This window comes from Candidatus Nitrosocosmicus sp. R, from assembly GCF_054408505.1.
Genome location: NZ_CP167090.1, coordinates 581,717 through 639,387 on the forward strand (window position 1 = coordinate 581,717; position 57,671 = coordinate 639,387).

Annotated in this window: 61 protein-coding genes (1 of these 61 cut by a window edge); 27 read left to right on the top strand and 34 right to left on the bottom strand. The window is 33.6% G+C overall.

Annotated features, from left to right (window positions below; genetic code table 11):
* Positions 1-347 precede the first annotated feature (347 nt).
* Positions 348-596 (bottom strand): hypothetical protein, encoded by a 249-nt coding sequence (locus AAGU22_RS03030; protein ID WP_458720763.1) that lies wholly within the window; start codon positions 594-596, stop codon positions 348-350.
* Between the two features lie 489 nt (positions 597-1,085).
* Entirely contained in the window at positions 1,086-1,592 is a 507-nt protein-coding gene (locus tag AAGU22_RS03035; RefSeq protein ID WP_458720764.1) for a hypothetical protein, read from the bottom strand.
* A 376-nt stretch (positions 1,593-1,968) separates the two neighbouring features.
* Between AAGU22_RS03035 and AAGU22_RS03040 the strand changes: the two genes are divergently transcribed.
* Positions 1,969-2,424: a hypothetical protein gene (locus AAGU22_RS03040; RefSeq protein WP_458720765.1), complete on the top strand. Its 456-nt coding sequence runs from the start codon at positions 1,969-1,971 to the stop codon at positions 2,422-2,424.
* A gap of 561 nt (positions 2,425-2,985) precedes the next feature.
* Here the strand turns inward: AAGU22_RS03040 and AAGU22_RS03045 are convergent.
* Together AAGU22_RS03045 and AAGU22_RS03050 are read right to left on the bottom strand one after the other, a co-directional pair.
* Positions 2,986-3,201: a hypothetical protein gene (locus tag AAGU22_RS03045; RefSeq protein ID WP_458720766.1), complete on the bottom strand. Its 216-nt coding sequence runs from the start codon at positions 3,199-3,201 to the stop codon at positions 2,986-2,988.
* Positions 3,202-4,182: 981 nt separating this feature from the next.
* Entirely contained in the window at positions 4,183-4,335 is a 153-nt protein-coding gene (locus AAGU22_RS03050) for a hypothetical protein (protein ID WP_458720767.1), read from the bottom strand.
* Between the two features lie 236 nt (positions 4,336-4,571).
* Here AAGU22_RS03050 and AAGU22_RS03055 point away from each other — a divergent pair, with 236 nt between their 5' ends.
* Together AAGU22_RS03055 and AAGU22_RS03060 are read left to right on the top strand one after the other, a co-directional pair.
* Positions 4,572-5,372: an alpha/beta fold hydrolase gene (locus AAGU22_RS03055; protein ID WP_458720426.1), complete on the top strand. Its 801-nt coding sequence runs from the start codon at positions 4,572-4,574 to the stop codon at positions 5,370-5,372.
* 532 nt (positions 5,373-5,904) lie between these two features.
* Positions 5,905-6,393 carry a hypothetical protein gene (locus tag AAGU22_RS03060; protein WP_458720768.1) on the top strand — a complete coding sequence of 163 codons (489 nt, stop codon included), beginning with the start codon at positions 5,905-5,907 and terminating at the stop codon, positions 6,391-6,393.
* A gap of 416 nt (positions 6,394-6,809) precedes the next feature.
* Here the strand turns inward: AAGU22_RS03060 and AAGU22_RS03065 are convergent, their stop codons facing one another.
* Together AAGU22_RS03065 and AAGU22_RS03070 are read right to left on the bottom strand one after the other, a co-directional pair.
* Positions 6,810-7,100, bottom strand: coding sequence for a hypothetical protein (locus AAGU22_RS03065; protein WP_458720769.1), 291 nt, complete (start codon positions 7,098-7,100; stop codon positions 6,810-6,812).
* A 19-nt stretch (positions 7,101-7,119) separates the two neighbouring features.
* Positions 7,120-7,425 (bottom strand): hypothetical protein, encoded by a 306-nt coding sequence (locus AAGU22_RS03070; protein ID WP_458718896.1) that lies wholly within the window; start codon positions 7,423-7,425, stop codon positions 7,120-7,122.
* Positions 7,426-7,526: 101 nt separating this feature from the next.
* Here AAGU22_RS03070 and AAGU22_RS03075 point away from each other — a divergent pair, with 101 nt between their 5' ends.
* On the top strand, positions 7,527-8,291 hold the full coding sequence (locus tag AAGU22_RS03075) for a CAP family protein (protein WP_458720770.1): 765 nt from the start codon (positions 7,527-7,529) through the stop codon (positions 8,289-8,291).
* Positions 8,292-9,460: 1,169 nt separating this feature from the next.
* A complete protein-coding gene (locus tag AAGU22_RS03080) occupies positions 9,461-9,877 on the top strand; it encodes a hypothetical protein (protein ID WP_458720771.1) in 417 nt (138 codons plus the stop codon).
* Between the two features lie 479 nt (positions 9,878-10,356).
* Here AAGU22_RS03080 and AAGU22_RS03085 read toward each other — a convergent pair whose 3' ends face one another.
* The gene (locus tag AAGU22_RS03085) at positions 10,357-10,572 is read right to left on the bottom strand and encodes a hypothetical protein (protein WP_458720772.1); all 216 of its coding nucleotides are present in this window, start codon (positions 10,570-10,572) and stop codon (positions 10,357-10,359) included.
* Positions 10,573-10,882: 310 nt separating this feature from the next.
* Here AAGU22_RS03085 and AAGU22_RS03090 point away from each other — a divergent pair, with 310 nt between their 5' ends.
* Complete coding sequence (locus AAGU22_RS03090; protein WP_458720773.1) at positions 10,883-11,242, top strand: hypothetical protein; 360 nt, start codon at positions 10,883-10,885, stop codon at positions 11,240-11,242.
* A 421-nt stretch (positions 11,243-11,663) separates the two neighbouring features.
* Here the strand turns inward: AAGU22_RS03090 and AAGU22_RS03095 are convergent, their stop codons facing one another.
* Positions 11,664-12,275, bottom strand: a complete 612-nt coding sequence (locus AAGU22_RS03095; RefSeq protein ID WP_458720667.1) for a hypothetical protein — start codon at positions 12,273-12,275, stop codon at positions 11,664-11,666.
* 650 nt (positions 12,276-12,925) lie between these two features.
* Between AAGU22_RS03095 and AAGU22_RS03100 the strand changes: the two genes are divergently transcribed.
* From AAGU22_RS03100 to AAGU22_RS03110, 3 genes are all read left to right on the top strand, one after another.
* Positions 12,926-13,381: a M23 family metallopeptidase gene (locus AAGU22_RS03100; RefSeq protein WP_458720774.1), complete on the top strand. Its 456-nt coding sequence runs from the start codon at positions 12,926-12,928 to the stop codon at positions 13,379-13,381.
* Positions 13,382-14,565: 1,184 nt separating this feature from the next.
* Positions 14,566-15,006: a peptidoglycan-binding domain-containing protein gene (locus tag AAGU22_RS03105; RefSeq protein ID WP_458720775.1), complete on the top strand. Its 441-nt coding sequence runs from the start codon at positions 14,566-14,568 to the stop codon at positions 15,004-15,006.
* A complete protein-coding gene (locus AAGU22_RS03110; protein WP_458720776.1) occupies positions 14,945-15,427 on the top strand; it encodes a hypothetical protein in 483 nt (160 codons plus the stop codon). Before AAGU22_RS03105 ends, AAGU22_RS03110 begins: the two co-directional genes overlap by 62 nt.
* A 385-nt stretch (positions 15,428-15,812) precedes the next feature.
* Here AAGU22_RS03110 and AAGU22_RS03115 read toward each other — a convergent pair whose 3' ends face one another.
* Entirely contained in the window at positions 15,813-15,980 is a 168-nt protein-coding gene (locus AAGU22_RS03115; protein ID WP_458720777.1) for a hypothetical protein, read from the bottom strand.
* 939 nt (positions 15,981-16,919) lie between these two features.
* Here AAGU22_RS03115 and AAGU22_RS03120 point away from each other — a divergent pair.
* Positions 16,920-17,300 carry a cupredoxin domain-containing protein gene (locus AAGU22_RS03120; protein WP_458720778.1) on the top strand — a complete coding sequence of 127 codons (381 nt, stop codon included), beginning with the start codon at positions 16,920-16,922 and terminating at the stop codon, positions 17,298-17,300.
* A 681-nt stretch (positions 17,301-17,981) separates the two neighbouring features.
* Here AAGU22_RS03120 and AAGU22_RS03125 read toward each other — a convergent pair.
* Entirely contained in the window at positions 17,982-18,296 is a 315-nt protein-coding gene (locus AAGU22_RS03125; RefSeq protein WP_458720779.1) for a hypothetical protein, read from the bottom strand.
* Positions 18,297-19,214: 918 nt separating this feature from the next.
* On the opposite strand from AAGU22_RS03125, the gene AAGU22_RS03130 reads away from it, so the two are divergent.
* The 3 genes from AAGU22_RS03130 to AAGU22_RS03140 all read left to right on the top strand — a co-directional run bounded on the left by AAGU22_RS03130 (position 19,215) and on the right by AAGU22_RS03140 (position 22,691).
* On the top strand, positions 19,215-19,949 hold the full coding sequence (locus tag AAGU22_RS03130) for a hypothetical protein (protein WP_458720780.1): 735 nt from the start codon (positions 19,215-19,217) through the stop codon (positions 19,947-19,949).
* A 131-nt stretch (positions 19,950-20,080) separates the two neighbouring features.
* Entirely contained in the window at positions 20,081-21,370 is a 1,290-nt protein-coding gene (locus tag AAGU22_RS03135) for an MFS transporter (protein WP_458720781.1), read from the top strand.
* A 67-nt stretch (positions 21,371-21,437) separates the two neighbouring features.
* Positions 21,438-22,691 (top strand): MBL fold metallo-hydrolase, encoded by a 1,254-nt coding sequence (locus AAGU22_RS03140; protein ID WP_458720782.1) that lies wholly within the window; start codon positions 21,438-21,440, stop codon positions 22,689-22,691.
* Positions 22,692-23,022: 331 nt separating this feature from the next.
* Here the strand turns inward: AAGU22_RS03140 and AAGU22_RS03145 are convergent, their stop codons facing one another.
* Complete coding sequence (locus tag AAGU22_RS03145) at positions 23,023-23,283, bottom strand: hypothetical protein (protein ID WP_458720783.1); 261 nt, start codon at positions 23,281-23,283, stop codon at positions 23,023-23,025.
* Positions 23,284-23,488: 205 nt separating this feature from the next.
* On the opposite strand from AAGU22_RS03145, the gene AAGU22_RS03150 reads away from it, so the two are divergent.
* Positions 23,489-24,559 (top strand): LLM class flavin-dependent oxidoreductase, encoded by a 1,071-nt coding sequence (locus AAGU22_RS03150; protein ID WP_458720784.1) that lies wholly within the window; start codon positions 23,489-23,491, stop codon positions 24,557-24,559.
* A 60-nt stretch (positions 24,560-24,619) separates the two neighbouring features.
* On the opposite strand, the gene AAGU22_RS03155 is transcribed toward AAGU22_RS03150, so the two are convergent.
* The 4 genes from AAGU22_RS03155 to AAGU22_RS03170 all read right to left on the bottom strand — a co-directional run bounded on the left by AAGU22_RS03155 (position 24,620) and on the right by AAGU22_RS03170 (position 26,611).
* A complete protein-coding gene (locus tag AAGU22_RS03155; protein WP_458720785.1) occupies positions 24,620-24,913 on the bottom strand; it encodes a hypothetical protein in 294 nt (97 codons plus the stop codon).
* 19 nt (positions 24,914-24,932) lie between these two features.
* Positions 24,933-25,238, bottom strand: coding sequence for a hypothetical protein (locus AAGU22_RS03160; RefSeq protein ID WP_458719011.1), 306 nt, complete (start codon positions 25,236-25,238; stop codon positions 24,933-24,935).
* Between the two features lie 23 nt (positions 25,239-25,261).
* Entirely contained in the window at positions 25,262-25,834 is a 573-nt protein-coding gene (locus AAGU22_RS03165; RefSeq protein ID WP_458720786.1) for a hypothetical protein, read from the bottom strand.
* A 315-nt stretch (positions 25,835-26,149) separates the two neighbouring features.
* Positions 26,150-26,611, bottom strand: a complete 462-nt coding sequence (locus AAGU22_RS03170; protein ID WP_458720787.1) for an FxLYD domain-containing protein — start codon at positions 26,609-26,611, stop codon at positions 26,150-26,152.
* A 484-nt stretch (positions 26,612-27,095) separates the two neighbouring features.
* On the opposite strand from AAGU22_RS03170, the gene AAGU22_RS03175 reads away from it, so the two are divergent.
* Both AAGU22_RS03175 and AAGU22_RS03180 read left to right on the top strand, forming a co-directional pair.
* Positions 27,096-27,593, top strand: coding sequence for a hypothetical protein (locus tag AAGU22_RS03175; protein ID WP_458720788.1), 498 nt, complete (start codon positions 27,096-27,098; stop codon positions 27,591-27,593).
* Positions 27,594-28,019: 426 nt separating this feature from the next.
* Complete coding sequence (locus AAGU22_RS03180; protein ID WP_458720789.1) at positions 28,020-28,289, top strand: hypothetical protein; 270 nt, start codon at positions 28,020-28,022, stop codon at positions 28,287-28,289.
* A 771-nt stretch (positions 28,290-29,060) separates the two neighbouring features.
* Here AAGU22_RS03180 and AAGU22_RS03185 read toward each other — a convergent pair.
* Together AAGU22_RS03185 and AAGU22_RS03190 are read right to left on the bottom strand one after the other, a co-directional pair.
* Entirely contained in the window at positions 29,061-29,768 is a 708-nt protein-coding gene (locus AAGU22_RS03185) for a hypothetical protein (RefSeq protein WP_458720790.1), read from the bottom strand.
* A gap of 252 nt (positions 29,769-30,020) precedes the next feature.
* On the bottom strand, positions 30,021-31,091 hold the full coding sequence (locus AAGU22_RS03190; RefSeq protein WP_458720791.1) for a hypothetical protein: 1,071 nt from the start codon (positions 31,089-31,091) through the stop codon (positions 30,021-30,023).
* Positions 31,092-31,299: 208 nt separating this feature from the next.
* On the opposite strand from AAGU22_RS03190, the gene AAGU22_RS03195 reads away from it, so the two are divergent.
* Complete coding sequence (locus tag AAGU22_RS03195; protein ID WP_458720792.1) at positions 31,300-31,521, top strand: hypothetical protein; 222 nt, start codon at positions 31,300-31,302, stop codon at positions 31,519-31,521.
* A gap of 276 nt (positions 31,522-31,797) precedes the next feature.
* Here the strand turns inward: AAGU22_RS03195 and AAGU22_RS03200 are convergent, their stop codons facing one another.
* On the bottom strand, positions 31,798-32,205 hold the full coding sequence (locus AAGU22_RS03200; protein ID WP_458720793.1) for a hypothetical protein: 408 nt from the start codon (positions 32,203-32,205) through the stop codon (positions 31,798-31,800).
* Between the two features lie 451 nt (positions 32,206-32,656).
* The gene (locus tag AAGU22_RS03205) at positions 32,657-33,385 is read right to left on the bottom strand and encodes a CAP domain-containing protein (RefSeq protein WP_458720794.1); all 729 of its coding nucleotides are present in this window, start codon (positions 33,383-33,385) and stop codon (positions 32,657-32,659) included.
* Between the two features lie 1,166 nt (positions 33,386-34,551).
* Between AAGU22_RS03205 and AAGU22_RS03210 the strand changes: the two genes are divergently transcribed.
* The 3 genes from AAGU22_RS03210 (at position 34,552) to AAGU22_RS03220 (ending at position 36,481) form a co-directional block, all read left to right on the top strand.
* Positions 34,552-34,860 (top strand): hypothetical protein, encoded by a 309-nt coding sequence (locus AAGU22_RS03210; protein ID WP_458720795.1) that lies wholly within the window; start codon positions 34,552-34,554, stop codon positions 34,858-34,860.
* A 78-nt stretch (positions 34,861-34,938) separates the two neighbouring features.
* The gene (locus AAGU22_RS03215; protein WP_458720796.1) at positions 34,939-36,090 is read left to right on the top strand and encodes a serine hydrolase domain-containing protein; all 1,152 of its coding nucleotides are present in this window, start codon (positions 34,939-34,941) and stop codon (positions 36,088-36,090) included.
* 181 nt (positions 36,091-36,271) lie between these two features.
* Complete coding sequence (locus AAGU22_RS03220) at positions 36,272-36,481, top strand: hypothetical protein (RefSeq protein ID WP_458720797.1); 210 nt, start codon at positions 36,272-36,274, stop codon at positions 36,479-36,481.
* 248 nt (positions 36,482-36,729) lie between these two features.
* On the opposite strand, the gene AAGU22_RS03225 is transcribed toward AAGU22_RS03220, so the two are convergent.
* Positions 36,730-37,029, bottom strand: a complete 300-nt coding sequence (locus tag AAGU22_RS03225) for a hypothetical protein (protein ID WP_458720798.1) — start codon at positions 37,027-37,029, stop codon at positions 36,730-36,732.
* Positions 37,030-37,699: 670 nt separating this feature from the next.
* Here AAGU22_RS03225 and AAGU22_RS03230 point away from each other — a divergent pair.
* Both AAGU22_RS03230 and AAGU22_RS03235 read left to right on the top strand, forming a co-directional pair.
* Positions 37,700-38,284 (top strand): endonuclease dU, encoded by a 585-nt coding sequence (locus tag AAGU22_RS03230; protein WP_458720799.1) that lies wholly within the window; start codon positions 37,700-37,702, stop codon positions 38,282-38,284.
* A gap of 475 nt (positions 38,285-38,759) precedes the next feature.
* A complete protein-coding gene (locus AAGU22_RS03235; RefSeq protein WP_458720800.1) occupies positions 38,760-38,975 on the top strand; it encodes a dodecin family protein in 216 nt (71 codons plus the stop codon).
* Positions 38,976-39,123: 148 nt separating this feature from the next.
* Here the strand turns inward: AAGU22_RS03235 and AAGU22_RS03240 are convergent, their stop codons facing one another.
* On the bottom strand, positions 39,124-39,723 hold the full coding sequence (locus tag AAGU22_RS03240; RefSeq protein ID WP_458720801.1) for a hypothetical protein: 600 nt from the start codon (positions 39,721-39,723) through the stop codon (positions 39,124-39,126).
* A gap of 574 nt (positions 39,724-40,297) precedes the next feature.
* Between AAGU22_RS03240 and AAGU22_RS03245 the strand changes: the two genes are divergently transcribed.
* Complete coding sequence (locus AAGU22_RS03245) at positions 40,298-40,654, top strand: hypothetical protein (protein WP_458720802.1); 357 nt, start codon at positions 40,298-40,300, stop codon at positions 40,652-40,654.
* Positions 40,655-41,187: 533 nt separating this feature from the next.
* Here the strand turns inward: AAGU22_RS03245 and AAGU22_RS03250 are convergent.
* From AAGU22_RS03250 to AAGU22_RS03265, 4 genes are all read right to left on the bottom strand, one after another.
* Positions 41,188-41,628: a M23 family metallopeptidase gene (locus AAGU22_RS03250; RefSeq protein WP_458720803.1), complete on the bottom strand. Its 441-nt coding sequence runs from the start codon at positions 41,626-41,628 to the stop codon at positions 41,188-41,190.
* A 209-nt stretch (positions 41,629-41,837) separates the two neighbouring features.
* On the bottom strand, positions 41,838-41,966 hold the full coding sequence (locus AAGU22_RS03255) for a hypothetical protein (protein ID WP_458720804.1): 129 nt from the start codon (positions 41,964-41,966) through the stop codon (positions 41,838-41,840).
* The gene (locus tag AAGU22_RS03260; protein ID WP_458720805.1) at positions 41,938-42,426 is read right to left on the bottom strand and encodes a hypothetical protein; all 489 of its coding nucleotides are present in this window, start codon (positions 42,424-42,426) and stop codon (positions 41,938-41,940) included. Before AAGU22_RS03260 ends, AAGU22_RS03255 begins: the two co-directional genes overlap by 29 nt.
* 307 nt (positions 42,427-42,733) lie before the next feature.
* The gene (locus AAGU22_RS03265) at positions 42,734-44,638 is read right to left on the bottom strand and encodes a potassium transporter TrkG (RefSeq protein WP_458720806.1); all 1,905 of its coding nucleotides are present in this window, start codon (positions 44,636-44,638) and stop codon (positions 42,734-42,736) included.
* A gap of 32 nt (positions 44,639-44,670) precedes the next feature.
* Between AAGU22_RS03265 and AAGU22_RS03270 the strand changes: the two genes are divergently transcribed.
* Entirely contained in the window at positions 44,671-44,808 is a 138-nt protein-coding gene (locus AAGU22_RS03270; protein WP_458720807.1) for a hypothetical protein, read from the top strand.
* An 862-nt stretch (positions 44,809-45,670) separates the two neighbouring features.
* Here the strand turns inward: AAGU22_RS03270 and AAGU22_RS03275 are convergent.
* Both AAGU22_RS03275 and AAGU22_RS03280 read right to left on the bottom strand, forming a co-directional pair.
* Positions 45,671-45,829, bottom strand: coding sequence for a hypothetical protein (locus AAGU22_RS03275; protein ID WP_458721731.1), 159 nt, complete (start codon positions 45,827-45,829; stop codon positions 45,671-45,673).
* A gap of 229 nt (positions 45,830-46,058) precedes the next feature.
* On the bottom strand, positions 46,059-46,343 hold the full coding sequence (locus AAGU22_RS03280) for a hypothetical protein (RefSeq protein WP_458720808.1): 285 nt from the start codon (positions 46,341-46,343) through the stop codon (positions 46,059-46,061).
* A 306-nt stretch (positions 46,344-46,649) separates the two neighbouring features.
* Between AAGU22_RS03280 and AAGU22_RS03285 the strand changes: the two genes are divergently transcribed.
* The 3 genes from AAGU22_RS03285 to hsp20 all read left to right on the top strand — a co-directional run bounded on the left by AAGU22_RS03285 (position 46,650) and on the right by hsp20 (position 48,290).
* On the top strand, positions 46,650-46,826 hold the full coding sequence (locus tag AAGU22_RS03285; RefSeq protein ID WP_458720809.1) for a tautomerase family protein: 177 nt from the start codon (positions 46,650-46,652) through the stop codon (positions 46,824-46,826).
* 162 nt (positions 46,827-46,988) lie between these two features.
* Complete coding sequence (locus AAGU22_RS03290; RefSeq protein WP_458720810.1) at positions 46,989-47,288, top strand: hypothetical protein; 300 nt, start codon at positions 46,989-46,991, stop codon at positions 47,286-47,288.
* 342 nt (positions 47,289-47,630) lie between these two features.
* Complete coding sequence (gene hsp20, locus AAGU22_RS03295) at positions 47,631-48,290, top strand: archaeal heat shock protein Hsp20 (protein ID WP_458720811.1); 660 nt, start codon at positions 47,631-47,633, stop codon at positions 48,288-48,290.
* Between the two features lie 469 nt (positions 48,291-48,759).
* On the opposite strand, the gene AAGU22_RS03300 is transcribed toward hsp20, so the two are convergent.
* From AAGU22_RS03300 to AAGU22_RS03330, 7 genes are all read right to left on the bottom strand, one after another.
* Complete coding sequence (locus AAGU22_RS03300) at positions 48,760-49,356, bottom strand: hypothetical protein (protein WP_458720812.1); 597 nt, start codon at positions 49,354-49,356, stop codon at positions 48,760-48,762.
* A gap of 314 nt (positions 49,357-49,670) precedes the next feature.
* Positions 49,671-50,999 carry a serine hydrolase domain-containing protein gene (locus AAGU22_RS03305; protein ID WP_458720813.1) on the bottom strand — a complete coding sequence of 443 codons (1,329 nt, stop codon included), beginning with the start codon at positions 50,997-50,999 and terminating at the stop codon, positions 49,671-49,673.
* Positions 51,000-51,331: 332 nt separating this feature from the next.
* Entirely contained in the window at positions 51,332-52,270 is a 939-nt protein-coding gene (locus AAGU22_RS03310) for an NADP-dependent oxidoreductase (protein WP_458720814.1), read from the bottom strand.
* A 525-nt stretch (positions 52,271-52,795) separates the two neighbouring features.
* Positions 52,796-53,260, bottom strand: a complete 465-nt coding sequence (locus AAGU22_RS03315; protein WP_458720815.1) for an Lrp/AsnC family transcriptional regulator — start codon at positions 53,258-53,260, stop codon at positions 52,796-52,798.
* 141 nt (positions 53,261-53,401) lie between these two features.
* A complete protein-coding gene (locus AAGU22_RS03320; RefSeq protein WP_458720816.1) occupies positions 53,402-54,076 on the bottom strand; it encodes a hypothetical protein in 675 nt (224 codons plus the stop codon).
* Between the two features lie 1,990 nt (positions 54,077-56,066).
* Positions 56,067-57,023 carry an MBL fold metallo-hydrolase gene (locus tag AAGU22_RS03325; protein WP_458720817.1) on the bottom strand — a complete coding sequence of 319 codons (957 nt, stop codon included), beginning with the start codon at positions 57,021-57,023 and terminating at the stop codon, positions 56,067-56,069.
* 212 nt (positions 57,024-57,235) lie between these two features.
* Positions 57,236-57,671: the 3' portion of a DDE-type integrase/transposase/recombinase gene (locus AAGU22_RS03330; protein ID WP_458720818.1), read on the bottom strand. The gene runs 170 nt beyond the window's last position; only the last 436 of its 606 coding nucleotides appear in the window; its start codon lies off the right edge, out of view; its stop codon occupies positions 57,236-57,238.

The window sequence follows — 57,671 nt, forward strand, 5'->3', positions numbered from 1 at the left end:
GGATGAGGAATTCTATTTACTGATAGAAACGTATCATAAATTACTAATCATTAAAGTATTTAGCAAAGGTACTTAAGCTACTTAAGGATCATATTGGAAATAGCAAAGCAAAATCAAATCAATCTAATATTACTTCCAGGAGGGGCCTCTCATCCTTCAACTATGTTCCAGAAACAAAGTCGTTGGTAGTACTATTAGAATCCGATAATTATAGGATGACTATCTGAAAAATTCAAACAATTGAAAACAAGAATAAAGAATATAATTTGTAAATTTAGATTATGACAAATCGAGATTCATAATATTACCCAATCTATTGGGATAAAAATAAGATGCTATTGAAATGTTTAAGAATCGTTTTCTATTTTTGTATACTTCTCTTTTTGATACTCTTCACTTGTTTGTTGAGCATTTGTTCCTGTCTGACCTTTAGAAGTTATTTGTTGATCATTTGGATCTCTTTTGACTGCCATGGGTTCTCTCGCATTTAATTTGGCTGGAGTCATTGGTTCTTTATCTGAATACTCTGTTAATGGATCGCTTTCTCTCTTCTTATTTGTTCCAGCAGCTCCCTCTTCGTATTCTTTATCAGTCATGTGGAGACTTAATTAACATACTATTTAAGAACGACAACTAGAAATTTGTTTACCTATCCTCGTTTGTTAAATTAGGGACATTTATAGAATAACCATATTTTTAAGTGATAACTATTTTAAGTCATTTAAACATACTTCATTCCATATTTTGTTATAGGGCGTTACAGAAAAATTTCTGTCACATGAAAAAATTAAACATACCATTGAGAATAAAATAATTTATTTATACGTGATTAACATTATTTCAAAATCATGTTCCAGACATAGAGCATAGTAAAAGGATAATTGAAAGATTGTTTAATTTTGTGATGGTTGAAAATTGAGATATCTGTAATTCTGATGCTTTTATCATAGATTGCCTTTGTTATTTATAATATTTAACATTGAATAAAATATAATTGCAAGAATTAGTATAGGCAAAATCTTATGGATTTATAATATAGCAGTATCAGATACTACATATTGGCAACAGCTTTAATCTCTAAATCTCTACCTGTTCTGTACCGCATCTTGTACAGAACTTGGATCTAAATTAAGTTTTGAACCACACTCGATACAAAATTTAGATTCAGTATTGACAGCAATTGGTGGTTTGTTTGAATCAGTCATTATTTTTGGCTCTTTTATCGTATTAAATAGTTTAGATAAAGAAGTTTGAGAAAAACCCCCTCCACTTTTGTCACTCTCTTTTTCTTTAAGATAGAGCATTACCCTTGGAATATTCTCTTTCCCATTAGGATCATCTACCTTGTCACATAACCATATAACAAATTCTTTTAACGTTAAATCAGGTGTAGAATAGCCAAGAGAATGAGTAGACATGTATTGTTCAACAGCAGATCTACCATCAAATGCCTTCATTTTTAATGTATAGTATAATATGTTATCTAGTTGATAATCTTTATTTGAACCAGATAGGCTCTGTTCACTTATGGAAATCTTATAGCTTGAAAATGCTCCATCTGATATGTGATAACAGAAAAAGAAACAGAACACCTTCAAAGTATATGTATGCTAAGGTCTGTATTTGTACTTTTCAGGCTTATTAATAAGAAGAACATCGCAAAGACTTTCTTGTTTTATCAAGCGAGTCTAAATCCACATGACTTTGAACCCTTATTGCACACTAAGGTTGGAAAATAAAGTCAAATTTGTTTCAAATACCACCGAACCCGCTACCAAGTTATAGTATCTAGTATAATATAAAACAAGAAAGAAAGGTGTTTACAATTGTTCAATTCATTAATAAAAATAGCGTCACTATATACATCTTGATATTACAAGAATCATCACATTGAAAGTATCGGCTATTTTGCATGAGATAGCGACTATTATAACAGACTTGTCTCTAAAAAAACAATAATAGAAGTTAGTGAATCTAACTACTTTTTATGACACAAATTTTAATTTTCCAATAATTAATGATATACAATGGACAGAGATTATAAATCAAACGGGATTGAATGATAATGGAATTATGAACTTGCAAGGTGATAAAGATGGTGGGAATGATCGCTCTAAGGTATTAGATGATTTATTGAATTATACTCTTGAAATTCGAAGATCGAACAATTCTGAAAAATATGGTGGATGGCAAGAAAGGATTGGAAGAGTTATTGAAAAAACATATGGAAGTGACTCAATAGAGCTAAAACAGATAAAAGGTGCGATGAAACTTAATTTTTTAACTACTAGTGGACAGTCTGAGGAACAGCGACGTATCTATTTTAATAACCTGTATGAAAGGAGATTTAGCAGAATAGAACAACTGATTAACGACTTCAAATCAGAATCAGAATCAGAATCAGAATCAGAATCAGAATCTTAATATGAAATAGTTATAAATCAAATCTCGAAAGGTCTAAGAATATGGAAAGTATGATCATCCACTCGGTATATGTTTGAAATATGGTTAAAATCACATAGTTGACATTTGATTCTTAGAGTCATAATATAATAAAACACTGTATGAAATATTAGTTTTTTTCATAAGGCCCATAACAATCATCTTACATGGTTTGCTTATGGTGATTAGACGAATATTCGGAATCTCCTTTTATCATGAAAACTCTGATCGTTATCTGATGGATCATGAAAGTCCCCACGACCCGCTTAAACTTACCTATAGTAATATCGACTCAATCGTTGAAACAATATAGGTTATTGTGTATATCCTTTTATCAAACCCATGTGATCCTTATGATTTCCACCGAACTAGATACCTATTATATAGTAACGAAAGGACGGTATAAGATGTATGGTAATACTTAATTTTTATCTTTTTAAAACAAATCTTTTTCTGTTTTCATCTTCACAATCGAGTTCCTACGAATAACGACCTTTGCTTATTTTGAGAGTAAAGGTCAGTTAAACGATCTTTTGGAATCTGTTATGGTATATTCTTTTTTGCGCATGAATCACAGTATTTTTCTAAAATGGTAGCTCCATCTGCAGTGAATATTACTTCCTGAGTAGCTGTGTTACTGCAACTTACACAGTATTTTGTCTTTCCGCTAACATCAACGTATGCCCTTATCGACGAAAATTTCTTATAGGGAGAGTGCAAAGACACCATCATAGGATTAGAATTTTTTTCGCTTGTCATATCATATATATACATTTCGCATCTATTAAGTATGTCATGACGCATATCGCTGATACAGTACTCTAATCGTTACTACGAACAGAAATACAGAGGTTTCAACTACTTCTATGGAGTAATAACAAAATCGTTGTGGACAAACAATAAACATTCTTTAACAAGGTGTGGGATATTAGCTACCACTTTCTGAAAGAACCAAAGAACTAGAGTATTTGCAGAACCCAAACTATCAACAAGACCATCAGGAGTTGATCTCCTGTTTTCTCATTGATTATTAAGTCAAGTAGTGCCGCCATAAAGGCGGCGGCTCTAACTATTCGTAGTGTATAGATTACAAGGACAGGAGGCAGTAGTAGTACCAAAGCCTAGAAATGAGTACTACATGACCGTTGGAAATACTCATTTCTAAGGCACGATCATGACATCGTGTAATTTCATGGTTAATATTCTTTAGAAATGGTAATCAATTTGATTATCATAAAATAACTAATCAAATGCAACTATGTGAGAGAGCGATGGTTTTCGCTTAACTCGCTTAGGAATACATCCTAAAAGATTTCCGGATTGTACAGAATCTTATTCCATGAAATCTAAATTTTAAACCAATGTTGAAAATATTTATGGTATTTCATAAATGTTATCTTTGACTTATGGGAAGTTTGCCTTGAGGATATTATAACATACTAGTTTCTAGCTTTTTATGAAATAACCTAAAAAATTAAGAAAAAGCGTCCTTTACCTTTTCTTTTGCCTTGTTCAATGTTTCAGAACTAGGTTTTCCTTCAGCATGGTCTTGTGCAGTCTCGGCCTATGCTTTAGCGTCTTGTTGCGAATTTTTCAATTTCTTGGCTGCATCATCAATAAAATTGTCTGTCATTAAGATGAATAGTTCAAAATGGTTTATAATGGTAAGAGGGAGTTATCCTACTTTTATACACGAGAGGGAAGGATTGTATGGAACTTAGTTCCCTTAAAGCTTAAATTCTAAATTAACACTGCAGTATTAGTAGTATTGTGAGATTGTCCTTGTGCTTGAACAGTATTGTACTCTTCTATTGATAAAGCGACAACATAGATCCCACTGAATAAAAGTATTGATAAAGCAATCGACATTATTTTATTTTTTGATTGATGCATTAGGCCACAATTTAGAATGATTCATTCAATTTATGGTAATTAATATAGATTAAATAGATAAGGTGAAAAGAATCAACTTCAATATAATAATCTAATATATAGACCAGCTGTTAATGTTACCAAAATATCCTGATAAGAAAGGAATCATGTATATTAGTTATTACTACAAATTTTAGCTCTTGCAACCTGGGTTTTTACTGTGGCTATTTAAGGTATTATATACCATTGTTACTGATTTGAAAAGTAAAAACTATGAAAAAATTATAGTATTGGCTTCTTTTAGTTTAGTTGCCTTGGGCATGTTTGTTTGTTTTATATCACTTCAACAAATTTATGTTCAAGTCTCAGCTACCACTACTCCTGCAAATAGTAATGCAACTAAACCATTACCTGTTCTCTTGATACATGGTTATTTATCCGATGCATCCACATGGAAAAAGTGGGAAGATTTGTTGAAAAAAGACAATATTCCAGTTTTCCCAATAACTTTTAAGCAATCCGATGACAAATGTGGTTCAGCTGCTGAACATGCAAAAGAATTATCGAGTCAAATCGCTGATGTAACAGACAAAACTGGTCAAAATAAAGTGAATATAGTTGGTCATAGCAAAGGCGGTTTAGATGCAAGGATGTATTTGGGAAATAGCACTCAGGATGTTGCAAATTTAATAATGATAGGAACTCCTAATGCAGGCTCTCCATTAGCAGTAAATAATGAAGTATGTACACCCGCGGTATACGATTTAAGGCCCGGAGCTGCAGATACCAAAGTAAAGGAGAATCCAAATACCAAATATTACACTATTGCAGGTGATTGGAATCCTGATATGGGAAACTGCGATCTATCACTATTTTCGCCTATCCAGCAAGGAGGATACGATAATCTTCCAAAACCTAATGATGGCATGGTTCCCATATCCAGTGTAGAATCATTAGAGTATTCAGACAGCCTTGGACATAGTAAAAGTTGTCACTCTAATTTATTAAGTGAATACGAGTACGGGTTAGCAAAAGATGTGCTCATGGGAAACAAGTGACATATTAATACAAGGTTAACCAACACCTTACTAATATTGGCGGATCCTGCATAACACTAAGATATCATTATTTTAATTAGATATTCTTATCAGACTGACAGCAGAAGAGTATAAAAAATGATAGTTATACATTCGCAGTGGATGCAAACTCGTCTACAACTCGAAATTCCGAAGTAGACGTATTAAGCAAGAAGGAAGTAGAAGAGAATTCAGAAGTAACTGATGTATCTAATTTAAACAAGATATACTAGAAGAAAAAAGTATTAACTAATGAAGACGTTAGAAAGGCTTCTAAAGGTCTAAAATATTCTAATCCTTCACAAAGAAATCATTCTTCTATATATGAATAACTAATAGGACTTCCTCCTTTTTTGATGATATCAATAAATCTACGTTTTAGAGATTGCCATACCAAGAAGAAAAACCATGATGAAGAGATTGGTTACCGTCTTATTCTAAAAGAAAGAAACGGACTAAAGACGACGATTTTTAAAATAGATGATTATAAAGTTTGATTCCAATAATAATTGTGATGAGTAATCCTATTAAGAACCATGATAAATTGTATACCGTTATATCATTCTTTATTGCAAGTGCATTGATTCTTACGCCTCTAATCGTGAGTAATGGTGCCCTTGCTCAACCATCTAATTTTAATAAATTATCAAAAGTTGAAAAATGTGCTTCAGGAGATCTTCCATCTTCTGCATGCAAAAAAGTTTCTGAACGGAGCCAAGCAAATAATGGTGATATAGACGCGGGTCAAACAGGCGGTGGTACTGGACCAAATTTGGGTGGAAGTGGTAATGGTGTAGGTACTGGAAGTTCTACAGGTGGCTCAAACAGTGCTAATTCAGCCATAAACCAGAATCAGCAATCTACACAGTTATGTGCCACAGGCAACGTCAAAGCGTTGCCGCATAGTACTATCATATGTAATAACAGTGCTGATTTAGGTCAAGTAAACAATGGAAATATAAGTACTGATCAAACAGCCGGTCGTGGATTAACAAAACCATAATCACTTTTATTAAAAGGTCAGAGTCATACACGATTAAGACTGGTTCTAATTATATATGTAGTTAAATTGATCAGATTATTGGTATGCGTCACGCCCAGCGCGGCGCCCTGATAACAAATAAATCAGAAATTTATGTCCATGTTATCCCTTTTTATATTTATTATTGTCTACGTAGAATTTATGGGGTTTGCTTAAAAAGATTGACTGAATTATTAGACTAGTTTAGACTATTCAATATAACGTGTCCGTATTATAGTATTCCTGGCAACTGTGTTATTGTAATGGCGAGAAAATGATTTCTATGTAGCAGTCTTGATGTTGTTGCCCGATCAACTTAATAGTCTCTCATAACCATTCCACCTCAATCTTTGCTCTCAATATTTTAAGATTCTCTTTATCTATAGGGCGCTGTTAACTTAGGCGTGCACCTCCTTGTTGTATATTTTTACAAATAGATTCAACCAGTTTTTGACATCTAGTTTACACTTCTCTTTACTACATGGAAAGTAATCGTCAAATCCTTCAGTTCGATCCTTGATGTACTGCATAGTTCTTTCAATCAGACTTTTCTCAAACGAAGAATTGATATGGTGTTTTAGTTTTAGGAATCTACAAGCCATTGGGTACCAGGTTCCACCGTCTGTTGATACGACATGTTTTCCGTGAATCTTGATCAGACCTGAAATAAATCTCTCTGCGATAAGCATGTTCCTCTCCTTGGATTTATTAGCTAAGAAAGAGTGCGAGAATTTGCCTATTTTCTGGTTCGATTGCTGCCCATAACCAGGAGTATTCTGAGCCGACTTTTATTAATGTCTCATCAATGAGGTATTCTGATATTTTTGTTCTTCTTGTTGAAACCTTTCGAGGTTTATACCTTTGAATCCAATTCCAAATTGCAACGTGACTTCTATTGATAATATGTAAAAAGGACAATGCCTTGGCAGTATTTCTAAGCGATAAGCCTAGAAAGTACAAATACAGACCATAGTAAATATGCTCTGAAGATGTTCTCTTTCTTTTACTTAACATAACAGAAATAGAGCGTCTTTAAGCTAAAGATTTATCGTTAAGTTAACAGGGCCTAATATCATGACAACTACTTTATATATAATGTCACGGCTCTGGCAACCATGAATCGAATAAGTATTTCATTATTATTTTTAATAATGATTTCAATGATTTTACCTGCTTCGGCAATCATGTATGCTAGTGGGTCTACTGATAATAGTGAGGGGACATCAGATGGTGAGTTTAGCGAGAATAGTTTCGCTTCAGATAGTGGGTCTACTGATAATAGTGAGGGGACATCAGATAGCGGGTCTACCGGGGATAGCCCAGACTCATCATCAGATAGTGGGTCTACTGCTGATAATGTTGATTTATCAACAACGCCAACGGAAAATAATCCCACTTTATCAAGTGAATCTCCGTTGAGTAACAATACTGAAAATGTGCAAGGGGAGGATTTGGCCAGTAGCATTCTGACCGTACACAACGCAGAGCGTGCTGCCGTTGGAGTTCCGCCTCTCGTGTGGAGCAACGATCTAGCCTCCGGCGCACAGTCTTGGGCCCAGAATCTCGCTACGACAGGCGAGTTTGCACACGACCCCAACAGGCCTAATGGCGTGGGTGAGAATATTGCAGGCTTTAATCCGTCCATGGGGGTGTCCGCCCCAGGGGAGGGACAGTCTCTATGGGTCGACGAAAAGAAGAATTGGCAGGGCGGCGTATTGACACCGGAGAATTGGTATCCGACCGGTCATTACACACAGATGGTATGGAAGGACACACAAGAGGTCGGTTGTGGGACCGGCAGTGGCGATGGTCATCCTTTCAGCATTCTGGTGTGCCGATACAGCCCACCGGGCAACTTCATGGGACAAGCACCGTATTAGGAGAACATCGTTCCTGTCACAATACTATCACGATAATTACCCCCTTTCACTCTGAACCAAGACCTCAGACGCAGTTCCTCCAAGCAATATGAGCAATGGTATAGTGAGATTGGCAAGTCTCAATCATTTTTCTTTTTTTAAAAGAATTTAAAGAAATTGAAAGTGTTAGGATCATAAAGTATTTTTTATTTATTAACGAAAATCGCTTGCAATACTAACGCTTTGCATAATAATTAAGTGGTCTGGTTTATTTATAATATTTCTATCCGAGGATAATTTACAAGATCAATAAATAAATCAATAAGACCGAGTTTACAGACGCCAAATTATGATATTCACAATATAAAATAGTGATTTATTGACGTTACTATCGGTTCACCCCTTTCTATATACAGAAATAGGATTTCAAAGATGGATATCATTATACCAATTTAATACTTGGGTTATAAAATAAAGTCAAATTTGTTTCACATACCGTCAAACCAGTTACCCATTTTAGTAACTATATGACATACAATCGCAGCTGGCTTTAATATAATCTTAAATCTGTTATAAAGAAAATTAGGATCAATTCGAGGCCACATTGATATTCATGATTTATAGTTTTATTTTTTTGGAATGATGTTATATTCATGCTTATACAAAACTTATACTTTTATAATGGTTTATAGCCTTTAAGGGTTCGCCCGGGCTTGATCCATTTACCATTATTGAAGACTCTATACGATCCCAACGGATTGGGGTGAGTTATTTTCGACGAATTATGGGTTTTCTACGGAGAGGAAATCAAGAAACTAATTAAATATCTTTTCTCTTAATTGTCCATAGATATGGATTTATCAAGAAACATTTGACCACAACCTGATAGTTCGTCAATGTTATTCTAGAAGTTCTATGGAATCTGGATGCATAATGTCATATAGTTCTAATATTCCTTTATTCCTCGACATTTTAATACTGTGTATAATAACAACAGGGCAATATACAAGATGCATTTATCAAAATGGTATTCTAACCTTGAAATTATATATTCTAATAATAAGATGCAAATAAATAAAGTTTAACTATTTTACACTATTAATGAAATAAATATGATTTATCTACTGATATGAATAGATTTTTTAAGCTATTTCGATATCTTCAAATACAAAAAATATATTATTGCATAAATGAGCTGTATTGAAGAATTAGAAAAAAAATATATGGAATTTGATAGTCTAATGAAAACCTGTCTTCCCAAGGTGGATACTCAGCTAATTGTGGACATTCTTCAGCGTTTGGCTGGTGATAAAAATCCGATGTATACCATAGAAATCTTCCTCGATAAAAAACCAGTGCTTGAGGAGTTAAGAAATAAAATATCCACGGATTTGGAAGTTATGCCCGCATTTTATGACGGAGGAACACATGTAGTAATTGCGCATAGAATTGATCTAAAAATGCTTGAATACTTTTCTTCAGATGAGAATGTTTACCGGATTCGAGGAACATATACAGGACATGGACAAGGTGCTTCCATCGGTCCAGTATTTGAAAGGGATGATCCAGAGGAAACGTGGGATGATTATGACAAAACGCATTCATAATTATTATAGATAGCGAATATGTTTTAGCAATAGAATAAAAAGATATTTCTAATGACTCGGATGATAATATTAATGACGAAAATAATGATACAGGAATTGCAATTTATTCTAATAACATAAATACCGTGATGTCTTATGACTCTATTTTTGAAACACTTTGGGCTAAAGCTGAGATAAAGAGAGGACCATATTAGAATAAGGATAAAAATACGGAACAAATTTAATTTTACTTCCACTTAAAACTAATGGATCAGGTTGATGTCCATCGAACCCTTATACCATCAGGGACTTAATCCCACCGAACACGATACCTATTTGTAGTAACGATATAGGGAAGTATTAGATGTAGGGTAATTCTTAATCCTCATCTTTTTAAAACAATTTTTTTATGTTTTCATCTTCACAAATGCGATCCTGCGGATAACGACCATTTGACTATTCTGAGAGTAAAGGTCAGATAAACGATCTTTTGGATTCTGTTATTTTATATTCTTTTTTGCGCATGAATCACAGTATTTTTCAATAATGGTAGCTCCCTCTACAGTGAATATTGCTTCCTGAGTAGCCGCGTTACCGCAAATTACACAGGGTTTTATATTTCCGCCAACATCAACAAATGCCCTTATCGACGAAAACTTCTTATGGAAAGAGTGCAAAGACGTGACTATCGGATTAGAATTTTTGTCAGCTGTCATGTCATATATATACATTTCGTACCTATTAAGTATGTCATGATGGATATCGTTGATAGATTACCCTAATCGTTACTATAAACCGAAATATAGAGATTTCAACTAGTTTTAAATGATAAGACACAAATATTAATCAGGGTGATAGAAATGGAAATCATATCACTTTTTGAACAACAATTTCTAAATACCTAGTCAATTGACTAAGATGTACTTGTTAGATTCAACGAGACACCAAATAGATGGTGTTATAAAACTTGTTGCACAATATATTACGTGAGAACCCACATGATATTTATAATTCTAGAGCAAGAAAATGACTATAGAAAAGCAAAAGTATGGGACCATTAACCAATCAAATAGAAAGGGAAAATATGCGACTTCCACTGAAAATCGTAGATTAATGTGGGAATATATTATCTGGCCATTGGTTTTAGAACTTGATAAGAATTATTTTACAGCAGAGGAATATCATAAAATGAGAAACAAAGTTTCAATAGAAAAGAATATTCCAATTTCAAAAATGTCTGGGGGGCTAGTATCGCTATTACTTAAAGGAATTCTCACTCAAGATAAGAAGTATTATTCAATTCATTACAAATTGATCCCTTATATGAGAAAAAATGCCTACTTAGATTACGAAACTGTTCTAAGGGAAGTAAGGTCAAAAAAATAAAAGTAGCGATATTGATCATTCAACTTCAATAGTATATTTTGTATTATTTCTGCTCATATTCGCTTGTTATCGTTTCCCTATTGTTTGCCTTCTACACTGAGAAGGCAAAGTCTACCCTTTAGTTGTATATTATTTTCCCAAGTTTATCCATGGTCATTTGGGTAAATGAAACAAGTTTAATTTGTATCACATACCACCGAACCCTCATACCATACGGAACTTAATCTTATAGGTCTCATTGCATTTTATATAACTGTTAAATCCGAACGTTATTACATGAATATCCATTTTCAAAAACTTTAGTTAATCAATTAGATCAGGTATTTAATTAATAGACGTTGTAAATTCAATAAATATTTTTTTTAGAAGTTAAATAGTATTGCTACTGACTTTAACAAGATTGTTAATTTATCTTTCTCTTCTAATTTTTTGATTGATGATCTTTTTGAGCAGATAACAATGCATCGTTGTTGTCTCTTTCAATTCTTTCATATGCTGATACATTTCTTTTTCCTATTTCTGCAAGATGTTTAGATTGTTTCTTTGTGTTATCAACTACATTTTTGAATATTTCAATATTAGAAAATGCCATATCATTGAAAATTCTACTCATTGCTATGGTATTTTCTGCATAATTATTCACCAATTTCGAGTACATCTCTGGCATTCTTCTAAAGTAGTCTTGGCTATTCAATAATTGGTTATTTACATTTTGTATATATGGGGTAGATATTGATTGAAAAGAATCAATTGTTTGTTTTTGATATTCAAGATAGTTTTCTGCAACATCTCTAGTAGCTTGAAGTGTTTGTTCTTGAACTTGATTAACGGTTTCAGTATAACGTGGAATCTGATTTCTTGCTTCTCTAATACTTTCATCTATACTTTTTTTTGACTCATCAAAAGCTTGTTCAAGTGATTCGGTGTTTTGTTCTACAATTCTATTATATAATCTTTGATTACTTTGGTAAATATTATTGTTATTTAAAGATGAAGTTTGGTCATTAATTTCTTTTTTATCGCTCTTAGACATTGTAATATTATATAGTTTCTATACTATATAAACACAGGTATCTATTGGTTTTTAATACCATGAAAGGGCTTATTCATCACAAATCGGCTCATATTGATCAATGTCTATATTAACTAGCCCATTACGACTCTGAACTCATCCCCACGGATCCAGAGTTATAATTATCTAAACGGAGTTTAAAGAGTTAATATATTTTCGCAGGTCAGCATGGAAGATATTGAGGTTGGATGTGTCTTCTTATTCTCGCCGACATATATTCTGCTAATCCTATTCTATGATCAGAATGATCAATGATTTATTTGAATTCGATTATCCTAGCACGATGTTAGATATTGTTGATTCATATTTTGAGATTCTTACCATACAGATCTTTTTGATTGGAAAATTCTAAGGTTGAGTTTCGCTAGATTGCTCAGACAACCTCGCTAGAGAGTTCATTCAGTGTCAGTAAAGTTTTGTCAATATCAGGTATTTAAAACCGTTTGATACCCTTTTTTATATAGTATGGTAACTAACAATTATTATGCCACAGAATACCGAAATTAAAGAAAATTATTCAAATAATACCAGTGAACGAATCAATAACAATAATGATTTAAATGAATCAGTTAACAGAATCATAATCAATGTAAAGTGAATATGTTTTTCAAATGAGGACAAAAAATAAGTACACTACCCCTGTGCCTGGAGAAGTGTTGCAAAGGATAGATAGATCTTCTCCTGCACATGTAGGTAAGCTTCAAAATGCAGTGGATTTTATTGTTCCTATCGGTACTCCCGTTCTTGCTGCAGCAGACGGCGTAGTAACTTACATTAATGATGATTCTAATATCGGAGGTCCTGATGCCTCATACTGGTTTTATACCAATTTTATTACAATCAAACATTCAAATGGAGAGTATACTCGATATGACCACCTCGATTACAAGAGTTCTAGGGTTAGATTATATCAAAAGGTTCATGCAGGTGAAAAGATATCCAAAGTTGGAATGACCGGTTATACCTATATTCCCCACCTACACTTTCAAGTATATGTATACACAGGATACAATATTTGGACTGATTTTGAAACAATAGAGATCAAGAATTTTAGAAAAACATTGTAAATTAATCTCGATATAAATATAACGGAAGAAACAGAAGCAAATATAAATTTTGCATTGATTGTAAATTACCATATCCCTAATTTCTTGATGAATTATTTTCTTTCAATTGCTTTTCAAATAAAGAAATATTTGTTTGGAAGGGTTATTAATAATCTAGTTTTGTTAAACTAATTCTTCAGAGAAAATTTATTGCTAGAAAATTTTCTTGCCTTTTCTAGGATATTGTGATACGTTATTATTTGTTGAAGAACCATGCAGACGATAAAAAACATAGTGAAAATCACAGCTAGGAAAAAAGATAGATAACCTAGAAAATTCATAAACATAGTGAAAATCACAGCTAGGAAAAAAGATAGATAACCTTGGAATTTCATAAAATCTCATCTGCACTATTTCATTTATATTTTTAGATTCTTTCTTTTTCTATTTAGATTCTTAATGCATACCTAATCAACCAACAATTATCGTCTGACTAATGTGGATATGAAAAAAGTCCGCCATTTCGAAAACAGATAGACAAGGTATGCACAGTTTTTTATTTTTGGTTCTGAAAAGAAGAAAATAATATAACGAGAGGCAAATAATATCCAAGTTTTAGAGTTCGTTACTATCAATTTTTAATTTTCTTAGACCGCCCTCATTTTGATTTAGGATTTATCCCGCATTTATTACAGTATCTAGAATTCGAAATATAGATATATATAATTTATTACGGATTCAGAATATTCTCTTTTGTACATATCTATAAATATCTACTTGATGATTAGTACCAATTTTTTACAACAATGGTACGAACGTAGGAGCTGAAAAATATAGAATAATGTTTGAAGAATTAGTTAAGCAATTTGGTGCAGTTAGCTCTGAAGACAATAATATAATAAATGGCTACTAGATTAATCCACAAGATAATAAAGATTATGCTGATAAAAATAAAATCTATTGGATAATAGTGCCCCACACAGAAGAATATAAACAGTAATTTGTCAATTTTCAAGACTAACTAGAGTCACTGTTGGATCAAGAATCTATATTAATTTACTTTACTCCGGTTCTGAATTTATTATCTTAGTGATGATGAGGAAGATGAGGAACCAGAGGATGATCAATCAGAGGATAATGAAGATGAAAAGTGGGCCACTTTGTAATCTAAATCTATTTAAATCACCATATTTCACAGAACCTATTTGAATAGGATAATAAAGTCGTCATTACCTCTATGTTTGTTGATTATCTCCACTGTGGGAGTTTTATCCCATTTTGGCACAGATTTATTAGCACAGACTCCTGTCACTACAACCTGTGATTCTAATGCTCAAACACTTAAGAAAGGTAACGCAGGTGAGATTGTTGTTACACTACAAAATCTATTAGTAGAAAAAGGGTATATAGATAGAGATTATGTAGATGGAGATTTTGGACCCGGTACAGATGCAGCTGTTAAACAATTTCAAACAGATAATAGTTTGACTGCAGATGGAATCGTTGGTCCTGCTACATGGCAAGTATTATGTCCAACCACAGTACCATTTTCTGATGAAACACCAGGAATGATGAGATGTCCTGATGATAGGAACAGGTACTTCATGTCCGGCAGAAACTTCCCAGACCCCTCAGCCAAGTATTAACAAACAGATTACCGCACCTTTGGATGCAGCCGATTCAATTTATAGCTCTAATAAAACTATGTTCTTGGGTTCAAAAAATATATCATTAACCCCTTATCTAGTGACAGAGGAACATTCCTATGACCACGGAATCTTAAAAGGTGTAGGGAATGTTACTAACAATCAGACTTACATAAGCACTCACTTATCTGATGAATTAATCCAGAGTACAGGTAATGGGACATTCGAGACTCAAGATGGAGAAAGTATTGCTTGGATTACTTCTGCTATAGGAAGACCGGCTGATGGTAGTTGGGTTTTCCATGAAATAATATTATTCAACAATACGCAAAGCAAATCATTGGCTCTACTAAATAATAGCATTGGTTTAGTCAAGTCTACTGTTGGCAATGAACCGGATTACATCTGGCTTTTAGAGTAGAGATCTTTTTCGATGTCTAGCTTGATTATATCTATCGATATAATCCGTCTCGTGGACCGATATCAGCAATCCTCCCTCCGGGTCCAAACCATTGAAGATTTTCTATTAACACAATATAGGATTAATATCTAAACGAATAATCATAAAACTGGTTATTAAAATCTGAAGGAATACTAAATCCATGTGGATATCCTCATGATTTCCACCAAACTAGATACCTATATATAGTAACGATATAATACGGTATAAGATATAGGGCAATATTTAATTTTCATCTTTTTAAAACAATTTTTTTTCTGTTTTCATCTTCACAAATGCGATCCTGCGGATAACGACCATTTGACTATTCTGAGCAAAGGTCAGATAAACGATCTTTTGGATTCTGTTATTTTATATTCTTTTTTGCGCATGAATCACAGTATTTTTCAATAATGGTAGCTCCCTCTACAGTGAATATTGCTTCCTGAGTAGCCGCGTTACCGCAAATTACACAGGGTTTTATATTTCCGCCAACATCAACAAATGCCCTTATCGACGAAAAATTCTTTTCCATTCTATGTCTCTATTTTATTATTATGCAATTGCACTTATAGTATCTGTTTGCTAGATGTGAGCCAAATTTATATAAAAGACTATTAACAGAGCTAATGTTTTATACTCGTTGGTGAATTTAATTTATTTTTTCTGCATTAGTCTTTTTGTATAAAAACAGAGGACAAGTTAATTCGAGCATCCAACGAATTTAAAAAATCCATTCCTAGACTTAAAGGATCTTTACAAGTTACTAAATTATCATTTGATTGAACATGACAAAGAGTTTATCAATAATATCAATATAGAATTGGAGAAATTAGAACATGTGAAATTTGTGACGGTACCGTATCCTCTGGAACTACTAACACTGTATGTTCATCTTGTACTGGTATTAGAGAATCTACAATGTCTTCAAAAGACTCTCTTGAGGATCATGTAAGTGGTTGTATTAATACAGATAGAAGGAATTGCCCATTGTACAAGAAACCATGTCATCATGATATGTCCTTAAACCCTAAGATATTAATTTCACCGATTTAATACGTAGCTCACAACTACATCAGTCCTAATAAGAAATGGTGTTGTCCAGAAGATGTCTATATAATTTATTTAAAGATTGGATTTGAGGCGTACGAAGTATGGTCATAATTCAAAAACATTTACCTTTATTCTAAAATAATATCAACAAATCCAAGGTATGTATTTTACCTATTTATCTTTAATAGTTGAAATAGAAAACAAATAATAAAACTATGTTCATAGTCTAAATTTAACATTACCCTTTATGCTGGAATCTTTTATAGGGAACCGAAACCTGCATTTTTAAATTTGAATGATAATGATTTTATTATATATGCATTAAATATTTAAAGAAACTATGAGATATTATGCATTAGTGTCAAAATTATTAAAACACAATACGTTTATCTTATTTGTCATTTGCCTTTTGATGGTTACATTGAATTTTCAGTTTAATCAAGTTATTTTTGGACAGATTCAGGAAAAACTGAATCAAAATAGCCTAGTAGAATTAACAGCTGAAAAAGTAGGGAAATATGTATGGAAAAGTAATGAACTTGGATTTAATCCATTATTGAATCTCAAATCAAATGAAAATTATACATTTTTAATTACCAGTATTCAAAATGACAGTGCAGAACATCAATTAAAGATAGAGCCAAGAGGGGGAGGAGAGCATTTGGCAGAAAGTGAAGTAATAGAACACGGTTCATCCTCACAATTTGCATTTAATACTGGAATTCCACAAATCCTAAAATATTATTGCGAATATCATCCTCGGAGCATGACTGGAATAATTAATGTTACTTTTGCAATATGAAAGGTATTTGGATTTAACCAATCTGAGACCAACCGAAACGACTATTCTGGGTTCATGGATATTTATCCATCTAATGAATCGAAATCCCATGTCTGTCATTATCGATTCTTATCCTTACCTTGTAAGATGGAATCGAACGGTTTTGGATTAATATTTTTTATTTCAGGGACTTGGAGCCTTTTTGAGATAAAATCAATATATGCTTGGCTAAAACCAACATTCGTATTTGTGATAGCAAAGGGTCAAGTGATCAAATAAACTCAAATAGTAGTGCTGATAATACCTACAATGATCAACTATTCTATGTTAGCCTTTTTTTATTAAACTAAAATAAAATTTTGAGTTAGAATATTTACCAAGATATTTTATTATCGTTTTTGTGCCTGTAAATATAAGATTTCATTATTTGACAATATGATGAAAACAAAAGGTCAAAATAAAAATAAGTTATATTAGTAATAAAATTAAATATTCACAGATTATCAATCCATTCACCTGACTGACTGCATATAGACAAACCTGTTAAACCCATGTGAATATCCTCATGATTTCCACCGAACATTTTATACCATACGGAACTTAATCCCACCAAACTAGATATCTATTTATAGTTACTAATTATACCACACGATACTGTGGCTTAAAACTGTATATTTTGATTCTTGGTAAAAAAAGGGATGGTTATTGTTGACCGTTTGCGTTGTTGCCGTCATTTAGGTTGAATGACAATGCAACGTTGTTACATGATGCTAATGTATTGTTATTTGAAAAACATTCTGCACTCTCACCTGTAAAACTATCTTGAGTGATATCTTGGAAAGAATCATTTGATTTCTTTTTTGTTGCAAATGCTGCGTTGTTATCTCCAGAAATAGCTACTATGGAACCAATTAATGCTGCTGCAATGAACATGATCCCAAATATACTAACTTTTTGATTTTTTGTTAGGTTGCTCATTTTTTTATCATAATTCATATCTAAAATTATCCTTATCATAGTTTAGACACTTCAAACTGTGAGATTTTAATAATCGATAAATTCGGTATATTTTAACTTCTCGATATTTATATAACAAAAGTCCAGAAAATAAATGTTCAGTGCCCGAATAAGATATACAGAGACTTTTCCCTCTCTGACCAATTTATAGTAATAAACAAATGATGAGTCATATTCAAAACCTAGAATAAAGATGATTTCATGTCAATCATAATTTAATAAACCTATTGTAGAATTAGTTTATCCTTAGCATATTCTTAGGTATCTACTTATTTGCACGACATTACTTTGGCATCTAACTCAGTAAACGCTCAAGCAAATTGTTTATAAAACTGATACTTCGTATGGCTTGTGCGTTGGTCGGCATTATTGTAAACTCCCATTATCATGAATAAATTCTATTAACCGATTGATAATGAGAAATTATTTTAAGCAATAATTAAGAGGATTCATATTATCACCAAATTTCTATCAGATAACTTTCGTCCCATAACAAAGTTCCTAGGGTATCTGATAATTCTAGAGGTTCTTAATATAATGAAATATATCTTATTACACCGATATCGGTTGCAAGCCCCTTGGGACCAGTCTATTAATAGTATAACTTTATCATAAATAGCAAACAATAAGAAACTACTTAGTTAAAAAGTCAATTTATTGCATAGAATTCAGATGCATCGTTTATCATTTATATACAGTGGTTAAATTCAGTCAAATTTGTTTCACGTACCACCGGACCCCTATACCATACGGAACCCAATACCACCGAATTAACAAAACATTATATCCCTACTATTTCATGAAGAATTTATTTTGTTAAAAAGTCAATAGAATAGTAGATGCAGAGTTCGGTGTGTGCTCAATGTAAGTGCTCTCCTGAAATTTGTTCGAGTATTAATAAAGTGCAAAAACTGTATAATGGAAAACTGTTGTTGTACGCCAATACACACAAGCCAATTCAACATCTTTAAGAATTTAAGTTATGTCCCACAAATATTTCAAAATATTAAAAAAGTGTTTGTAGCCGCATTGGGGATTGAAATTTTGTGCATAATTTCAGCGGAAATTGGAGAAAATATTGGTCTTTCTATTTTTGGTTTTAATTTGCTAGGTATCGTTATCGCATATTTCATAGGATTTGCAATAGCTGGCTTTTCAACTTTCATGACTATTTTGGGAAGATGGGACTTTGATGATAATGATAACATAAAAAAAGCACACGGTTGCTGCTCTTTTCTTGAAGGGAATTCCAGTAAAGGATTCCTATTTAATTTGAAATTTACATTCTTAAATTTTGGAAAAGGATTAGCACAATTCATATACCATCGGAAAAATCCACAAATGAAATCTATTCTCAAAACAAGTATTGTAATATTAATTACAGCAGAAAGTGCATGTATATTGACGGCTGAAACCGTGACCTTGGTATTCTATCAATATTCTATGTTCTTGGCTATCCCATTGGCTTTACTAATAGGAACATTTACATTAACTTTAGTAGAATCCGCAAGGAAAATTAGAAAAACCAGTGACACCGATAGTGATTGTGAGTGTGAAAATTTAGACAATCCGGATACCTCCTTATCATCCTCGATTACACAATCCGAATTTCTACCGCTATCTGAATTTAAGAGATTGAAGAAAGAATTTTAATCGTTTTTCAATAACTCTAATTTTCAGAGAAACCTCTCCTAACTTTTTCGTATTTCTTGAGAGGTAGTGTTTTTAAATCAATTTTCAAATAATAATTTCATGACCGTATTAACTCTTGAGGAAAACTAAGAATGGTTGGTAACAAGGATAGTGACGGTGGGATTAAAAAACCAATTAGACTAGGTTTACGACCCAATCTTAACCAGTTCTTAATCCTTGTTTTAGTTAATGCGTTCGTAGGTTCGATGATAGGATTGGAGCAAACCGTAGTTCCACTTATTGGGGCTAACGAATTTGGTATTCAATCAGATGCATTGATTGTATCTTTTATTGCAAGCTTTGGATTAGTAAAAGCAATTCTAAATCTTTTCGCGGGTAAAATATCAGACAAATGGGGTAGAAAAAACGTATTAATTTTAGGATGGTTGTTTGGAATACCAGTTCCTATCATATTGCTTCTAGCACCAGATTGGAACTGGATAATAATTGCCAATGTATTTCTTGGAATTAACCAAGGACTGACATGGTCCATGACTGTCAACATGAAGATTGACCTTGTCGGAAAAGAAAAAAGAGGGTTTGCATTAGGATTCAATGAATTTTCTGGATACTTTGCTGTAGCTGTTGTTGGTTTTGTAACGGGTTATCTAGCAGCCATATATGGGCTAAAACCTTATCCATTTTATCTTGGGATTGTATTTGCTATTGCAGGATTTTTGATATCCTGGTTAATTGTGAAGGATACAAAAAGGTTTACTCTCTTGGAAATAGAAAATCATGATGCTCTTGTCTCGGAAAATAAAGATAAACATGAAACTAAAGGGGATTTGAGTTTTAGACGTGTATTTATTCAAACCTCCTGGAAAAACCGCTCTTTACTTGCCATCAGTCAAGCCGGATTAGTTAATAATTTGATATTTGGTGTTTCTTGGGGATTGTTCACTCTTTATTTTTCTTCTTTTGCCTTAACTACAAATGATATTGGGCTATTAAAAGCACTGCACCCTGGCATATGGGGAATTTTACAACTTGTCACAGGTTCAATAAGCGATAAAGTAGGAAGAAAAATTCTCATCTTTCCTGGAATGTTTATACAATCGATAGGAATCTGGATAATTTTATATTCTCAAGCGTTTCCTGGATGGGTAACTGGAATGTCTCTATTGGGCGTTGGAACCGCCATGGTATACCCTAGTCTGCTTGCAGCAATTAGTGATAATGCACATCCAAGCTGGCGAGCAACATCGCTTGGAGTTTATAGATTTTGGAGAGACATAGGATTTGTATTTGGTGCGATTGGAATAGGATTTATCTCGGATTTATTTAATATGTTATTCGCAATTCAAGTAGTCGCATGGATTGGATTGGCTTCTGGCATTGTAGTTGTTTTCTTGATGAAAGAGACCAAAAATAGATATTAACTAACTTCTAGATTGTAACCTCCATCTAAATACAATTTTAAATATTAATGAAACAACTATTGACCGTATGACAGTTGCAAATAGTGACAGTAATGATAATAACAAGAATAATAATTTACGAATCACGTCAGATGAGCTAAAGAAAAAAATAGACAAGGGGGAGGACATTTTTTTACTTGACGTAAGAAATCAACACGAACATGATGCTTGGAGTGTGTCTTATGATAGATATCAAAATACCCCGGTAATTCCGGTTGATACTATAACTACAAATGCATCTCTTAAACAGATTCCAAAAGATAAGGAAATCATTACATTTTGTACTCATGGACAAAGGTCATCAAATGCCGCGAAAATGCTTTCCGAATTAGGGTATACGGTTAAAACTATCGAAGGGGGAATGGATGGTTGGAGCACTATATATGATACTGCAATTATGGATACCAATTCAGACATTTTAAGAATTTGGCAAATAAGACGTGTATCAAAAGGGTGTATGAGTTATGTAGTTGCATCATTGAAAGACAAGAAAGCAACAATTATCGATGCTACTTGTACAATCGAAACAGTCCTCAAAGACATACTAGAAGAAAATGGACTAAAAATAATTAGAGTTATCGACACTCACATGCATGCCGACCATTTGTCAGGTTCAACAAGAATTGCTAGTAAATATGGAGCCGAGATTTCGATTAGCTCACTTGAAAAATACGATACTAAAAATCGGGACTCTGAAAAGAACTTCAAACCTACGCTAATTCAAGATGGAGATGAATTAGAAATTGGGGATGGGATTTGCTTAGAAGCTATTAATACTCCAGGTCACACAGATGGCAGTATATCATTTAAACTGGAAATTAGAGGGACGAGTGAATTGAAAACAGAAAATGATGTAAGTAATTCAAAATACTTTCTTTTTAGTGGAGATACAATTTTTGTAAATGGAGTAGGAAGACCTGACCTCCATAAAAAGTCAGAAGAGTACGCACAGAAACTTTATCAGACTTATCGGCAAAAATTATTTAATTTACCTGATATGACTATTATACTTCCAGCTCACTATAGTTCAAGCTTTAAACATGCAAAACCAGTTTTTGATACAATTGCATCTATCAAACGCAAACTAAATTCTATTACCAAATCCGAAAAAGATTTTCTGAATTATGTTGCTTCAAATATCCCGACCCAACCAATGAATTATGAACAAATTATATCCATAAATAAGAATTTGACCCATTGTGATAGGGTAGAGCAACAGGATTTAGAATTGGGTCCTAATTCCTGTGGTATCGTACATAGCAGGATAGATACAATGCGATAATTTTGATTAATTGGCTAATCATATTATTTCTCACACCAGGAAACCTTCCTTTCCGACCCATTTGGATATCCTCATGATTTCCAACGAACTCTTATGCTGTACGGGAATTAATCTCACAGAAATCTCTGAATTTTCTTTACATATTAAAAGAAATTGGGTTCATTATTTGACTTGTCATTGAGACTTAATAAAGGTCGAATACAAGATGTAACTTTTTTAATAATTTGTTATCAATGTTATTAGGTAATGTGATAAGAACATATGATAAAATGTTCGTCGTGTGGTAAATTATTTACGGCAAAGGAAGACGAGACCGTATGTGATAAATGTTTCAAAGAACTTGAGAATATAAAATAAACAGTTTTGATCCATTCTCTGAATGTATACAGTCTCCACTCTTAATCATCATAATGTTTTTAACTTTTCTTTTTCTTTTTTGAAGTATTACTACTGCCTTCTTGTTTTTTCTGGATTGATCCCTTATCTTTCGTGCTGATTCCTCTGATTTGCCTTGTTTCTTCAGATCCACTACACCTTCGTCAAATGATCTCTTTTTAGTCCCTCCACCTTTCTTACTCATTTTTATTGGCATTTGGTAACTCCATGAAATTAAATAAATATAAAGATTACTAAGAAGTACGTTCACCAAATTTTGGACAGGAAATTCATCATCAACAAACACTAGTATTATGTATATTCTAAACATTAGTAAACTTTTCAGTTAGTTTGTTTATTTCTGATATTCTATCGCTAAGTGTAGCTATATGGGATAAATACTATATTAAAAATAATAAGCCGTGAGATCAGTTGGCTATTGGGCCTCCCAAGAACAATATTCCTTGCAAGATTTAATCACGTTTGTAATTGAAGCAGAGAAAGGCGGCTTTACTTCAACTATGACTAGTGATCATTTTCATCCTTGGTGGAATGACGGCGGATTTGGAAATTTTACTTGGATATGGCTTACAGCAGCTGCAGAAAGGACAAAAAATATGCAATTTGTTACTGGAGTTACTTCTCCCGTTTACAGATACAATCCTGCAATAATAGCGCAAGCATTTGCATCACTTGATACATTGTATCCACACCGAATTAGCTTAGGAGTTGGTACAGGAGAAGCCATGAATGAGGCTTCCGTAGGATTTGAATGGCCCTCTCCAGAAACTAGATTGAATAGAACAATAGAGGCAATTGAAATAATAAATAATCTCTGGAAAAAAGATCAACAACCTCAGTCTCTACGAGATGAAGAAACTAAATTTAGCATTGGCAATACACATATCGATAAAGATGGATTTTTGACCTATGATGGTCAATATTTTAAGATAAAATCGGCTAAACTTTATACTCCTCCTTCATACCTCATCCCGTTGTACATGGCTGCATCAGGACCTGAGGCTATTACAGCTGCCGCTACTTATACATATGGATTGATCACAACATCAAAGCCTAATAATTCAAAAGAAATATTTGATAAATTCGATCAGGCTGCTAAAGCCGCAGGTAAAGATCCAACTAAACTTGAGAAAATAGGAAAACCCAAAATATCCTATTCTGAGGATTACGATAAGGCATTCAAATCCACATATTTTTGGAGAGCAAGCAGTATTGAAAATGTATTTGATACTGCCATTAATGATCCAAGAAAATTACAAGAAAAAGCATTAGAAGAAGTATCGGATGAAAAGTTAAAAAAATCTACTCTAATAGTAACATCTGTAGAAGATTTGATAAAACCACTTGAAGAATACTTTAAAACCGGTTTCACTCAAATATATTTACATAGCACTAGTCCTGACGAAATTGATTTTGTACAACAATTATGCAAAAAAGTATTACCTCATTTTAAAGAAGAAAAACAATTTTAGAATATCAGAAAGTTCAAGTGATGATTTAATAACTGCATAAAGCCAGGAGGCGCTGTTAACTTAGGCGTTTGGCACCTCCTTGTTGTGTATTTTTACAAATAGATTCAACCAGTTTTTGACATCTAGTTTACACTTCTCTTTACTACATGGAAAGTAATCGTCAAATCCTTCAGTTCGATCCTTGATGTACTGCATAGTTCTTTCAATCAGACTTTTCTCAAACGAAGAATTGATATGGTGTTTTAGTTTTAGGAATCTACAAGCCATTGGGTACCAGGTTCCACCGTCTGTTGATACGACATGTTTTCCGTGAATCTTGATCAGACCTGAAATAAATCTCTCTGCGATAAGCATGTTCCTCTCCTTGGATTTATTAGCTAAGAAAGAGTGCGAGAATTTGCCTATTTTCTGGTTCGATTGCTGCCCATAACCAGGAGTATTCTGAGCCGACTTTTATTAATGTCTCATCAATGAGGTATTCTGATATTTTTGTTCTTCTTGTTGAAACCTTTCGAGGTTTATACCTTTGAATCCAATTCCAAATTGCAACGTGACTTCTATTGATAATATGTAAAAAGGACAATGCCTTGGCAGTATTTCTAAGCGATAAGCCTAGAAAGTACAAATAAAGACCATAGTAAATATGCTCTGAAGATGTTTTAGTTCTTTTACTTAACATAACAGAAATAGAGCGTCTTTAAGCTAAAGATTTATCGTTAAGTTAACAGGGCCTGATTCTTTGACAATCTCTTTATATTTCTCTTTATTAACCGTCCAATTAGAATTATGTCTCCAATCCAACGTAATTCCGCCTAGAAGATTTTCTTTACCCTTTAGAAACTTTTTTTCAATATTCATTGTGTGATAGTTTTTTTCAAGATAGGCGGTAATTTCATTCAACATACGAGAGTTGATTGATAGCATTTCAGGGTCAAAAAGTGAAACCTTATCTTTAATAGTGATATCTTCTGTAGATACTTTTTTATTTTCATTTAGAATATTTTTATTATACTTAATTTGTTGCCTATCATCTAAAACAAACATTTCTAAACCTAAAATACAAGACAATATTTTTGCAAATTGTTTAATTTTTGGATAAATGAAATCAAAATCTTTGCTTGTTATAATTCCTATTGGGACAGTTAAAGAAATCTCACAGAGTATGTCTTCAATTGCGCGTAGAATAAAATCGGAACTATTGTAATTATATTTTATACCAGATGTAGGACATAGAGTTCCATCAAAATCCGATAGTATAGCAGCCACCCTTTCCAATCTTATTTCTATGGATTATTATCTACTGAAATCATAAAAAGCCTTGTAATAGTCTAATATAGATCCAAATAATACTTTTAGGGGTCATTTATTTTGGGTAAGGTCGTTACTATAATTGGTAGCGTGTTCGGTGGAAATTATGAGGATAACCACAGGAGTCTAAGCGGCCCATTCAAGATGTGAATCAACAATCAATTTTAGCCTGACGGAGTAAAATACAATATGGTATTACTTTTTACTTACATAAAAATATTAAAGGGTCGACCGTTGGTCTGATTTATCAACTATTCTTTTTCCCTCCAGACCTATGCTACTTTAGAAAAGCGGCTCATTTCCTTTTACATAGATTGTATAATGATCAATACCATCTACTTCTTCAGGCATTGCAAAGAGTCCAAACCCTGAGGACAAATCTATTGAGAATGGAGAATTATCAGCTGGGGGAAGTGATTCAACTAAAGGTCTACCTTGAGCAATTCCAAGAAAAGAATCATTTTTGTCAAAAAGGACCGCATATATTGATATAGAAGACTGCTCATTTGTAGAATTATTTGTGACTGTTCCTGTTATTTGATTTGATTCGCCGCGGAATCTAAGATCGGTTATAGTAAGATTTTCACTTTTGCCTATGGTAGCTTCAGGAGTAGCAGTAGTAGCCGTGGTTTGGTTTGTAGTTGTATCAAGATTTGTGGCAGTATCAAGTGGTTGTCCATATGCAAGAGGTATTGCTAGGGTGAAAACAAGAATAGTAAATACACCGGAAAGGATTTCTTTCATTGCCCTCTCTAATTAGAGGATATTAATTAAATTTTCGTTGTAATTGAATCAAAATTAGTAAATATTTGGATTAATAAGTCCGCCTTAATAGGTCGATTGGAGAATGAGTATAATGGTAACAAAAAAATTAATCATTATCATGGTCAGACCCTTCTATTTTCCTGGATCGGTGGGATTAAGTCCCCTATGGTATAGGGGTTCGGTCAATTTGTTCAAACTAAAGAAACTAACTAATTTTCAAAATGCATGGATGTTTCAAAAAAGTTAACTTGCAACTTGTCCCTTATGAACAGTAATAATCCATTCTCACCAGTATTCAAAAGGTTGGTAATTCAACAAGTAGAATAAAACTAGATTTTTGTCAAACTTCTAGAAAGAAATTATTAATCATCCAAAGCATCAACTTTTCTCGAATTTGTCATAATTTACAAAGTATTATAATTGAATCAGAAACTTTAAAAACATTTGTTCTGAAGGGGCATTTATGATAAGTAAGTCAATTGCTTTAACAACAATCGCATCAATTGTTTTTATTTTAATTTGGAGTTCCTTGCCTGTCAATTCATTTGGAGTACCTCCCGACCCGGGTTATAGACATCCCAAAGCGAATTGCGATACTGTATATGGAACCGCATACATAAAATGCTGTTGGGACACTAAACCAGTTGGTGGGGTAATGTACTGTCAAGAATGCAAATCTACTGGAAATCCAAAAGAGCCAACTGAAATGGAATGCAAAGAAAAGGAACTGCAAACGACATTAGAACTACCGCCGACACCACCTAAGCCATCAGGCCCGGCTTCGCCCTTACAAGATGATGGAGTGCTCGAACAATCCTCATCACCATCTAATTCAGACAATCAAGGACAAAAAGATGAATCAGATGAAAAAGAAAATAGTCTAAGAGCTAATTCACCAACTCCACCAGAATGTCCAAAACAAGGACCGATACCTCCAAACTGTACAATTAAACCATATTAATTCTTATAAATTATACAATGGCAGTCAATCTCTTTGATCTTATATGGAGTATTGACCTCAAGATAGTACATATCAGAGTACCTTGCAATACTCATTCGCCCATAACTAGAATAATTGCATTTAGTGGTTTAAAAAAGGTCATGGTTTCAGAGAATCAAAAACTGTGTAAAAAAGTCTCCGAACGTTGCAAAGAAAAATAAAATGAGGTCTGAACTTTGTATTGACTATTAATCATTATTTCAAATTATAATAAATCTAATCCTACAAATTATTATTTATATTCATGGTTTTGATATCATGCTATCAATAGAGTAATGTTTATATTCTGCTATCATGATAGCAGAATATGAAAAAATTAAATCAAATAAAGAATATACATCGAACAATTGCTAAAAAGACTGTTTGTAAGGAGGCCACACAACAAAAATGAATAACCAGATGCTGATGATCGCAACCGTATCGATTCTTGTTGTATCAGTTTATAGTTCAACCTCTTTATACACAGCAGATGCGATGCCCGTATGGAGGCCTGGTGGTGAAGGAATAAAATGTGCAGATAATGATGATGGTGAAACTGTAAGCTGTTGTAAACGTGTAACACCTCGTGGTTCGTATGTTTCTGAAAGATATTGTACTACTTGCAAAGATACTGAACCGCCAAGTCAGTGTTCGCCAAGAGAAATACTAATGGAGTAACAATAGACCATTCCTCATTCCTTTTTTGACAAATTTTGGTATCAAAAACACATAAGTCATAAAGAATATAGTCACAATCAACTACGATAGATAACAGGATTAGCCTTGAAAAAATCATAATATTATATGCCAAAATATCTAAAGGGATCTCAATATTACATTTTTAATCATTATTGTTTATTACTAATATATAGTATCCTACTGAAGGATAGAAAGTTGAAACTTTACAAATGACAAATTTCATTACTAATTCATAATATAAGTCAAATTGTACTTTTTGGAACTTACATCATCTAATACCAGAATGATGAAAAGATTAAACTTTCAGATCCTAGCTACATGAGAATGGGCTCGTACTTGCTCCTATAATACATACGCTATCGCAGATTCCAGGATTTAGTCTAGATACATGTTCTAACGTTAGCAAAATAAAAAATAGTATTTTCGTATTTTTGGATATAATTGGTATTATATATGAATATCCTCGAATGAGAAAAGGATATGAGAATAGCTAACTAATTCTAAGGATCATGGAATAGCAAAAACATTAGTCAAACTTGAGATGAGATATTCTAAATAATCTTTACCTTACTCGACTTTGATTGTTCCTGGTCTAAATAGGTTCGGTAGTATGAGAAACAAATTTGACTCGATTTTATCACCCTATTTCAAAAAAAATAATATGACAAGTTGTGAGTATTGCTTTAAGTATGCCTATGGATCATCAGAAAAACAAAAAAGAGTTTTAGTAAAATAGTAGTTTGATTGCTACTACTTGGTTAGACTTTTACCACTTCCTATCGGTTGGTTAGCATTTGGGTTAGGTGGATTATAGGGACAACCTAAAGCTGAACAGGTGACAACTCCTTCAGGTTTTTCGCTTCCATCAAGTGGCACACAAATCGGGTTAGGGCTATTGGGGTCGTATCCATACCCAGGGGTACAACCTAAGGTTACTAAATCCGGCTCTGTATTACCACTTCCTATCGGTTGGTTAGCATTTGGGTTAGGTGGATTATAGGGACAACCTAAAGCTGAACAGGTGACAACTCCTTCAGGTTTTTCGCTTCCATCAAGTGGCACACAAATCGGGTTAGGGCTATTGGGGTCGTATCCATACCCAGGGGTACAACCTAAGGTTATTAATGTCGAATTGTTGTTGGCTATAGGTAACTTATTTCCTATAGATGAATTGTCTGAGGTACTCGAATTGTTTTGTACTTCACCTGTGGATTCTTCACCTGTGGATTCTTCACCTGTGGATTCTTCACCTGTGGATTCTTCACCTGTGGATTCTTCACCTGTGGATTCTTCACCTGTGGATTCTTCACCTGTGGATTCTTCACCTTGTTGAGGAATAGCAGAACCATAAACTGTTTTTTCTGTATCCATCGAATAAGAAGATAATAACGCGACAGTGACCATGGAAGTTATTAATGCAAATAGCATGGCGATCAGGAAAATGGGTTTATTAGCCAATTTTATTCAGATATTGATTCTCAGAGTATTATAAATATGTTTAAGAGTAGATAATGATAAGGTTTTCCTTGCAATCAGTTGATTTTCTTATAATCTTTTTTAATATGCCGACAGTTTAGAATTACTTTAACTAGATTATATGATAAATAGTTACTAAAGTTGGTATCTGGTTCGGTGGGGTTAAGTTCTGTATAGCCTAAGGGTTCGGTGGGAAGAGTCACAGATCTGTGAGTAATTCGACAATAAGTAAGATCAATTATTTGGGATTTCCAGACTCTTTACCTCATTCCAGTATTTCTCAAACAAGATCTGCTGAACTAACACTTTATTTGTATCATTAGTGAATGAACCTACCAATTCATTATTCTTATCTTGTTGGATTTGAAGAACAAATTTGCTGTCAAAACATATTATCATTTCATCAAATTCTCCTAGTTTATTTGAATACTCCAGTTGGACCAAACTCCTTCCATTTTTACGATTTATTACTTCGATTTGATTTTGTATATGGCTATCAGCGTTATCTACAAGGATTTTACTCACCACATTATTTCGTAATTTAGAACTCAAATTGATCATCATGTTTGAATCGAAAATGTGTTTAAAAATCTCATAATTAGAGAATATTGTTAACTCTTGTTTGGTCTGGTCAACGAGAAAATTAATCTCGTTTTGAATATTCTTAATCCCAGGTAAGGATTTGTCGTATCGTTTAGTATTTTGATATTCCAACTCTGTGATTCGCGATGATAAAGGTTTAGCCATATTCCACAAATCATTATAGATACACATTTGTTTTTCAACCAATGGCTTTGAATTGCTAAAGAATGTTTGTAAAAGTCTGTCGTTGTCTTTATCTTGCATTATAACTACCATGTATAATCTTTCATCGTATAATCCAAAATTACCTCTCAATCCCTCCAAGTGTCTAATTTCTAAGAAATCGAGTGTTTTTAGGAAATCTATATTCTCAGAATTTGCATCAACTAACAATTTGCAGGATATCCCTCTTTCTTTTACCATCTTTTGTTTAATGAATTCCAATGTTTCAACATAATATTTTGCAGCCCATTTGCAAATTTCCGCATCCCAGTAAGCACAAGCGCTTTTTTCACATCTGTCAGTTCCCGCATATAAAATCTCTAGGACCTGATTTTGATCAAATACCACATCTGAAATTTCAGGACTTTTAAAATTAGATTCCATTAATTGGTTAAAGAGTAAATGATCCACCAAATTATTAACTTTAATATTTGTTAAATACCTCGCGGTTTCTATCAGCAGTATTTTGTCAAACGCATGTTCATTGGCACTATGATTCAATTAGAACATCTTAACTTAATTCTATGGAAGTAGTTTCATCTCCTCCTGTGGAAATATTAACAGATCTGAGAGTAATTCGCTTCTATCAGCCATTTATAAGATCTATCCTTTAACGGTCCTACATACGGTTTTAATTGCTCCTGCCAAATTAACAAAACTTCAGAAGCATGTCATAGATTTATTTATATTATTATAGCATTATGACCATATGATTAACTCTACTCTCTTAATATTGGTGGGAATTATTAGCATTTCAGTTTCTTTTAACACCGAGATTTTATTTACAGTAAATGCACAGCCGTCAATAGAAAACTCTTCAAATTTAACTTCTCGAAATAATCCTAGTGTAACGTTAGGTGAAATGTTAAACGGAACAAACATGCAAGGAAATAATTCTAATGAGTCAGACAGTAATTTAGGATTAATCTAACAATTATAAATTTACCTGATATAGACGTCTAGATATTATAGCAGAACAAATAGATGAGACGAGTATGAAAAATCATACTAGTTTGCAACCTTTTTGAAAACTTTGTAAACTATTTTGTATTTATTATAACTTCAATGACCGGATAAATATGAGAACGGAAAATTACGCAAATGCGAACTGAGTAGGATTTGCGGCAAAAATGACATAAACTACATAATTAAATTACCTAAACCAAATCCAACAACGGGTTTTAATACTTTAGCTTATTCCAAAAGATCAGATTGTTATGATTTGAGACCCATTTGCAATTTTGGCATTGGTGTATTTTCTATCACTTTTTTCATGAAATAGAATATATCTAAAAGTATTTGTCGCCAACCAATTCTTTTCAGTTACTGAATTTTCATATAATGAATTGACTCTCTCTTCAAAAGTGAGGGAAAGATCTAATTTGATATGATCTAAAAACATTTTTAATAGTTTAGGAGATTGTCTTCTAGTCTCTTTTGATTTTAACGCCATCATAAAATTTTCATAAGGAGACAAATTCCCTAAACAATAATCATTGAAAATTTGTTCACTAAAAGTAGTTTTTAGATGACATTCTACGGCTGCTGCCATTGCCTTTGGCTTATTTATAGATTCGTTACAGATCTGATGCGGGTTCGGTGGTATGTGAAACACATTTGACCTTATTTTTTGACTCAAGTATTAAATTGAGATAAGAATATCTGCTTTGAAATACTATTTTTTGGATATAGGATGGAATAGATCAATAGTAACACCAATAAATCACTATTTTACATCACAAATATCATAATTTATGGTTTTGTAAATTCCGTCTGATCGATATATTTATGGATCTTGTAAATTTTCATTATAAGATTTACTATCTATAAACTGGACCAATTAATTTTACTCAAAAGTTTCAATTCGTAAGGAATGTTCATATATTAAATAAAATAATCTTTTCGCTCATAATACTCTTAAATTCCTTTATTCTTTCAAAAAAATGAAAGATGATCAAGTCTCTATCCTATTCACTATTTATTGCTCATATTGTTTGGAAAAAACGTTATCCTTGGTTTAGTACAAAGTGGTAAATGATACTTTGCGTGGTACAAACATAACCTTCCTAATACGCACTCTGTCCAATCTGGTTGCCTGATGGGGTATACTGACAGACCAGAATGTCCTTACCAGTATCACTGGCCATCCCGCAACCAACCTCAGTAGTGGATTTCCAGACCATCTGCGTGTAATGACCGAACTGCATAAAATTATCATTAGTAATTGGTTGGCCATCATATGAATTCTTTTCATCGACCCAGGTTTGTACCATCTTAGATAGATCTATCTCATTTGGATTTGAGTTTATTCGGGACAATTGTGCAATGTTTTCACCATAACTGGTGTCAGGTGAGTGTTCAAACTTGCCTTGTGCAAGCAACTGGTCAGCCCAACTCTGTGCGTTGGAGGCTAAGCTGCTGCTCCACGAAAGGGCTGGAACATTAACTGCAGCACGCTCCTGGTTATGGATATTCAGGATGGTGTTTTCAAGATCCACATCCTGCAGTTGTTCATTTCCGGTACTGTTAATAACAGTAGGATCGATCGGTAATGCGTCACTACTCTCAGTAGATGTAATAGGGAATGTGCCATCATTATCGGTAGACCCGCTATCTGAAGCATCACTATTATCTTCGGTAGACCCGCTATCTGAAGCGAACGAATTCTCGCTAAACCCGCTATCTGAAGCATCACTATTATCCACGGTAGACCCGCTAACATACATGATTGCTGAAGCAGGCAAAACCATTGATATCATTATTAAAAATATTAATGAAATATTTATTTGATTCACAGTTGCCATTGCCGTGACTTTACATATAAATTCATTGTTACACGGCTAGGTCAAGTAGAAAATTACAAATGTATCAAAATTTGAGTTTTCTTACCATTATCTTATTAAGCACTAGTTTCTTTTTAGTTTGGCTATCTTGATTGTCCCATTTTCGGATTTGGTCAAGTGTTTGCTTAGGATGAGGTCATAAATTCTATGACGGTAGAGATGGTTCACAGGTGGCGTACAACGCTGCCCAATGATTACACATATGTTATTAACAAAGCCTCAGATACAATATCGGTCTTTGGAGTGATACAGTAACCATTTGAAGACATCATAGGTTCGAGTAACAACATAGATAACCAGTTCAACAAAATTCAGGAAACAATGCAAGAGGGCAATCAGAGAATACCTTGACGAAAACATCTTTTAAGGACAATCTACCAGTCAAGAGAATAGTGTTGTATCCTGAACATGTTTAGTGGTGAAAAATGTAAAGTAAAGATAATCACGAGTTTTCATAGCAAGTGGTCACACATTGACTTTCATTTTCTTTCCAATAGATTAATGAATAAGAATTACATTATCTCTGATTGTATTCTAAATACGTTACTAAAATTGGTATCTGGTTCGGTGGAACTCTTGAGGATATCCACATGGGTTTGATAAAGTATTTTTTTATTTTGATATCATAATCAGTTTGTAATCTATTTGTAATAGGAAGTAATAAATTTTTAATGCGGGCTCAATGGGACTAATAACAAATTTGACTATTTAAATGGCCCAATCCTAACGCAAAGTTAGTATGGATACAAACAAAATATGCGTGATAGATCGATAACCGTAAGAAAGAATGTCCTAATTTCTATAAAAATTTTATATCTTCATAAAACACGACATTTCTGAAGTTTGGATTATAGGTGCATTTCTATATCCATAAATGATTCACAAATCTTTCTATCTTATGCACCAGTTAATATCTTAATATTCATCAGTGACTTTCGAATCTTCCAAGCATGGATAAGTTCTTGAATGGATATTTTAATATAAACTCAATGCAGAAATTGCTCCATGAATTAACTAGTTTTAGCAGTTTAGACCCGTATTGATAGTCATTTTCCGATAATTCTTGATTTTGTCTATTAACATCAAAAATTTTTATATCAATCTACATATTTGAAAATATGATCGGGTCCGTAATAACAGCAGATAGCATAAGTGAATTACGTGCTATAAGTGGAAAAATAATTCAAGATTCATTTAAATTAAATGTGACAGCTATTGTAAAAGGTCATACCTCCATAGGAGATGGTGGTGGAGGTAATTATATGTGGAATCCTTCTTCTACAAAAGATAATAATGGAACGGTCATTGAACCCACTGATCGATCTGTTGTAATTGGTGGGATTCCTAAAGAACTTGAAGTGAATCAATTTAGTGTTAGTTCAATGAAAGCCGTGGGTATGTTCGTGACGAAACTGGAGTATCTATAAATGAAACCCTTTTGCTTAGGCTTAGTGCTGGCAGCGTTCATACTCGTTCCAACTACAGCAATGGGACAAGTTGTGAACATGACTGCAGTAAACAATACGCTTGCGAATTCTACTATGGGTACCAATACAACGACGACCAACTCGAAGTGCTCGTCGAACCAGATCGACATCGGCGGCACGTGCACGAGCAAGGCCGAGGTGTCGAAGCAGATCATCTCGATCACGCAGGGCGTCATGCAGAAGGAGGACGCCAAGGGGGTGCTCCTGCGCGTCGACGTCGATAACGGCACCGTCGTCAAGACTGGTCTCGGGGATTCCCAGGAGGGAGTGCCGGCGACACCGGACATGAAGTTCCGTCCCGGCTCGATGGCGATCCCCATGCTCGCGACTCTGGTGCTGCAGCTGCAGGAGCAGGGCAAGCTCAGCCTCGACGACACCCTGTCGAAGTGGTTCCCGCAGTACCCCAACGCCGACAAGGTGACGCTGCGGATGCTCTCGAGCGTCACCTCAGGCTACCCCGACTACATCCAGGAGAACCCGCCCTTCCAGGCGGCGCAGCTCGCGGAGCCGTTCCGCCACTGGACGGACGACGAGCTGCTGCAGTACGCGTTCGCGCAGCCGATCGTCTGCGACCCGGGCGCATGCTTCCACTACGCGCACACCAACTTCATCATCCTCGGCAACGTTGTCGAGAAGATCACCGGGAAGTCGATCACCGAGCTCTTGCAGCAGAAGTTCCTCGGTCCGCTCGGGCTCACCGAAACGAATATCACGAAGCTCCCGGCCATCCCTTCACCCGCACTCCACGCGTACACGTCGGAGCGCGGTGTCTACGAGGAGTCGACGGGATGGAGCCCGTCGTGGGGCCTCGGCGACGGACTCATCATGACGTCGACGCTGCGCGACATGACCACGCTCATCAAGGCGGTCGGCACCGGCAAGATGCTCTCGAAGGAGTCAGCGAGCGAGCAGGTCGAGGATCTGTCGAAGGGCCTGCCGGGTGCGCCTGGGCAGATCGGCTACGGACTCGGGGTCGCCGTCGGTAATGGGTGGGTGTTGCAGAACCCGGTCTTCAACGGATACGAGGGGATTGCCGCGTACCTGCCGTCGCAGCAGCTCTCGATCGTGATCGACAACACGCACGGCCCGAACGCCGCGGAGGGCACGAGCATCGCCACCGACATCTTCAAGGCACTCGCTGCGTACCTGGCCCCCACATCGCTACCATAAATAGTATCGGGTTCGGTGGGACGAGTGTGCAATTTCATACGAGTTTGTAATTGGGAAGATGTAGGAATATCATAATTCTTGGAAGAATAAATATCAAAGTACATATGCGCTAAATCCAACCACCTGTTTGAAATATGCCATCAAAATGATTGATAAATAGCAATGTCTACAAAATTTACATATGCCAGAACTTAACAGTATTTCTGAATTAAAGAAACTGCTCGATGCAAATTGCAAAATAGAAAAAGTGGAACCACCAGTCTATGCTTCTGATGCAGAGGTCAATATAGTAAAAGTATCCATAGTATGTCCAGATGGTAAATCTCACACAATCAAGGCATACAAAGAAGAAGCATCCACATTAAGAGAATTCATAAGAACACACAAATAAATTCCATTTAATTGAAAATTTTGTTTTCTGACAGTTTCACTAATACTGTAGTGGATACTGTCGAAAGACAAATTATTGTTGATATATAAAATGGCAGTAGTTTATTGATAATTTAAACAATCGGAAATAGTTTATCCTTTTTGCATTTTCATCCGTTACCAAAACAAGTAGCGTGTTCGGTGGAAATGGAGATGGTGAGTCTATAATATAATGAGGTGTTAAAAGATGGGGCGCTTGTATGTTAAGGCTCATAATGTTGGTGGGTTTTTATACGTGGGCTTTTCATATATCCAAAAGTGTAAACCATTGTTAGGATGATATGATTCTAATGGGTTAGGTTTTGAATTCTCTACCAATATGTAGAATCTACTTCTATCAAACAATTTCTTGATTTGTTTCTTTTGAACCTTTGATATACTACCAGTGTAAAACTCTAACCCGTCGCCCTTATTCCAGTAAAAGTGTAAATTATATACGTTCTTTTCACCCCCGAGTATTTTAAAAATTTTTCTGGTTAGCTCTATTTGTTGGGTTTTGGTTATGGTCATTTGTCTAGTATCATGACAATTAGGCTAGCTTGTAATTCAAGTTTCTCGGGTTGTTTGTGGGGGTCGCGGTCGCTCATGATGATGATATTATCCCAACTACTTTAATCATTACCTCTACTATGTGTTTAGACCCGTATACTATGCGGGTTAGGTGTATCTGAAACAAATTTGACTCTATTCCATCTCTTGCACCATGACTTATATTGAATTAATTCAGCATATTGTTACCATAAATTCGATGTTTGGGTCCGATAGTATCTAGACCCCTCTACTCTTTATACTCAATGGTTATTCTGTGGGATTAAGTTCCGTATGGTATAAGGGTTCGGTGGAATTCATTTGAATATTTAAATAAGTCTAAAATCCATCAAGATTTAAATCAACGTTTTTTTATTTGGTAATGTATTGTAGCTCAACAAAATAAGCATAAATTATTCGGGAATCAAGACCAATAAAGCTGTTGTTCTAACTACACATGAGATCTATTTATTAAGTTAATCCAATGGGGATACTACGCTAGGATTGCTTCACAATTGAATTTTTAACCTTTCTTTTAGTTTACAATGCTCCTTGGGTGAAAGTTATACATTTTTGTGAAGTTCTATAATGTATATATGAATAGTGCCTACGGAAATGATTTTTCCCTTTCAAAAAAAGAAGGAGGAATGGAATGAAGTTTCACGCTGAGAAAAAAGGTATACGGGTTTTAGGTATAGCCGAAAGTTTCAAAAAAACTAGTATTTGCTCTACACTTGCAGGAATAGTAATGCGTCGTGATCTTGTAATTGACGGTATGATTTTTGGAAATGCTACGATTGAAGGAAATGATTCGACAAAGAACATATTGTCTATGTGTAGGTCATTGAAGAGAAACGACATCAATTGCATAATGCTTGATGGCCTTGTTATAAGCATGTACAATATTATCGATGGTAAAGAACTTCAAGAGAGCACCGATGTTCCAGTTATAGCAATAACTTTCAAACACTCGGAAGGACTAGAAGGTGCCATAAATCATCATTTTCCTAATGACTCCAATATGAAATTAGAACAATATCATAAACTAGGCCAGCGAGACAAAATTCTACTAAAGACCGGTAAGATCCTATTCATACGATACTGGGGAATTAGTTTAAAAGAAGCATTGATGATCGTTAATTCCTTTACTCTCCAAGGTTCAATTCCTGAGCCAATTAGAATAGCGAAAATTGCTGCACGTGCATATATACAAAACAAACAATCCAGACTTGGTTGATGTCTAACTTGGAGCAGATAGTCGCATAATTCTTCTAATTAGGTTGCCCATAAGAATTATTTTTCAAACGGAATCAGACACCTATCAAATTTGATTTAATTTTGTTTAGGTTCAAAATAAAGTAATCATTGTAATCCACATGGAAGATGTTTATGGGAATAACAAATAACTCCATTTGTGTATTCATCTTTGTACATAAGAAATCAAAAAAGTATGAAAATTATTTTGGCATCAAATACACAATAATTGTATTTCAGGTATTGAGATGATCATGTTATTATTTCTTAATCTGAGATAGATCTCTTCAGAAACATTGGCTGAAGAATATTATCTTATTTTTTACTACTCTCATCTCTTGGTTTTTCGTTATCTAAAATCTAAAATGTTAACTTTTATTATCAAAATAAATGTCAATTTACCTACATAACACCATGTTAATAGGTACCTATTTAACATATATTCTTTAATTTGAAACATGACACATGTAGCAAAAATAACAGAAATAGTAGGCTCATCGGACAAGAGCTGGGAGGATGCTGTTCAAGTAGCATTAACTGAAGCGACAAAAACAATTCGCGGCATAACTGGAATTGAGTTAACCGATATGACAGCTAAGGTGGATCCAAATACCGGAAAAATAACTGAATATCATTCTACGGTAAAGATAGCCTTCGGGGTGGAACACTCCTAAGGATTGCGATTTCCAAACTCTTTACCTCATTCCAGTAATTTTTGAACATCAACTCTTGAACTGTTGCACTGTAATCTTCATTTGAGAAAGTGGCAATTTAATTACTATTCTAATTATATCGAATATTTATTAAAATAAATTCTTACAATTATAGTCGCGGGTCTATAGTTCCTAAATATTTCTTCATTAGTCTCGATTTATTCTGTCCAGGCAGTTTTTCTCTCCAATACGCGTAATAATACGGACCATGACTCAGCGATTTACATTTATTGATCTTTTCTTTTCCACATCGAATACATTCTTCTCGGATGGTATAGTTTTTTGGTAATTGATTGACTCTTGTTAGGTTTGAATATGATGGATCCTTACTAACATCAGGTATAAAGAAATTGGATGTAATTTTCTTGTTAACTCTCAAAATGTTTTCTTCCTGTTCTTTAGTTATATGAAAAATACTATCTTGATCTGGAAATTGCTCAGAAATATGTTTATGTATGTTAAAACCGTCCGGTTCAAGTCGTTCATCTAAATATAACAAAAAACATTTCAACGTTTTAGAATTGTAGATAGATTTTTTTAATGATTGAAATTTTTCGTCTTGGTATAATTTCTTCTTGTAATTGTAATAAGTCGATCGGGATATCGGAGTAGATAATATCGTATTTAGTAAATATAATGATTGTCTCTCTGTCAAACTATGACATTCACACCTTCTAGTCAGATGTAGTATTTGATCAATCCTATCCATCGGGTATACCTTGTTTGTGGAATTATATTAATTGCATCATATAACAAGAAAAAAAATACTTGATTTCATCTATTTTGAGACAGTTTTTGTATACGACATCGATACCATAAACAAGTGTAATTAGTAAAATAAAATGAAAAAAATGATGTTTTAACCATATTAACTTCAATACGATTAAAACTCTGTTAAAGTGATTGCTTGGCTTGATATGATTTTTTAAGTGAATAATGTTTAACATATCTTAGTCAGATAATTGCAATTACAGCTTAAATCAGATGTAATAATATTTGTGTATTATCATTTAGAACGGGTTGAAATCTACTATATTTCGATTTATAGTAACGATTAGAGCAATCTATCAACGATATTCATCATGACATACTTAATAGATACGAAATGTATATATATGATATGACAAGCGAAAAAAATTCTAATCCTATAATGATGTCTTTACATTCTCTTCATAAGGCTATTGCAGCCAAGAAAAATGAAAAATAAACAAGTGGCTATTTTAATAAGTAATAAAATTTCTGATGTCTTGATTCAAATTAATAAGGTAATTGATAATTAAATAATGCAAATAACCGGTAATGACGAATTAAGAAGATACTCGTTAGATAGAAATGATATTTTAGTATCTACAAAATTAAGTAATGAAGAGGAACTATTTAACAATGAAACAAGCGAATCTGCTATAGATAGGTTTCCTAGTTCTCTTTTTAACAAAAAAGTAAGTTTATTGAATGAAGACTTTGTGGGTTTTATGATGGGAATAACAGATACCGAGATAACTATATTTGGGGATTATGATCAAAGATTTGACGTTCCCATATCTAAAGTCAGGGAAGTTAACAATAATCTAGTCCTTGATATGGAATGGACCGAGTTTAAATCATATAGCTCAGATGCTTCTTACTTCAAGTCACAGTAATTGAGGGAAAAAGTTTCATCCAACCCGAATTGATATGAAAACTATTACTGAATTCTGTATCACGCTTTGCTGAAACGTCAAGGCTCCCAAGAATTTTTCGGACACATTTGCGATAATCTTTATCTGTGAACATACTTGGAAATAAATAACTAATACATAGTGCTAATACAACATATTCGGTGGTATGTGAAACAAATTTGACTTAAATTATTCACCTTTTTTCTATGAATAATAAAATAATCAATTAACATACATATTCCAAATTTGTGAATCCAAATCATCTCAATGATTGATTAAGTATCCAATATACCATCAAAAATTGCTTGTCAATCTTCATTACGGCTGTGTTGATTGGTTCTGCAATAGCCTTTGGAGAACTGGTTGCGAAGGTCAATTGATAATGATCTTCAGTATTCAACTTTCGTCCTTATTAAAAACTACCACCTGGACATTCACAGTGTGGAAATAGACATTTACCATCATATTGATTGGTGGATGAGACATTTTATCAAGAGCTGATTTATAAAATATTTCTAAAACTCGATCTCAATTGTTTCAAAATCTGTCCAAATATTATATCCTGTGTATACATATACTTGAAAGTGTAAATGCGGGATATAGGTATATCCAGTCATTCCAATTTTAGATATCTCTTCACCAACTCTAACCTTTTGATTTAATTTGACCTTAGAGCTCTTGAAATCAAGATGGTCATATCTAGAATATTCTCCATTTGAATGTTTGATTGTAATAAAATTAGTGTAAAACCAGTATGATGCATCAGGACCTCCAACATTAGAGTCATCTTTGATGTGTGTTACAATACCGTTTGCTGCAGCAAGAACGGGTGTACCTATAGGAGCAATAAAATCCACCGCGTTCTGAAGCTTACCCACATGAGCAGGAGAAGATCTATCTATTCTTTGCAACAATTCCCTAGGGATGGGTATTGTGTATACGTTTTTTGCGCTCATATAAAATAATTGTTCACTTTACATCGATTATGATTTAATAAACTATAATAATACCATAACTGGATTAATCCAACCCAATGTCATCACATATTCTAAAGATATCACTACGGTCTATCAATTTATCAAGATGAAGTACAATAAAAAATCCGAACTTAAATTGATCGGATTAATAGACACGTTACGGCTGTGTATTATTTCTTATTTCGTTGTTAATGATTTGTGGACTTTGTGGTAGTAGTGGTAGATGCGTTTACGTTTGAACTGGCTGCTGCATCTTTAACTTCTGCTGCTATTTGTCTTGAATTTTGTTCAAATACTCTTGCTGTGTTTACTCCCATGTTTGAAATGTGTCTTGAAACGTCTTTTGTTTGTTGTAGGTACTGGTTTCCAAGCATCAAGGGTTGAGAAAACAACGTTATTTGAAAGTCTTATGGTTGATACCGTGTTGTCTGCAACATTATTTACAAATCTTGTATATGCATTAATTGCTGCCTCAGGAGAATAGAAGTTGGTAACTAATCCATTGTAGATCTCATTGTATGGTCTCCATGCTGATTGGAGTGAATTAACAACTTCTTTTTGAGAATCAAGATATTCTTCTGAAATCTCTTTTGCGGTTTGTAGTGATTGCTCTTGATAACTATTTACACTGTCAGTAATTCGTGGAATTTGTTTTCTTGATTCATCTATTGATTTTTTGATATTATCTTTAGTTTCATCAAATGATTGGTTAACGGATTCTTGGAAATCATTGTTATTATTTGAATAATTTTGGTTAGTTTCTATTTTCTTTGACATACTATCTATTAGATATCATACTATATAAACACCGGTATCAAACGGTTTTTAATGCCTAAAATTGACAAAGCATGACTACAATTGGTGAAATGATTAAAAAATGCTATACATGGCTAAGATTTGTATCTAATCACTGATAAATCATCTCTTTTTTCAATTATGTTAATCATTTGTTATAATTTTTATATATAGTTACTATAAATTGGTTTCGGGTTCGTTGGAAATCATGAGGATATCTACATGTGTTTAAATCTGTCACAAAATTGAATCACCCCATGTGAAAATAGTGCATAGGAAAATATAATGTCTAATGTTTTCTCTTGGATATCTGGAGGAAAAAATATACTATTGCAATGATTTCAAATCTACCCGCAATCATATTAAAAATAAGAGATATTTGAGAAATATTACTCATAGTTGGAGAGGTTATGCCAGTGGTAATCCCTGTTGTTGTCAATGCAGAAACCGATTCAAAAAGCGAATTCAAAAAACCCTTCTGCTCAACAACCCATAATATAATGGCGGTAGCAAAAGATACAACAACAAATAAACCTATAATTAGTAAGGCCTCTCTAAAAGTTTTTTCTTCCTTTATCTTTTCAGATTTTGGCTCATACCTGTTATGGACTTGATTAATATACCGCGATGAAACCCCAGATATTGATTTAGTTGTAGCATCTGCGACAAATTTTTTTTTTGTTATTTTCTGCACTATTTGGAGAATTCTTCCTACCTTAATACCCCCAGCCATCGAAAAAGCCGTACCACCAATTAGCATTATTATTATCAACAAAATCTTACCTTCGTCTGATAACACAGACATCTCAATGAACTGAAAGCCAGTGTTAGTTGAGGCGCTTATGACCTGAAACATGGCAAACATCGGCTTGGAGGAAAAGTCTGTTGATATAATCAAAAAGTAAAAAACAACAATTGAAACTGCGATGATGGCCAAAAATGTGTAAATTTCGGGTCGCATCTTTGTTGTGTGCATTTCTTTACTAAAAATAGCGTAGTGAAATGCGAATGGAAGAGCAGAGATAATCATTCCGGCCATGAGAACAAACATCTGGGCGTTGTCCTGAATGTTGAGCGCTGTGGAACTTGGAACGAAACCTCCTCCAGTAATGGCACTAAATATGAGCGAAAGGTTGTAGATAGCGCTCTCATACCCAAATAAATAGAGCAGAGTAGTCAAAACTACCGTATATGTTGTAAATATGACGGCTATTGTCAAAAGCAACTGCTTTAGTCTTAGGGCCACTCCACCAATCATACTTTTCATGTGGGCAAGCTTTTTCTCAGGGTAAAAGAAGGCCATAATCAAGTAAACGAAACTTAGGCCCCCAATCCATTGAGTAAAAGAGCGATAAAAATCAAAGCTTTTTGGCAAGTCTTGAGGATGCATAATCTGACTAAGACCTGTTGTGGTAAACCCTGATGCACTTTCAAAGAAGCTTTTAACAACTAGAGAAAAAGGGTCAATGTCCTTGTAAAATGGGTTGACATACATATATGGTATACTTCCAAAAAAACTCAAAAGGATAAAACTTGAAACCATGAGGACAGATGCCTGCCGCAAATTCATTGGTGTTTTTTCACCATACGCGTTTAATACAAAACCCGTTACAAACATGAATGTGATGCACAAAAATATGCCAGCAGCGGATTCTAGCTCTCCCAGAGAGATTGCGAGCATGGCTGGGCCAATAAACAAAAGACCCGCAAACTGCAGTATAAAACCAAGGTTGCCCCATATCGGTTTATAATGTTCCCTAATTACTGCTCTATATGGTCTAAATGTTTTCTCCAATACTGAAGTCCTAATTGCATGAGCAAGGCCTTCCTGGGTCACAAGACCCAAGATATGTATGTTATCAGTGACAGGGATTCTTTTTATTACATTTAACCTCATAAGCTCAAGGGCTTGTCTTGCATTAGCCCTTGCAGATATTGTTATGATGGGTGAAGACATAATACTCTTTAAAAAAACCTGGTCAGAATCTTCCCCTTTCATTACAATCTTGTCTAAAATATCGCTGTCGGTAATAATGCCGACATATTCATCTTTTTTATTCTTGACAATGATTGTTTCAGCTTTTTTATCATGCATCAGCTTGACCGCAGAAGCTGCATCTGTTTCTTCGTCCAATATAACGAGCTGATGATGCATATATGAGATTATGGAGCGGTCGAGGGGTTCTGTGACCATTATTGTTTCAGATTAAAGATTGACTTAATTCAGTGATGTTTAAACTTTACTTGTTGCAGGGTGGTGTGATGCAGACAGACAATGATTTTGCTAATGATGATTCCGTCGGATTAAGTCCCGTATGGTATAAGGGTTCGGTGAGAGCCATGAGGATAACCACATGGGTTTGATAAAAGGATGTTACGTCATAACATGTATGGTATCAACGATTGTGTCGATTTTACTATCGGTAGGTTTGAGCGTGTTGGGAGGACTGTAATGATCCATCGGTTAAAGATCAGAGAATCCCAGGATAAAAGGAAATTCAGAGTATTCATCTAATGACCATAGGCAAACCTTGTAAGATGATTGCTGTAAGCCTTCTTATAAAAAAAAATAAATATTTCCTGCAATCTTTTATTGTCCTATGACTCTTAGGATAAAATGTAAACAATGTGGTTTTGATCATATTTCAAACATATATCGATTGGAGGAACATAACTTTCATAGAAATTTCTCAAATCTTGAAAGTTGTCCTAGCTGTGGATATGTATCTAAATGTGATGAATCAGATTATAAATCATAATTAGTCAGGGTACGATAGTTGGCTTAATAGGTTATACATAAGGATCTATATAGAAAAAAAGGATCTAAAAATATAAATGAAATAGTGTAGATGAAATTTTATGAATTTTCTAGGTTATCTGTCTTTTTTCCTAGCTGTGATTTTCGCAGTATTTTTTATCATTTGCATAGCTATTCAACAAATGGTAAATTATCGTAATCTCCTAGAAAAAGCAAGAAAATTTTCTAGCAATAAATTTTCTCTGAAGAATTAGATTAACAAAACTAAATCATCATTAATGCGAATCAAAACATTATTTCCTATCTCCGTGTGTATATGGATTCAATTTTGAGAATTACCGACGAAATTCAATCTACTAACATTGTTTGTAGTTAATGATTGAATAGATTAGCATGAAATACATTAGGTAAATCGGACGGTCACTTAATCTAAATTGACGATTGATATCTTTAATCTTGTAACAAATATTATGTAGGGTTTTTCAAATCTATCTTTTGGTATAATATGTCAACGACTTCTATCGCATTTATTATGTTAGTAACTGCTTCGAAGAAAAGATTTTGATTAAATCCGTCAAAATAAAGATTCTTACTTATGTCGATAGATTCTAAATCATCAATATTGATTAGCGCTTTTTTGTCTAAACTTACTGGATTATGGTGACCGAGTCAGAAATACGAATGCTTGCTTGTCTAAGCTTGTCATATTGACAATAATACAACTATTTATTATCTATTGAATTTTGATTAGTTTATAATTTTAAACTAGAAAAAAACTGTTAATCTCATTGTTTAGTAATTACAAATAGTATACTTCTATAGTAAAATAGTTTGTTTGTAAATAATTTCTAATCAGTTATTTTTTATCTTTTAGTTTATTAACCCATTTTTCTCTTCTTTGTTCTTTTGAAGATGGATGATTATGAAATTTTTTTAACCAGTGATTAATCATTCTTTCGGTATTTACGGACAATTCTTTATACAAGTCTGTCATTTTTTCTGAGCGTTTAATATATTCCTTGTATATATCAGTCATGGCTGTAATATACTTAATATATGCATTAAACAATTCACCCCAAGCCAGTGGTGAATTATGTTGCCACCCATCCGTAATGGATTTAAACTGATTAGGATTGTTCATGTTTCGCTCCTCATTGCTGTTGTTAGTGGTGTCATTATTTCCTTTTGCTTACTTTTTCATAATAATCACAGATAATCAGTATTCAGAGGTCTAATATTTTACAGTTATTGGCTTGGTTTGTAACTTGACTAGGTTGGATGAGATTTCACAATAAAGTTTTGATAAGAGTAGGAACCTGATATAAATACTAAGAGTTGAATCATATTTTCAAAATATGACTAGTATCTTAAAAATATTTTACCAGTAATAACTAATTAAGAATCTATTTTGTTGAAATCTTAATAATATCTATGATGTATAATTATCATGCCCATAGTTAGTGTACAAATGTATAGCGGGAAAGGTCAAAGAGAAAAAGACAGATTAGCAGAAGCAATCACAGAAGATGTAGTTAAAATATTAAATGTGAGTAAAGAAGAAGTTATAGTACTATTTACAGAAGCAACTCATGGAAATTGGTATTCTGCTGGTGTACGCCTCTAAGGAACAATAGGGAATGCATTAACATACTGCCCACGCACTCTTTGATTTATTGCAATTTCTAAAAAAAGTATCTGTTTTTGTGATCTATTATCAAAGCGATAATTGTCTATGAAAAACATATGAGATACATAAAATAAGACAGTTAGTATAAGGAATGAATGTATGATTAAAGGTAATAAAGAAAAATTACCACCCCTAAATAAAAGTGAAATACTGCGAGTTTGTATTCAATTGTATTCTTACCATGATGGGAGCATTAAAGAAAACGAGTTGTCGGTAGGTGCACTATATCATGAAATCTTTGGTAATGATGGTAGGTTAGAATTTAATAGTTTTAAAAGCGATATTGAGTGGCTAAATTCAAATGGTTTGATATCGTTAAATAATAACGCCATAACACTCGATAAAAAGGTTGCAAAAACGTTAATAGATTACGTTTTTGAACATAAAGCTGAAATCTGATTATTTAGACGGTTGAGATCTTCTTCCGATGGTACTGATATCCCAATATAATGATTTAATGCCGATTAATTTCGTTTCCTAATAGTTTGACATTTTTAGGATTATCAGTGCATTAATTGACTAAAGAGGTAAGACTCATTTTTTGCTGTTTAGGCTAAGAGTCGTCTGCAAAAAGTATTAGGAAACTGAATTATTCTTATTCTTATTCATTATCTATGTTATTTTGAGCATTCTCTAGAATTGGTAGAAAATGCCTATTAGTGAGATTTATTGACAATTATTGAAAAATATAGCATCCTTATATAACATTATGTATATTACTATATTAGGAGAATATTATAAATGAATAATAAAAATATATTACCATATGATTGGTTTAGCAATTTTTTCAATCCACTTGACAACAGAGGATTCTTTGATAGAAGCGATATGTTCAGGGACTTTGAGGACAGGTATAGAGGGATAGATACTATGCTTAATGTATTTAATGACATCTCAACCAATGCACCAGGTGAACTAGTAAGAGAGTATAAAACAGAAGAAGGTGTAAAAGTACGAGAGGTAGGACCTATAGTTTATGGATATTCAATGACCATTGGACCAGACGGCAAACCTCAAATAAGGGAGTTTGGAAATGTCAGGTCTCTTGGGGAGACTGGCAGCAATGTCAAAAAAATAGGACAAAACATTGGTAAATCTTCACAGATATCTGCAGAAAGAGAACCCCTAGTGGATGTTAATACAACTGACACACAAGTCAAAGTAGTGGTTGAAATGCCTGGTATAAGAAAAGAGGAGATAAAAATAAATACATATGATTCTGAACTTGTAATAGCAACATCAAAGGATGCCCAACGAAAGTATCATAAAAATATTGAACTTCCAGAGCAAGCAGAAATCGAAACTGCCAAGTCCGTTTATAACAATGGTGTGTTAGAAGTAACATTTAATGTAAAGAAGAAAGAGATCAAGCCTAAGGGAAAAGAGATAAAGATCGAATAGATCAACTCAACTTTATTCTTTGTTTTGGTATGGTTATGAGGTAACAACAAAATAAGGATAAGAACATCGACAATCTTAAAAAATACTGCTTAGTGGCTACCGAGAATTTATCACATTTAATAATATATGTCTAATTAATTTATCACGTTGTTTCTATAAATTCGGTATTTGGGTTCGATAGTATCTAGACCCGCCTCCTCTTTAAACTCAACAACCATTCTGTGGGATTAAGTCCCTTATGGTATACGGGTTCGGGCACATGAAACAAATTTGACCTAATTTTATCATTTAGATGAATTAATTAGTTCTTGTACGAGATTGTAAGATCATTACAGCATTCCAATATTTTCAAATAATGTTTGTAGAACTAGCATCGCATGGTCTTTGTTAGAGGATAATGCAAATAAGTATCTGGTTTGATCATGTTTCATTAAGTCAAATAAAGCAAGTTTACTTATCACTTTTAATGCTATATGTTTCCGGGATATAACCACCGTCTAAAGATACGACTCAAAATAGGAAGCGCAAAATAGGTAAGCAAAACTACCAGTATAATACTAAAAATTGCAGTGTTTGCGAAGTGGGGCCATTCTCCGATAAATGGACTCAAGAGATATCGTGATGCGATGCTAATAATATAGGCCGCAAAGAAGATAACAATAGCCATTTTCCATCTTGGTGGTGGAGATTGGCTAAGGGTTTTCAAGCCTGGAAGTGTAAACCAAGTTTCCAAACCGGTTGATGTCTCGTAATGCCTGGTAGAGTATTTGTTTGCTTCGTCTATTAGTTCTAATGTTTCTTTAGAACTATCCCATTTTTCCATATTCGCTTTGTTATCAAATTTGCGGATTATATATCGATAAGACGGTTTCCCCTCACCAGGAATGATTATTGTAATGCTACGATATCCCGGCGCGCTTTTCTGAAGTGCCAGATACCGCTTTAGCCAATTGTCGTAATCCTTCTCATGTCCGGGTTTTATATTTCTACATATTACAGAAGTGACTTCATTCTCAAGTATGTCTGACATTTTACTCGCATCATTTTCTATTCTATTGTCTGACATATGTCTTGTGGCACAAATTTTTGTAACCGCGTCATCTTTGGATTTGCCTTAAAACATGTTTCGGTGAGATTAAGTTCTGTATAGCCTAAGGATTTGGTGGAAATCATGAGGATATTCACACGAGTCTAATAGAATTAAAATGAACTATTCAAATTTAACGGCACTATATACTAAAAGTTACAAAAATACGGATCCTTGAATAAACACTTTGTTAGAAGTTATGTACTTCTGGGATCAATAAATAAATCATAAGAATATTACATGAGAACTAAAAATATGGTTGAAGGAAGAATTAGTAGCAGTAATTATCTTAATTAAATGAGCAAATTCCATATCAAAGATGATAGATTATCCTTTTGATTGAAGACAAGATTTGAAATATTACTATTCATATAATCGGCACTGCTCAATATAACGATACCTCTCTCCATAGTTGGATTAAAGGCCATAAAGGCATTGTAACCACCAAGAGTAATCCCATTATGCCATATAACTTCTTGACCAAAGTTTGTAGTTATAATCCATCCTAAACCAACATAAGATCCGATTGTATCAGCATTATTTGATGCTTGTAAATTATTAGGTAATGAAAGACCAGTACTATGTCTTATTAAATGTGATTCTTGCATAGCATCATTTAATTTTGTTTTAATCAATCCCATGTTAGCTGATAGGAATTTTAACATGTCGCTAGTAGACGAATAAACTCCTCCGGCAGGATCGATAGGAGATGGGACACCCCATAATGGAAGTTCCTGACCGTTATAATGCCCCACTGCTAAGCGAGATTTTTGTGAATCTGAAAGAACAAACCTTGTGTCATTCATTCCAAGCACATTCAGAATATTGTGTTCTAGAAGTTCATCAAAAGATGACATATTTGATTTCAGGGTTAAAATGTGACCGAGTAAACCTATCCCAAAACTTGAATATTGGAATTGTGAACCGGGTTCTCTTGAAAGGGTAGTATTAGAAAGACCTTGATAGAATTGGCTGAATGAATAGTTATTAGTACAGTTCATCAAATTTATTCGATATTCAATTGAACTAGAATTAGTTTGTGATTTATCAGGTATTAGACAATAATTATCAGGAAATTCGGGTAATCCTGAAGTATGAGTAGCTAAATCTTCGATGGTGATTTTATGACCATTATATTGAGGGACTGTAACATTGGCAGGAAGATACCTGTCAATAGGATCATCTAACTTGAGAAGACCCTCATTAACCATATCGGCCAAAAGAGTTGTAGTAAATACTTTGGTATTGGAACCTATGGCAAAGAGTGTATTTTCGTCTACCATAGCGTTACTTGTATTGGAGATTTTGCCATGACCATAGAATTGAGTTCCATTTGGGTCGATAAACCCTATAACCATTGCAGCATTAGTTTTATTCCTATCAACACGTTCATCTATGAGCGCTTTTATCTGATCGGTTATTTCAAATTTTGATGTTAAATTGTACTTTTCTTTATGTGTTGAGGAGACAGCGGAAGACGATGCAGAATCATTAGATGAATTAGTTGTAGGAGAAGGCGATGCTAAAGCTGAGGCCATTGATGGGTTTGTTAGAATTGTCATTAATAATATATTTATTGCAAATAGAGTCGGTAATCTTCTGGAAAAGTGGTTTAAAAACATATATCTATACAATCACTCAAACCTGTGTGTATTTAAAGATCGATCCACTATTTCTTTGATTGTCTTTTTAAGGACGGATCTGTCATTATAGTCGCTATATGCAAAATAGCCGATCCATTCAATGTGATGATTCTTGTAATATCAAGATGTATAGTGACGCTATTTTTATTAATGAATTGAACAATTGTAAACACCTTTATTTCTTGTTTTATATTATACTAGATATCATAATTGGTATCGTGTTCGGGGAAACGAGTATGATATTTCATACTAGTTCAAAACATTCTATAGGATATTTGCAAACTAAAGTGTGGTTTTTCGATCATTCTATATCATATGGTGATGACCACTTTTCCCCTAGGATGAACACCTCTTTGGTAATCTAATGCCTTGGCTGTTTCCGTCAATGGAAATGTCTTTTCTACGTTTACTTTGATATTATTTTGGTCTATCCATTGTGCCAATTTAGTCAATCGTTCACTCGTTGTTTCAGTAAATTGAAATATCGCTTTAACTCCATATTTATTCATCAAATTCGAATCTGGTTGTTCTAACATGGAAACGATAGTTCCGTTATTTTTCAATACTTTAAAGGATTTTCTATAGGTCTCGCCACCCACAGTATCAAGTGCGGCATCATAGTCCTGTAGTATATCTTCGAAACTTTGTGTTGTATAGTCAACAACCTCATCTGCGCCCAACTGTTGAACAAACTCATTATCTTCGGATTTTACTGTTGTAGCAACATACGCTCCCAAATGCTTTGCGAGCTGTATTGCTGTTGAACCAATACCTCCCGCTCCTCCGTGTATTAGGATTTTTTGATTTTTTGATAATCCAATGTTATCGACAAGCCCCTGCCAGCTGCTGGCACCAACAAGTGGCAAACTAGAGGCGTCTATATGATTCAAAGTTTTTGGTTTGACCGCTATACTGTTAATATTGGTCAAAGCCAATTCAGCAAAAGATCCTGAACCGCCAGATAATAGGGAAGCTTGTCCGTAGACTTCATCACCTATGTTGAAATTAGTTGACACATTCTCTTCTAATTCTTTGATAACGCCTGAAAAATCCGTTCCCAATGTAGCTGGGAATTGGAGTGGCACCATTTGTTGAAAGTATCCTTCACGAATTTTCCAGTCCACGGGATTAACTCCTGATGCCTTTACCTCAACAAGAACCTTGCCGGTAGACAGTCTGGGTATAGAGACATCGTTGTTTATGTCGACAACGTCGCTACCGCCGTATTGGTTGATTTGAATTGATTTCATTATATTATATTATGATTTGATTGGATTTATGGTTGATGCGAGTAAATGTTAAATTTTCCCACAACTTTGGTATTTAATATCCGTTCGATATATACAAAAATCCAAAAGTGAACAATATTGTGTAAGAAACCCAGTGATTATTATGTTAAAAACATCACGGTTGTAATAATTTTTTATAGTTCAAGATCTAAATATTTTGACGTTGGCGGATACGTGTAGGGGATTAATTTCCGTATACTATGCGGGTTCGTTGGAAATCATGATAATTTCCACATGAGTTCGATAAGAGTTTTTTATTACAAATCTTCATAGTTTCGTACTTTATTCGTTACCATAATCGATATCTGGTTTGGTGGTATATGAAACAAATTTGACTCTAATTCTATTTTTTTCTAATTTCAAAATAGAATTTATAATCCTAATTCTAAAGTTATTGGACAATAATCTTGGATCATCTTTCAAGCCTGACGATCCTAACGTTTACTAAATTATCTAGTTTAAATCAATCGAAATTCCATATTAAAACTAATTCAACAAATTTTGTTCCACTCGAGTCTCTTTTGAAGGACTTTGATAAATTCTTTCCGACCATACGATCCTTTCGACTCCTTCAAGTTTTTTTATTGCAGCTATAATGTTTAACAGCTGCTTACCTTCCTTATATACTGCATTGGCTAAAATATCAGAATTTCCTATATGAATTTCAAACGACGTGATTCCATCAACCTCGTAGACCTTTTTTGCAATTTCATCAATATCGCCATCTTTTAAATAAATATGCAATAATCCGGTTTTAAATCCAAGCTTTTCATAATTTAAATGGACTGTGGGAGTTATTATCCCACTTACTAACAGAGCCCTTACCCTTCTCTGGATAGTTGATAGAGGCATAGAAAGTTGCGAAGAAATCTGTTTATTATTTCGTCCATCAACCATTAATTCGATAATCTTTATATCAATACTATCATTTTTCTTATCAATTTGTTTCATAGATATGACTTGACGCCTCATCAAATGTGTATACATTATACCTTTTAACCACTGATATACATTTTAGTCTCAAAAAATAAAGGATTTGTCAATTATTCTATATTAGTATATGACTCAAATCCAAATTGTTTAATCTAACCGTTAGCGATTTTCCTTCAAGATGTTAAGTAGTACAGGTAAAGTATTGTCCCTGGATTTTTCAATTTCTTCTGAAAAATGTACATCTGTTATAGATGGTTTTGACTTGATCTCATCCATTAAACAAAACAACTCTTTAGAATCCTGGAACATGGTCTTTATACAAATACCGTCTGATCCATCCGTAGTTGTCAGGACCTGCAAGATATTTTTACTAACCGAAGTCTTAAAAATTTCGTTCACAAAATTTTTTATATTCTTCTTTTGAATGTGAGCGAATACATCAGCATACCTATAGTCTAGTCCCAATTTTCTAAGGTCTATGATGAACTTTTTCTTTAGAATAGTAGTTTCGATTAATCTTCTTTTCCTATGAATCAGAGCGAGCGGAATTTCAAGTTTAGAGGAAATTTCAAATGTTTGGATATATGGATCGACTAGTAGTTGCTTAATAATTTGTAAATCCAGCTTATCAGCCCATATGAAAGATCTGTAATGATGATCAGAGTTACCAGATAGATTATTCGAATAGTTTTTCATATTTGAAGTATTATTCATAATTTTGGTAGATTTTTCTGTTTTAGTATCATTGTAATGTTTTTTATGTGATTGTGAAGCAAGTCCAATATTATCTTTAGTATTATCTTTTACTTCATGTAAACGCCGTTTTTTAATCACAATATGGTATAGATTGAGTGAGCATGGCATTTAAACTTGTAAATTATTGAAAAATGACACCATATTTCGTGAATATTTACCAATCACTAACAATTAGTCATTATGTGCGCATAAAGCTTCCATTTCAAAGTTAGTATCACAATTTGTTATGGTTGCACAAAGCAAAAAGTTATCGTTAAAGAAGACTACATTTGAGACAAACCTATTCTAATAACATAAAAAATCTAGAAAACGGTTAAATGAAAAGAGGTTTTGTTTTTTTTAATACATATTGTAGTTTTTAGATGGTATTTTGTAGTTGAATTACCTGCCATGATGCTATATGGACTTGGTCTACCAGAAGAGAGAAGGAATAGGATGATGATTATACAACATTATGAAATAAATAGAATCTTAAGGGTTGACCAATAAATGGTATGTTATTGAAGCATAATCATATTCGGGTGAAATAGGATTGAATATACTTGTTGTGGTACGGATAGTGTGATCTCCAGGCGATAACGGTTCGAAGAATTATAGATTAAACTACATTTTCCAATTTCTAATATAAGCTATTTGAGACTTGATAGAATTATCGCCTTAGAAAATGTTTATATATATTTATTCATAGATCAGAGTCTAATATGGATATGAACCAAAGTACTGGTGCATTTACTCATATAACACAAACAAATGTGATGAAGACATCAAATGTTGGCAATAAAGAACCAATTTCCTGTCATAGAGTGGATTGTTTCTTAACGGTTATTTGCAAATGTACTGAATGTATGTTTTATTATTGTTACGAACATATACAATCACATCTTCATCCTAGAGAAAAACTTAAGATTTTAAAATAGTTTTTTAGATTTTCCTGACAGATTTATTTAGAACAATCATACCGAATTAATGAGAAACCTTGTTAAATTGATAATTTAAAATTCAATATGGCACCCTTATTCAAATGTCATTCTTGCAATGCAATTACAGAAATTTCTGAAAAGGACAGAAGGTTTGACAATAACATCTGTAGTTCATGCGGAGACAGACTCAAAAAGAAAGAATAAAGAATGATAGAAATTCATGAATTATTTAATAATACGAAACAGAGAGGTTAGAGTCGTTACTAAAATTGGTAGCGGGTTCGGTGGGGACGAGTGTGAAATTTCACACTAGTTGGGAATTATTATTAATCAGGAGAATGAAATTTGTTTTCAAAGATTTGTGGGTTTCATATGTATAATAATTACAAGAGGGTTAATACAATTACGCGGCTATCTTAAAGAATAAAGGCTAATTCTCATAGCTGAACTTGCGATGTTTGAAACAGAATATGTATAGGAATGTTTAAAAATGCCTTTATTGAATAAGACTGTATTTTCTTGCGAAATTATAGTTCTATCCGATAAAAGCATTAACTTTTGTATAACATATTATTTAATCTATGATCATTTTGAATCGTAAGCAGCTACTAAACTTGATAGGCGTTGGGTGGGATTAAGTCCCGTATGATATAAGGGTTCGGTAGAATCCGCTATATTAGTACTCAGAGATTGCAACCCGATTTTAGTAAGAAAAACCTTAGCTTAAAAGTTTTCTACATTATACATTGCAGAAATGATACTACTATGCAATAGGTTTAACAAGAATTATCTTTAAAATATTCAAATATATATCTAAAGCTAGAATAGAAAAGATGAATCTAATTAACAGAATTAGAAATACATTATTCTTTATTTTTTAGATCAAAAAGATAAACAAAAACAAAATCAATACTCATTTTGTGATTCAATTTTGATATTTTATTAAAAAAATTAATGATATGTTTAAGTTTCAGGACAAACTTTATCTTTGCTATTATGAAAAATGAATATTGATATTTCTATGACATATTTCAAAGGAATTAAGAAGTATTATTTATGCTCAAAATAAAATGAATCATTAATTTCTTTTTAGTAATGATTTGAATAAATAAAGAGGAAAAGATTTGTTTTATTGACTCTGCATGCATCTATTTCCTAGTGAGGCTTTGATATACCATTGTTACAAAGTCTTCTGGTTTAAACGTGCTATGGTTATAATAGATTTCATTGTATTTTGATGTTGGCTGTGAGGCAATTATTTCTTCCAAGGATTCTCCGTTTTGTATCAATTGGCTTACAGTCTGGTGCACATCTTTTAGCATGGTTATAAAAGCATTGACCTTTGTTTTATTGGATATTTCTGAATGACCCGATACCACTTTGGTTTCGTCATCAATTAATGATGATATTGTCTGTAAAGAGGATATCAACCCATCGATGCTGCCACCGCTTGATATATCGATCAATGGATAGGTTTTGTCATTAAAGTCATCTCCGACATGGATTACATTATTCTTTGTAAAGTAAACAATAGAGTCGCCATCGGTGTGACCATTGTCTACATGAATTATCCTTATCTCATCACCGTTCTGAAATATGGTCATGTTATCTGAGAAAGTTATAATTGGTAAACCCTTTTCGGGCAAGGGTGCAACCGTTCTATTGAAGAATGCTAAGAATTGCTCTGTGCTAAGGCGCTCTCTAACATTATCATGTGATATTATTACCGTACCTAATTCACCGAAATTTTCATTTCCACCTGTATGGTCAGAATGCCAATGGGTATTGATTACAAATTTTACAGGTTGATCAGTTATGTTTGAAATTGCCTCTTTGATTTTTTCAGTAAGAGGTGCAAATTGATCATCCACCATAAAAACACCATCTTGTCCAACAGAGACAATGATGTTTCCTCCTGAACCTTTAAGCATGTATATATTATTTGATAGTTTTGTTGTATTGATGGTTACATTCTCGCCCTGAGCATTTACATCGTTAATAGTGACTGTCAAAGTGAATAATAATAGCAATCCAATTGCAAAACACGACAAAAACACCTTTCTCTTGTAGTTACAAAACTTTGATGTATTTAGTTTACAATTCATTATAATATATTTTCTTTATTATATTAAAGGCTACTCAATAAGTCACTAACCACCAAAAGTCATCTAGCATCATAATTCTAAATATATACAATGCACAGTAGACTAGAAGTATTATGAAAATTATAAAATCATAACTCATGCGGGTTCGGTGGTTAATGTAATGATATCGTTCTGTAATGGGCCCTAGCCATTATAAGAAATAACGGCTCTGTTCATTTAGCAGGTTTTGTCTTTCTGTTATGATAAATTACAAATAAATTCAACCAATTTTTCACGTGCTTTAACTTGCAATTCTTTGACCTACAAGGAAAATAATCATCGAAACATTCAGTTCTGTCCTTAATATATTGCATAGTCCTTTCAATCAAACTTTTCTCTATTGAGGAATGGATATGGTGTTTTAGGTTTAGAAACCGACAAGCCATTGGGTACCATGTTCCACCATCCGTAGAAACCGGATGTTTTCCATGAATCTTGACTATGCCTGACAGAAAACGCTCAGCAACAAACATGTTTCTTTCCTTGGATATAGATAGTGCGAGAATTTGTCTGTTTTGAGGCTCTATTGCTACCCAAAGCCAAATGTATTCAGAGCCAACCTTGATCAATGTCTCATCAACTATGAATTCTGAGATTCTTTTTGTTTTA

Excerpts from the sequence above, each read along its gene's own strand:
- AAGU22_RS03030 (WP_458720763.1), bottom strand. The coding sequence starts at position 596 with ATGACTGATAAAGAATACGAAGAGGGAGCTGCTGGAACAAATAAGAAG.
- AAGU22_RS03045 (WP_458720766.1), bottom strand. The coding sequence starts at position 3,201 with ATGACAAGCGAAAAAAATTCTAATCCTATGATGGTGTCTTTGCACTCT.
- AAGU22_RS03050 (WP_458720767.1), bottom strand. The coding sequence starts at position 4,335 with ATGCATCAATCAAAAAATAAAATAATGTCGATTGCTTTATCAATACTT.
- AAGU22_RS03060 (WP_458720768.1), top strand. The coding sequence starts at position 5,905 with ATGAGTAATCCTATTAAGAACCATGATAAATTGTATACCGTTATATCA.
- AAGU22_RS03065 (WP_458720769.1), bottom strand. The coding sequence starts at position 7,100 with ATGCTTATCGCAGAGAGATTTATTTCAGGTCTGATCAAGATTCACGGA.
- AAGU22_RS03070 (WP_458718896.1), bottom strand. The coding sequence starts at position 7,425 with ATGTTAAGTAAAAGAAAGAGAACATCTTCAGAGCATATTTACTATGGT.
- AAGU22_RS03075 (WP_458720770.1), top strand. The coding sequence starts at position 7,527 with ATGAATCGAATAAGTATTTCATTATTATTTTTAATAATGATTTCAATG.
- AAGU22_RS03080 (WP_458720771.1), top strand. The coding sequence starts at position 9,461 with ATGAGCTGTATTGAAGAATTAGAAAAAAAATATATGGAATTTGATAGT.
- AAGU22_RS03085 (WP_458720772.1), bottom strand. The coding sequence starts at position 10,572 with ATGACAGCTGACAAAAATTCTAATCCGATAGTCACGTCTTTGCACTCT.
- AAGU22_RS03090 (WP_458720773.1), top strand. The coding sequence starts at position 10,883 with ATGACTATAGAAAAGCAAAAGTATGGGACCATTAACCAATCAAATAGA.
- AAGU22_RS03095 (WP_458720667.1), bottom strand. The coding sequence starts at position 12,275 with ATGTCTAAGAGCGATAAAAAAGAAATTAATGACCAAACTTCATCTTTA.
- AAGU22_RS03100 (WP_458720774.1), top strand. The coding sequence starts at position 12,926 with ATGAGGACAAAAAATAAGTACACTACCCCTGTGCCTGGAGAAGTGTTG.
- AAGU22_RS03110 (WP_458720776.1), top strand. The coding sequence starts at position 14,945 with ATGATAGGAACAGGTACTTCATGTCCGGCAGAAACTTCCCAGACCCCT.
- AAGU22_RS03115 (WP_458720777.1), bottom strand. The coding sequence starts at position 15,980 with ATGGAAAAGAATTTTTCGTCGATAAGGGCATTTGTTGATGTTGGCGGA.
- AAGU22_RS03125 (WP_458720779.1), bottom strand. The coding sequence starts at position 18,296 with ATGATAAGGATAATTTTAGATATGAATTATGATAAAAAAATGAGCAAC.
- AAGU22_RS03130 (WP_458720780.1), top strand. The coding sequence starts at position 19,215 with ATGGAAAACTGTTGTTGTACGCCAATACACACAAGCCAATTCAACATC.
- AAGU22_RS03135 (WP_458720781.1), top strand. The coding sequence starts at position 20,081 with ATGGTTGGTAACAAGGATAGTGACGGTGGGATTAAAAAACCAATTAGA.
- AAGU22_RS03140 (WP_458720782.1), top strand. The coding sequence starts at position 21,438 with ATGACAGTTGCAAATAGTGACAGTAATGATAATAACAAGAATAATAAT.
- AAGU22_RS03145 (WP_458720783.1), bottom strand. The coding sequence starts at position 23,283 with ATGCCAATAAAAATGAGTAAGAAAGGTGGAGGGACTAAAAAGAGATCA.
- AAGU22_RS03155 (WP_458720785.1), bottom strand. The coding sequence starts at position 24,913 with ATGCTTATCGCAGAGAGATTTATTTCAGGTCTGATCAAGATTCACGGA.
- AAGU22_RS03160 (WP_458719011.1), bottom strand. The coding sequence starts at position 25,238 with ATGTTAAGTAAAAGAACTAAAACATCTTCAGAGCATATTTACTATGGT.
- AAGU22_RS03170 (WP_458720787.1), bottom strand. The coding sequence starts at position 26,611 with ATGAAAGAAATCCTTTCCGGTGTATTTACTATTCTTGTTTTCACCCTA.
- AAGU22_RS03175 (WP_458720788.1), top strand. The coding sequence starts at position 27,096 with ATGATAAGTAAGTCAATTGCTTTAACAACAATCGCATCAATTGTTTTT.
- AAGU22_RS03180 (WP_458720789.1), top strand. The coding sequence starts at position 28,020 with ATGAATAACCAGATGCTGATGATCGCAACCGTATCGATTCTTGTTGTA.
- AAGU22_RS03195 (WP_458720792.1), top strand. The coding sequence starts at position 31,300 with ATGATTAACTCTACTCTCTTAATATTGGTGGGAATTATTAGCATTTCA.
- AAGU22_RS03210 (WP_458720795.1), top strand. The coding sequence starts at position 34,552 with ATGATCGGGTCCGTAATAACAGCAGATAGCATAAGTGAATTACGTGCT.
- AAGU22_RS03215 (WP_458720796.1), top strand. The coding sequence starts at position 34,939 with ATGACTGCAGTAAACAATACGCTTGCGAATTCTACTATGGGTACCAAT.
- AAGU22_RS03220 (WP_458720797.1), top strand. The coding sequence starts at position 36,272 with ATGCCAGAACTTAACAGTATTTCTGAATTAAAGAAACTGCTCGATGCA.
- AAGU22_RS03225 (WP_458720798.1), bottom strand. The coding sequence starts at position 37,029 with ATGACCATAACCAAAACCCAACAAATAGAGCTAACCAGAAAAATTTTT.
- AAGU22_RS03230 (WP_458720799.1), top strand. The coding sequence starts at position 37,700 with ATGAAGTTTCACGCTGAGAAAAAAGGTATACGGGTTTTAGGTATAGCC.
- AAGU22_RS03235 (WP_458720800.1), top strand. The coding sequence starts at position 38,760 with ATGACACATGTAGCAAAAATAACAGAAATAGTAGGCTCATCGGACAAG.
- AAGU22_RS03240 (WP_458720801.1), bottom strand. The coding sequence starts at position 39,723 with ATGGATAGGATTGATCAAATACTACATCTGACTAGAAGGTGTGAATGT.
- AAGU22_RS03245 (WP_458720802.1), top strand. The coding sequence starts at position 40,298 with ATGCAAATAACCGGTAATGACGAATTAAGAAGATACTCGTTAGATAGA.
- AAGU22_RS03250 (WP_458720803.1), bottom strand. The coding sequence starts at position 41,628 with ATGAGCGCAAAAAACGTATACACAATACCCATCCCTAGGGAATTGTTG.
- AAGU22_RS03255 (WP_458720804.1), bottom strand. The coding sequence starts at position 41,966 with ATGGGAGTAAACACAGCAAGAGTATTTGAACAAAATTCAAGACAAATA.
- AAGU22_RS03260 (WP_458720805.1), bottom strand. The coding sequence starts at position 42,426 with ATGTCAAAGAAAATAGAAACTAACCAAAATTATTCAAATAATAACAAT.
- AAGU22_RS03265 (WP_458720806.1), bottom strand. The coding sequence starts at position 44,638 with ATGGTCACAGAACCCCTCGACCGCTCCATAATCTCATATATGCATCAT.
- AAGU22_RS03280 (WP_458720808.1), bottom strand. The coding sequence starts at position 46,343 with ATGAACAATCCTAATCAGTTTAAATCCATTACGGATGGGTGGCAACAT.
- AAGU22_RS03285 (WP_458720809.1), top strand. The coding sequence starts at position 46,650 with ATGCCCATAGTTAGTGTACAAATGTATAGCGGGAAAGGTCAAAGAGAA.
- AAGU22_RS03290 (WP_458720810.1), top strand. The coding sequence starts at position 46,989 with ATGATTAAAGGTAATAAAGAAAAATTACCACCCCTAAATAAAAGTGAA.
- hsp20 (WP_458720811.1), top strand. The coding sequence starts at position 47,631 with ATGAATAATAAAAATATATTACCATATGATTGGTTTAGCAATTTTTTC.
- AAGU22_RS03300 (WP_458720812.1), bottom strand. The coding sequence starts at position 49,356 with ATGTCAGACAATAGAATAGAAAATGATGCGAGTAAAATGTCAGACATA.
- AAGU22_RS03305 (WP_458720813.1), bottom strand. The coding sequence starts at position 50,999 with ATGTTTTTAAACCACTTTTCCAGAAGATTACCGACTCTATTTGCAATA.
- AAGU22_RS03310 (WP_458720814.1), bottom strand. The coding sequence starts at position 52,270 with ATGAAATCAATTCAAATCAACCAATACGGCGGTAGCGACGTTGTCGAC.
- AAGU22_RS03315 (WP_458720815.1), bottom strand. The coding sequence starts at position 53,260 with ATGAAACAAATTGATAAGAAAAATGATAGTATTGATATAAAGATTATC.
- AAGU22_RS03325 (WP_458720817.1), bottom strand. The coding sequence starts at position 57,023 with ATGAATTGTAAACTAAATACATCAAAGTTTTGTAACTACAAGAGAAAG.